50 protein-coding genes, 1 tRNA gene and 2 riboswitches (1 of these 53 cut by a window edge) are annotated in these 45,513 nt (G+C 64.6%); of the genes, 24 read left to right on the top strand and 27 right to left on the bottom strand.

From position 1 onward, the window contains the following. From ACFFWD_RS14540 to ACFFWD_RS14555, 4 genes are all read left to right on the top strand, one after another. Positions 1-684: the 3' portion of a glutathione S-transferase N-terminal domain-containing protein gene (locus tag ACFFWD_RS14540; RefSeq protein ID WP_376966162.1), read on the top strand. 18 nt of this gene lie to the left of the window's left edge; only the last 684 of its 702 coding nucleotides appear in the window; the start codon falls outside the window, past its left edge; it ends in the stop codon at positions 682-684. A gap of 141 nt (positions 685-825) precedes the next feature. Then, complete coding sequence (locus ACFFWD_RS14545) at positions 826-1,437, top strand: 2-hydroxychromene-2-carboxylate isomerase (RefSeq protein WP_376966164.1); 612 nt, start codon at positions 826-828, stop codon at positions 1,435-1,437. Beyond that, entirely contained in the window at positions 1,437-2,411 is a 975-nt protein-coding gene (locus ACFFWD_RS14550; protein WP_376966166.1) for an NADPH:quinone oxidoreductase family protein, read from the top strand. Before ACFFWD_RS14545 ends, ACFFWD_RS14550 begins: the two co-directional genes overlap by 1 nt. 110 nt (positions 2,412-2,521) lie before the next feature. After that, the gene (locus ACFFWD_RS14555; protein ID WP_376966168.1) at positions 2,522-4,567 is read left to right on the top strand and encodes a methyl-accepting chemotaxis protein; all 2,046 of its coding nucleotides are present in this window, start codon (positions 2,522-2,524) and stop codon (positions 4,565-4,567) included. On the opposite strand, the gene ACFFWD_RS14560 is transcribed toward ACFFWD_RS14555, so the two are convergent. The 8 genes from ACFFWD_RS14560 to ACFFWD_RS14595 form a co-directional block, all read right to left on the bottom strand. Beyond that, positions 4,554-5,249 carry an esterase/lipase family protein gene (locus tag ACFFWD_RS14560; RefSeq protein ID WP_376966170.1) on the bottom strand — a complete coding sequence of 232 codons (696 nt, stop codon included), beginning with the start codon at positions 5,247-5,249 and terminating at the stop codon, positions 4,554-4,556. The genes ACFFWD_RS14555 and ACFFWD_RS14560 overlap by 14 nt on opposite strands. Then, positions 5,246-6,136 (bottom strand): crotonase/enoyl-CoA hydratase family protein, encoded by an 891-nt coding sequence (locus tag ACFFWD_RS14565; protein ID WP_376966172.1) that lies wholly within the window; start codon positions 6,134-6,136, stop codon positions 5,246-5,248. The genes ACFFWD_RS14560 and ACFFWD_RS14565 overlap by 4 nt, the downstream gene beginning before the upstream one ends. Before the next feature lie 134 nt (positions 6,137-6,270). After that, entirely contained in the window at positions 6,271-7,692 is a 1,422-nt protein-coding gene (locus ACFFWD_RS14570; protein ID WP_376966174.1) for an amidase, read from the bottom strand. Then, positions 7,685-8,857, bottom strand: coding sequence for a M20 aminoacylase family protein (locus ACFFWD_RS14575; protein ID WP_376966176.1), 1,173 nt, complete (start codon positions 8,855-8,857; stop codon positions 7,685-7,687). Before ACFFWD_RS14575 ends, ACFFWD_RS14570 begins: the two co-directional genes overlap by 8 nt. A gap of 6 nt (positions 8,858-8,863) precedes the next feature. Beyond that, positions 8,864-10,384: a M81 family metallopeptidase gene (locus ACFFWD_RS14580; RefSeq protein ID WP_376966178.1), complete on the bottom strand. Its 1,521-nt coding sequence runs from the start codon at positions 10,382-10,384 to the stop codon at positions 8,864-8,866. A gap of 220 nt (positions 10,385-10,604) precedes the next feature. Then, complete coding sequence (locus ACFFWD_RS14585) at positions 10,605-12,260, bottom strand: ABC transporter ATP-binding protein (protein ID WP_376966180.1); 1,656 nt, start codon at positions 12,258-12,260, stop codon at positions 10,605-10,607. Beyond that, positions 12,257-13,147 carry an ABC transporter permease gene (locus ACFFWD_RS14590; protein ID WP_376966182.1) on the bottom strand — a complete coding sequence of 297 codons (891 nt, stop codon included), beginning with the start codon at positions 13,145-13,147 and terminating at the stop codon, positions 12,257-12,259. Before ACFFWD_RS14590 ends, ACFFWD_RS14585 begins: the two co-directional genes overlap by 4 nt. A 3-nt stretch (positions 13,148-13,150) precedes the next feature. Continuing rightward, positions 13,151-14,092 carry an ABC transporter permease gene (locus ACFFWD_RS14595; RefSeq protein WP_376966184.1) on the bottom strand — a complete coding sequence of 314 codons (942 nt, stop codon included), beginning with the start codon at positions 14,090-14,092 and terminating at the stop codon, positions 13,151-13,153. Between the two features lie 273 nt (positions 14,093-14,365). Between ACFFWD_RS14595 and ACFFWD_RS14600 the strand changes: the two genes are divergently transcribed. Further along, a complete protein-coding gene (locus ACFFWD_RS14600) occupies positions 14,366-14,653 on the top strand; it encodes a hypothetical protein (protein WP_376966186.1) in 288 nt (95 codons plus the stop codon). 108 nt (positions 14,654-14,761) lie between these two features. Here the strand turns inward: ACFFWD_RS14600 and ACFFWD_RS14605 are convergent, their stop codons facing one another. Both ACFFWD_RS14605 and ACFFWD_RS14610 read right to left on the bottom strand, forming a co-directional pair. Next, entirely contained in the window at positions 14,762-16,072 is a 1,311-nt protein-coding gene (locus ACFFWD_RS14605; RefSeq protein ID WP_376966188.1) for a D-amino acid dehydrogenase, read from the bottom strand. Between the two features lie 66 nt (positions 16,073-16,138). Continuing rightward, positions 16,139-16,252: riboswitch (glycine riboswitch) on the bottom strand. A 3-nt stretch (positions 16,253-16,255) separates the two neighbouring features. Next, positions 16,256-16,362: riboswitch (glycine riboswitch) on the bottom strand. A gap of 92 nt (positions 16,363-16,454) precedes the next feature. Beyond that, on the bottom strand, positions 16,455-17,585 hold the full coding sequence (locus tag ACFFWD_RS14610; RefSeq protein WP_376966190.1) for a M20/M25/M40 family metallo-hydrolase: 1,131 nt from the start codon (positions 17,583-17,585) through the stop codon (positions 16,455-16,457). A gap of 265 nt (positions 17,586-17,850) precedes the next feature. Between ACFFWD_RS14610 and ACFFWD_RS14615 the strand changes: the two genes are divergently transcribed. Beyond that, a complete protein-coding gene (locus ACFFWD_RS14615) occupies positions 17,851-19,449 on the top strand; it encodes an ABC transporter substrate-binding protein (protein ID WP_376966192.1) in 1,599 nt (532 codons plus the stop codon). A gap of 88 nt (positions 19,450-19,537) precedes the next feature. Here the strand turns inward: ACFFWD_RS14615 and ACFFWD_RS14620 are convergent, their stop codons facing one another. Genes ACFFWD_RS14620 through ACFFWD_RS14640 form a run of 5 tightly spaced genes read right to left on the bottom strand, consistent with a single transcriptional unit; the run spans position 19,538 to position 23,140 of the window. Then, complete coding sequence (locus ACFFWD_RS14620) at positions 19,538-20,272, bottom strand: amino acid ABC transporter ATP-binding protein (protein WP_376966257.1); 735 nt, start codon at positions 20,270-20,272, stop codon at positions 19,538-19,540. Further along, positions 20,259-20,912, bottom strand: a complete 654-nt coding sequence (locus ACFFWD_RS14625; RefSeq protein ID WP_376966194.1) for an amino acid ABC transporter permease — start codon at positions 20,910-20,912, stop codon at positions 20,259-20,261. Before ACFFWD_RS14625 ends, ACFFWD_RS14620 begins: the two co-directional genes overlap by 14 nt. A 4-nt stretch (positions 20,913-20,916) precedes the next feature. Further along, positions 20,917-21,534 carry an amino acid ABC transporter permease gene (locus ACFFWD_RS14630; protein WP_376966259.1) on the bottom strand — a complete coding sequence of 206 codons (618 nt, stop codon included), beginning with the start codon at positions 21,532-21,534 and terminating at the stop codon, positions 20,917-20,919. A 50-nt stretch (positions 21,535-21,584) separates the two neighbouring features. Continuing rightward, positions 21,585-22,373: a transporter substrate-binding domain-containing protein gene (locus ACFFWD_RS14635; RefSeq protein ID WP_376966261.1), complete on the bottom strand. Its 789-nt coding sequence runs from the start codon at positions 22,371-22,373 to the stop codon at positions 21,585-21,587. Between the two features lie 5 nt (positions 22,374-22,378). Continuing rightward, positions 22,379-23,140, bottom strand: a complete 762-nt coding sequence (locus ACFFWD_RS14640) for a GntR family transcriptional regulator (RefSeq protein WP_376966196.1) — start codon at positions 23,138-23,140, stop codon at positions 22,379-22,381. A 118-nt stretch (positions 23,141-23,258) separates the two neighbouring features. Between ACFFWD_RS14640 and ACFFWD_RS14645 the strand changes: the two genes are divergently transcribed. The 6 genes from ACFFWD_RS14645 (at position 23,259) to ACFFWD_RS14670 (ending at position 27,493) form a co-directional block, all read left to right on the top strand. Then, positions 23,259-24,674: an amidase gene (locus tag ACFFWD_RS14645; protein WP_376966198.1), complete on the top strand. Its 1,416-nt coding sequence runs from the start codon at positions 23,259-23,261 to the stop codon at positions 24,672-24,674. Further along, positions 24,671-25,414, top strand: coding sequence for a 2-keto-4-pentenoate hydratase (locus ACFFWD_RS14650; protein ID WP_376966200.1), 744 nt, complete (start codon positions 24,671-24,673; stop codon positions 25,412-25,414). The genes ACFFWD_RS14645 and ACFFWD_RS14650 overlap by 4 nt, the downstream gene beginning before the upstream one ends. Before the next feature lie 57 nt (positions 25,415-25,471). Then, positions 25,472-25,792, top strand: a complete 321-nt coding sequence (locus ACFFWD_RS14655) for an ArsR/SmtB family transcription factor (RefSeq protein WP_376966202.1) — start codon at positions 25,472-25,474, stop codon at positions 25,790-25,792. Further along, on the top strand, positions 25,793-26,272 hold the full coding sequence (locus tag ACFFWD_RS14660; RefSeq protein WP_376966203.1) for an SRPBCC family protein: 480 nt from the start codon (positions 25,793-25,795) through the stop codon (positions 26,270-26,272). Between the two features lie 25 nt (positions 26,273-26,297). Continuing rightward, positions 26,298-26,957 carry a glutathione S-transferase family protein gene (locus ACFFWD_RS14665; RefSeq protein WP_376966205.1) on the top strand — a complete coding sequence of 220 codons (660 nt, stop codon included), beginning with the start codon at positions 26,298-26,300 and terminating at the stop codon, positions 26,955-26,957. 248 nt (positions 26,958-27,205) lie between these two features. Then, positions 27,206-27,493, top strand: coding sequence for a PilZ domain-containing protein (locus tag ACFFWD_RS14670; protein WP_376966207.1), 288 nt, complete (start codon positions 27,206-27,208; stop codon positions 27,491-27,493). Between the two features lie 57 nt (positions 27,494-27,550). Here ACFFWD_RS14670 and ACFFWD_RS14675 read toward each other — a convergent pair. Further along, positions 27,551-27,637, bottom strand: a tRNA-Leu gene (locus ACFFWD_RS14675). A 225-nt stretch (positions 27,638-27,862) separates the two neighbouring features. On the opposite strand from ACFFWD_RS14675, the gene ACFFWD_RS14680 reads away from it, so the two are divergent. Continuing rightward, a complete protein-coding gene (locus ACFFWD_RS14680; protein ID WP_376966209.1) occupies positions 27,863-28,297 on the top strand; it encodes a twin-arginine translocation pathway signal in 435 nt (144 codons plus the stop codon). 2 nt (positions 28,298-28,299) lie between these two features. Here the strand turns inward: ACFFWD_RS14680 and ACFFWD_RS14685 are convergent, their stop codons facing one another. Continuing rightward, positions 28,300-29,502, bottom strand: a complete 1,203-nt coding sequence (locus ACFFWD_RS14685; protein ID WP_376966211.1) for an FAD-dependent monooxygenase — start codon at positions 29,500-29,502, stop codon at positions 28,300-28,302. Between the two features lie 7 nt (positions 29,503-29,509). Beyond that, on the bottom strand, positions 29,510-29,755 hold the full coding sequence (locus ACFFWD_RS14690; RefSeq protein ID WP_044541387.1) for a zinc-finger domain-containing protein: 246 nt from the start codon (positions 29,753-29,755) through the stop codon (positions 29,510-29,512). Between the two features lie 238 nt (positions 29,756-29,993). On the opposite strand from ACFFWD_RS14690, the gene ACFFWD_RS14695 reads away from it, so the two are divergent. Both ACFFWD_RS14695 and ACFFWD_RS14700 read left to right on the top strand, forming a co-directional pair. Continuing rightward, positions 29,994-31,127: a hypothetical protein gene (locus ACFFWD_RS14695; protein ID WP_376966214.1), complete on the top strand. Its 1,134-nt coding sequence runs from the start codon at positions 29,994-29,996 to the stop codon at positions 31,125-31,127. A gap of 71 nt (positions 31,128-31,198) precedes the next feature. Further along, positions 31,199-31,951, top strand: a complete 753-nt coding sequence (locus ACFFWD_RS14700) for an alpha/beta fold hydrolase (RefSeq protein ID WP_376966216.1) — start codon at positions 31,199-31,201, stop codon at positions 31,949-31,951. On the opposite strand, the gene ACFFWD_RS14705 is transcribed toward ACFFWD_RS14700, so the two are convergent. Continuing rightward, complete coding sequence (locus ACFFWD_RS14705; protein WP_376966263.1) at positions 31,937-33,316, bottom strand: hypothetical protein; 1,380 nt, start codon at positions 33,314-33,316, stop codon at positions 31,937-31,939. The genes ACFFWD_RS14700 and ACFFWD_RS14705 overlap by 15 nt on opposite strands. 211 nt (positions 33,317-33,527) lie before the next feature. On the opposite strand from ACFFWD_RS14705, the gene cysE reads away from it, so the two are divergent. Beyond that, on the top strand, positions 33,528-34,355 hold the full coding sequence (cysE, locus tag ACFFWD_RS14710) for a serine O-acetyltransferase (RefSeq protein ID WP_376966218.1): 828 nt from the start codon (positions 33,528-33,530) through the stop codon (positions 34,353-34,355). 132 nt (positions 34,356-34,487) lie between these two features. Continuing rightward, positions 34,488-34,700 (top strand): DUF3126 family protein, encoded by a 213-nt coding sequence (locus tag ACFFWD_RS14715; RefSeq protein ID WP_376966220.1) that lies wholly within the window; start codon positions 34,488-34,490, stop codon positions 34,698-34,700. 121 nt (positions 34,701-34,821) lie between these two features. On the opposite strand, the gene ACFFWD_RS14720 is transcribed toward ACFFWD_RS14715, so the two are convergent. Further along, entirely contained in the window at positions 34,822-35,532 is a 711-nt protein-coding gene (locus ACFFWD_RS14720; protein WP_376966222.1) for a hypothetical protein, read from the bottom strand. A 221-nt stretch (positions 35,533-35,753) separates the two neighbouring features. On the opposite strand from ACFFWD_RS14720, the gene ACFFWD_RS14725 reads away from it, so the two are divergent. Then, positions 35,754-36,083, top strand: coding sequence for a DUF6949 family protein (locus tag ACFFWD_RS14725; protein ID WP_376966224.1), 330 nt, complete (start codon positions 35,754-35,756; stop codon positions 36,081-36,083). 89 nt (positions 36,084-36,172) lie between these two features. Further along, a complete protein-coding gene (locus ACFFWD_RS14730; protein ID WP_376966226.1) occupies positions 36,173-36,703 on the top strand; it encodes a gamma carbonic anhydrase family protein in 531 nt (176 codons plus the stop codon). 108 nt (positions 36,704-36,811) lie between these two features. Here ACFFWD_RS14730 and ACFFWD_RS14735 read toward each other — a convergent pair whose 3' ends face one another. Continuing rightward, positions 36,812-37,048 (bottom strand): hypothetical protein, encoded by a 237-nt coding sequence (locus ACFFWD_RS14735; RefSeq protein WP_376966228.1) that lies wholly within the window; start codon positions 37,046-37,048, stop codon positions 36,812-36,814. A gap of 196 nt (positions 37,049-37,244) precedes the next feature. On the opposite strand from ACFFWD_RS14735, the gene ACFFWD_RS14740 reads away from it, so the two are divergent. The 4 genes from ACFFWD_RS14740 to ACFFWD_RS14755 all read left to right on the top strand — a co-directional run bounded on the left by ACFFWD_RS14740 (position 37,245) and on the right by ACFFWD_RS14755 (position 39,469). After that, on the top strand, positions 37,245-37,427 hold the full coding sequence (locus ACFFWD_RS14740; RefSeq protein ID WP_376966230.1) for a hypothetical protein: 183 nt from the start codon (positions 37,245-37,247) through the stop codon (positions 37,425-37,427). A gap of 148 nt (positions 37,428-37,575) precedes the next feature. After that, positions 37,576-38,100 carry a hypothetical protein gene (locus ACFFWD_RS14745; RefSeq protein ID WP_376966232.1) on the top strand — a complete coding sequence of 175 codons (525 nt, stop codon included), beginning with the start codon at positions 37,576-37,578 and terminating at the stop codon, positions 38,098-38,100. A gap of 222 nt (positions 38,101-38,322) precedes the next feature. Continuing rightward, positions 38,323-38,472, top strand: a complete 150-nt coding sequence (locus ACFFWD_RS14750) for a hypothetical protein (protein WP_376966234.1) — start codon at positions 38,323-38,325, stop codon at positions 38,470-38,472. A 607-nt stretch (positions 38,473-39,079) separates the two neighbouring features. Then, complete coding sequence (locus ACFFWD_RS14755; RefSeq protein ID WP_376966236.1) at positions 39,080-39,469, top strand: DUF6156 family protein; 390 nt, start codon at positions 39,080-39,082, stop codon at positions 39,467-39,469. 138 nt (positions 39,470-39,607) lie between these two features. Here the strand turns inward: ACFFWD_RS14755 and ACFFWD_RS14760 are convergent, their stop codons facing one another. The 3 genes from ACFFWD_RS14760 to ACFFWD_RS14770 form a co-directional block, all read right to left on the bottom strand. Next, positions 39,608-40,099: a hypothetical protein gene (locus tag ACFFWD_RS14760; protein ID WP_376966238.1), complete on the bottom strand. Its 492-nt coding sequence runs from the start codon at positions 40,097-40,099 to the stop codon at positions 39,608-39,610. Between the two features lie 158 nt (positions 40,100-40,257). Further along, positions 40,258-41,145: an alpha/beta hydrolase gene (locus ACFFWD_RS14765; RefSeq protein ID WP_376966240.1), complete on the bottom strand. Its 888-nt coding sequence runs from the start codon at positions 41,143-41,145 to the stop codon at positions 40,258-40,260. A 46-nt stretch (positions 41,146-41,191) separates the two neighbouring features. Next, complete coding sequence (locus ACFFWD_RS14770; protein ID WP_376966242.1) at positions 41,192-41,395, bottom strand: hypothetical protein; 204 nt, start codon at positions 41,393-41,395, stop codon at positions 41,192-41,194. Positions 41,396-41,681: 286 nt separating this feature from the next. On the opposite strand from ACFFWD_RS14770, the gene ACFFWD_RS14775 reads away from it, so the two are divergent. Continuing rightward, positions 41,682-42,659: a TRAP transporter substrate-binding protein gene (locus ACFFWD_RS14775; protein WP_376966244.1), complete on the top strand. Its 978-nt coding sequence runs from the start codon at positions 41,682-41,684 to the stop codon at positions 42,657-42,659. A gap of 129 nt (positions 42,660-42,788) precedes the next feature. Here the strand turns inward: ACFFWD_RS14775 and ACFFWD_RS14780 are convergent, their stop codons facing one another. From ACFFWD_RS14780 to cax, 3 genes are all read right to left on the bottom strand, one after another. Further along, on the bottom strand, positions 42,789-43,403 hold the full coding sequence (locus ACFFWD_RS14780) for a transglutaminase-like cysteine peptidase (RefSeq protein WP_376966245.1): 615 nt from the start codon (positions 43,401-43,403) through the stop codon (positions 42,789-42,791). 332 nt (positions 43,404-43,735) lie between these two features. Continuing rightward, positions 43,736-44,353, bottom strand: a complete 618-nt coding sequence (locus ACFFWD_RS14785) for a PilZ domain-containing protein (RefSeq protein ID WP_376966247.1) — start codon at positions 44,351-44,353, stop codon at positions 43,736-43,738. 151 nt (positions 44,354-44,504) lie between these two features. Further along, positions 44,505-45,513, bottom strand: a 1,009-nt coding sequence (gene cax, locus ACFFWD_RS14790; RefSeq protein ID WP_376966249.1) for a calcium/proton exchanger, incomplete at its 5' end; no start/stop codon positions are given.

Below are 45,513 nucleotides of genomic sequence, written 5' to 3' on the forward strand. Positions count from 1 at the left end.
GCGCCGACGCCGAATGGCTGGAAAATCTCGATCATGCTGGAGGAACTGGGGCTGCCCTATAAGGTCATTCCGGTGAACATCCGCGCCGGCGAGCAGTTTGGTCCGGAGTTCCTGGCGATCAGCCCCAATAACCGCATTCCCGCGATCGTCGACCATCAGCCTGCCGACGGCGGCGGACCGTTCTCGGTGTTCGAGACCGGCGCGATCCTGATCTATCTCGCCGACAAGGCCGGCCGCTTTTTGCCACAGGACATGCGTCGGCGCTCGACCGTCATCCAATGGGTGATGTGGCAGATGGCGGGCCTCGGCCCGATGCTCGGCCAGCACGGCCATTTCGCGCTCTATGCCGCGGAGAAGATCCCCTACGCGATCGAACGCTATCGCGACGAGGCGGCGCGGCTCTACGGCGTGCTCGACCGTCAGCTCGGCAAGACCGGCAGCTACGTCGCCGGCGATTATTCGATCGCCGACATCGCCTGCTTCCCCTGGACCATGACCCACAAGGCGCAGGGCTTTACCCTCGACGACTACCCGAACGTCAAGCGCTGGTACGCCGCGGTGCGCGCCCGTCCGCAGGTGCAGGCGGGACTTGCGATCGGCAAGTTCGTCAAGGAGCCGTTCGACGAGGAGGCGCGCAAGAATATGTTTGGCGCGCGGGCAAAGGAGTTGGTGGGGAAACGGTAAGAGCTCACCGCGTCGTCATTGCGAGGAGCGCAGCGACGAAGCCATCCATTCTTTCTTTGACCGACGCGATGGATTGCTTCGCTTCGCTCGCAATGACGGTGTAAGGTCCTAACCAAGCAACAAGATGCAACAGGAAACGCCATGATCGAATTCTTCTTCGACTGTTCCAGCCCCTGGACCTATCTCGCCTGGCACAACATCCAGCCGCTGGCGAAGGAGCTCGGCGCCGAGATCGTTTGGCGGCCGATCCTGGTCGGCGGCATCTTCAACACCGTCAATCCTTCGGTCTACGCGCAGCGTGAACAGCCGGTGCCGCTGAAGGCGCGCTACATGAAGAAGGACCTCGCCGACTGGGCGAGTTCCGCGGGCCTTGCAATCAAGATGCCACCGACGGTGTTTCCGGTGAACAGCGTGAAGGCGATGCGCGGCTGCATCCTTCTTGGCAACGAGAAGATGGTGCCGTTCGCGCGCGCGGTGTTCGAAGCCTATTGGGGCGACGACAAGGATATCTCGCAGGACGCGGTGCTGAGCGAAATCTGCGGCAAGCTCGGCATCGATCCGGCAAGATTCCTCGCCGGCATCGGCGAGCAGGCGATCAAGGACCAGCTCAAGGCCAATACCGAGGAGGTGGTGGCGCGCGGCGGCTTCGGCTCGCCGACGATCTTTCTCGACAAGACCGACATGTATTTCGGCAACGACCGCCTGCCGCTGATCCGCGAGGCGCTGGCGCGCCTTAAGGCGCGGGCCGCCTGATGCCGAAAGCCGTCGTCTGCCGCGAGCTCGGGCCGCCCGAGCGTCTCAGTCTGGAAACCTTCGCGTCCGTGCCGCTGAAGCCGGGCGAGGTGCGTGTCGCCATTCGTGCCGCCGGGATCAATTTTCCTGACATCTTGATGGCTGCGGGCGAATACCAGCTCAAGCCGCCGCTGCCGTTCACGCCGGGCTCGGAAGCCGCCGGCGATGTCGTCGAGGTCAATGACGCCAAGGGCGTCGGCGTCGGCGACAGGGTGATCGTCAAGATGCGCTTCGGCGCCTATTGCGACGAGGCGGTGGCTGTGCCGTCGCAGCTCGTGCCGATCCCGTCGACCTTCGACTATGCAGAGGGCGCGACCTTTCTCGCCGCCCACGGCACCGCCTATCACGCGCTGATCGATCGCGGGCAGATCAAGCCCGGCGAGGTGCTGCTGGTGCACGGCGCCGGCGGCGGCGTCGGGCTCGCCGCTGTCGAGATCGGCAAGCTGCTCGGCGCCACCGTGATTGCCGCGGCATCATCGGAGGAGAAGCTTGCGATCGCGAAAGCACGCGGCGCCAACCATCTGGTGCTTTACGAGCGCGAGCCATTCCGCGACGTGGTCAAGCGCCTCACCGACGGACGCGGCGCCGACCTGGTGTTCGATCCCGTCGGCGGCGAGGTGTTCGAAAATTCGATGCGCTGCATCAACTGGGGCGCGCGCCTCCTCGTCGTCGGCTTCACCGGCGGCATCGGGCTTGCTCGCACCAACCTCCTGATGATCAAGGGCGCGAGCGTACTCGGCGTCCGTGCCGGCGAGGCGGTGCGCAAGAACCCCGCGCTTGGCGAGGTCAGGATCAAGGCGTTGAGCGAATGGGCCGAGGCAGGCCGGGTGCGGCCGAACATCTCGCATCGTCTGCCGCTGGAGGACTACGCGAAGGCAATGCGGCTCCTGATCGAGCGCAAGGCGATCGGACGCGTGGCGCTGCTCACCCGGTAAATTACGGGCCTGCACAGGTTCATCGCATCTGCTGCCCAATTCTTCATCGGCGGTTTAGAAGGGCTTTTTTACCAATCACAGGTAGCATGACTTAACGGGATTGTTGGATCATGCTCAAGAACACAGAGATACTTTATCGTATTGCTTTTTCCGCCCTGCTGCCGCTCGTCGCGTTTGCGGTGCTGGCCATCTACGACATATCAATGAAGTGGTCGGTCCGCTCGGACATCGCGCGCATGCAGCCGATCGCGGAAGGTGTCGGCGAGCTCAGCCGGCTCGTGCACGAACTGCAGCGCGAGCGGGGCCTCTCGTCCGCATTCCTGAGCAGCAAGGGCGCCCAGATGCGCACCGAGCTCATGGAACAGCGCAAGCGCACTGACGCCGAGCGCACGATCGCGCTGGCGGCGCTGTCGAGCCTCCGGCAGTCGGGAGCTGCCGAGCTCGCATCCGCCGCGCAGGGAAGCCAGGACGTTCTCGGCCAGCTTGATCAGCGCCGCGCCGACATCGACGGTCTGACGATCGCGCCCCCGACCGCGGTTGGTTACCTGACCGATGCAATTGGCCGGCTGATCACGGTGATCACGGGCATCTCGAAGCTGAGCAGCGACGACGATATTTCGAAGTCCATCGCCGCCTATGCCAACCTCATCGAAGGCAAGGAACGCGCCGGACAGGAGCGCGCGGCCGTCGCCGGCGGTATTGCGGCCGGCCGGTTCGAGCCGCAGCTCTATGTTCGTGCGATCGGTCTGGCTGCAGCCCAGGAAGGCTTCTTCAGCGCCTTCCGCGCGGTCGCCTCGCGCGAGGCTCGGGACCTTTTTGCCAATGCGATGTCGGGTGCCGCCATCGACACCTTCAACGGCATGCGCAAGACGATCGAGCAGGGCGGACTGGCCGGAGATTTCAAGTCCCTCGGCAGCAAGGCGTGGTTCGAAGCTGCCACGGTTCGGATCGATCGCCTCAAGACGGTCGAAGACGGTCTCGCCGCCGAAGTATCGCGCCTGATGGCGAACAAGAAGGGCGACGCTCAGCTTAGCCTCGGCATCGTGGCCGGCCTGATGCTGATTGCCTTGCTTGTCGGCTCGATCGCAGTGCTCGTTATGGCACGCAGCATCACGGCGCCGATCAACACGCTCGCGTCGAACATGACGCGGCTGGCTGAGGGGCACCTCGAGCAAGAGGTCGGCGCCACCGATCGCGGCGACGAGATCGGCGTGATGGCGCGGGCTGTGCAGTTCTTCAAGGAGAACATGATCCGCTCGGCCGAGCTCGCCGCGAAGGATGCGGAAGCCGTCAATCAGCGGGCCGCCCGCGCCGCGCGCGTCGGCGACCTGACCAGTCGATTCAACGACGATATCGGCGCCGTTATCGGTTCCGTGATCTCGGCGTCGTCGCAGCTCAAGGCAACGGCCTCGCTGATGAGCAAGAGCGCGGACAAGACCAGTGGGCAAGCAGCGAGCGTGGCCGAGGCGACCGAGGAGGCGTCCAGCAACATGCAGACGGTCGCGGCGGCCACCGAGGAGCTGTCCGGGTCCGTGACAGAGATCGGGCGCCAGGTCGTGCAGTCCGCGCAGATCGCGCAGCGGGCGGCGGCCGATGGGCGGCGCACCAACGAGACCGTGCGGGGGCTGTCGAACGCTGCCGAGCGGATCGGTGACGTCATCAAGCTGATCAGCGAGATCGCCAGCCAGACCAATCTGCTTGCGCTCAACGCGACGATCGAGGCCGCGCGCGCCGGCAACGCCGGCCGCGGCTTCGCGGTGGTCGCGGCGGAGGTCAAGACCCTCGCCGAGCAGACCGCGAAGGCAACGGACGACATCCGGGCGCAGATCGGGGCGATCCAGGCGACGTCGAGCGACGTTGTGACCGCGATCCAGGGCATGATCGCGACCATCGACGAGATCAACGAGATCGCTTCGTCGATCGCCAGTGCGGTCGAGGAGCAGAGCGCCGCGACCCAGGAGATCGCGCGCAACGTCCAGCACGCGGCAAGAGGGACCGGCGAGATTTCCACCAACATCGTCGCCGTCACCGGTGTGGCAAACGAGTCCGGCGCGGCCGCCAGTCAGGTTCTCGGCGCGTCCGAAGAGCTGTCACGTCAGTCGGAGCGGATGCGCAACCATGTCGAGGCGTTCATCAGCAGCATCAAGGCTGCCTGAACCTCACCTCGTCCTTGTCGAACCGCCCATTCCGCAAAAACGCGATCGTCTGTGCGATCGCTTCGCCGTTGCGCACCAGCCAGGGATGCGAGGTGCGGATCACGATGTGGTCGACCATGCCCTCGAGCCTGGTGTTGGCGACCGAGACCCGTCCGTCGTGTGGCCGCGGCAGCCCGATCGAGCTGATCGGATAGATCGAGCGGTTTCCGGCAATGATCCCGACGGGATAGTCGACCGGAGGCAGCATCGCGCTGGTCGCGGCATCGCGGCGGGTGACGAGCTGCTGGCCGGCCGGTCCGAAGAAGGCGCGATAGGCTTTCAGGTTCTTCAGGCGGTCGGCGATCTCGCTGCCGCCGTTGGGCGTGCCTAGCATCACCACGCTGCCGAGCCGCAACGGGCGGTATCTGGCGAGGTAGGCGCGGGCGAGCAGGCCGCCCATCGAATGGCAGACGAAATGGACGGAGCCGTTCAGGCCGCTCGCGAACAGGTCGACCGTCGGATGGACGTCCTCGGTCAGCGCATCCAGCGCCTTCCTTCGGCTCTCATAGTCGAGATTGAGGGTGGCGAAACCGGCGGCTTGCAGCGCCAGCTCCATCTTGCGGAACGAGCGCGCCGTCCTGCCGATGCCATGCAGCAGGACGACGCCGTCAGATGTAGACGTCGCAGGACGCCGTTCGCTCACTTATAGTCGCGCTCTTGCCACCACGGGAAATAGTCGGGCATGTCGGATGAGACCTTGTTCTTGAACTGCGCCGGGCGCTTCTCCAGGAACGACACCACGCCTTCCTTGACGTCGTCGGAACGGCCGCGGGCGTAGATTCCGCGGCTGTCGACCTTGTGGGCCTCCATCGGATCGTCGGCGCCCATCATGCGCCACATCATCTGGCGGATCAGCGCGACCGACACCGGCGCGGTCTTGGCGGTGATCTCCTTGGCGAGCGCACGCGCGGCCGGCAACAGATCATCCGGCGGCACCACCTTGCTGACGAGGCGGCCGGCGAGCGCCTCCTGTGCCGGGAACACGCGGCCGGTGTAGCACCACTCCAGCGCCTGTGCGATGCCGACGATGCGCGGCAGGAACCAGCTCGAGGCGGCTTCCGGCACGATGCCGCGCTGGGAGAACACGAAGCCGAAGCGGGCGGCTTCGGAGGCGAGGCGGATATCCATCGCAAGCTGCATGGTGACGCCGATGCCGACCGCAGGGCCGTTCACGGCGGCGATCACCGGCTTCAGGCACTTGAAGATGCGCAGCGTTACCTGTCCGCCGCCATCGCGGACCTGCGGATCGCTGTAGTCGACCGCACCATTCGCCAGCCGCTTCACCGGACCGCGCCGCGCGTCGCGGTCGAAGGTGTTGGCGCCCGAGGACAGATCGGCTCCGGCGCAGAAGGCACGGCCGGCGCCGGTGACGATGATGGCCCTGACGTCGTCGTCCTTGTCGGCCTTGTCGAACGCGTCGATCAGCTCCTGCTGCATCGTGGCGTTGAAGGCGTTGAGTTTGTCGGGCCGGTTCAGCGTGATGGTGAGGATCTGCTCGGCGACCTCGTACTTGATCGTCTCATACGCCATGGGGATGTTTCCTCTCGGTATTCTTGGATGAAGCGCGCGATGCGCGTCTTCATCCAGATAACCCGGCAAAGCATCCCTTGTGAAGAAGTTGGATGCGCGGGGCGGTTCCGCGCATCGCGACTTGCGTTGAGGCGCTACGCCTTCGGCGGCGTCGGCCACGGTCTCTGCGAACCGCGCAAGCCCTCGAACGCCTTGGCCATGCCGAGCACGCCGATATCGTCGAAGCGGCGGCCGATGATCTGCGCGCCGATCGGGAAGCCTGCCTTGTCGTAACCGCCATTGATGGAAATGGCCGGGTTCTCCGACATATTCCACGGCACGGTATAGCAGATGTGCTCGAACGGTTTCGCCGGATCGTTGAGAGGTGAGGCGAACTCGGCGGGGAAATTCACCACCGGCGACACCGGCGAGATCACATAGTCGAGCTCGCAGAACAGCTTTGCCGCGGCGGCGCGGATCGCCATCGTCTGATTGAAGCCGCGTATCACGTCGACGCCCGACAGCTTGGCGCCGGCCTCGCCCCATTTGTAGATGTAGGGCAGCGTCTTGGCGCTGTCCTCCGGCGACAGCTTTGAGAGATCGTCCCACATCCGGGCGCGCCAGAAATTGTCGAGGCCATCGAGCATCTCGCGGGTCAGGAAGCCGTCGATCTCGGTGACCACGCTGCCTGCGGACTCGAACGCCTTCGCCGCCTTCACGACGACGTCGCGGACCTCCTTCTCCAGCTTCTGGCCGACCGGGAGATCGAGCATCAGGCCGATGCGCAATTTGCGCGGCGACTTCTCCAACGCCTTCCAGTTGATCTCGTGGGCCGGCAGGCTCATGCCGTCGCGGCGGTCGGGACGCGACAGCACGCTCATCATCAGCGCGGTGTCGTCGACGGTGCGGGTCATCGGACCCGCGACGCGACCAACATAGGGCGGATCGATCGGAATACGCCCGAGGCTCGGCTTCAGTGCGACCAGGCCGCACCAGCCGGCCGGCAGCCGCACCGAGCCGCCGATGTCGGTGCCGAGATGCAGCGGGCCATAGCCGGCGGCGCCGGCCGCGCCCGCACCCGCGCTAGACCCACCGGGATTCTTGCTGAGGTCCCAGGGATTGCGGGTAAGGGGGTGGAACGAGGACAGTCCGGACGACAGCATGCCGTAGTCCGGCATCGTCGTCTTGGCGAAGATCACCGCGCCCGCTTCACGCAGACGCGCCGCGGGCGGCGCGTCCTTTGGCGCGGGTGTCAGCTTGACGCTGGCCGCGCCAAGCGGCACCGGCTGGTCCTTGGTCGCAACGTTGTCCTTGATGGTGACGGGGACGCCGTCGAGCGTGCCCAGCGGCTCGCTCTGGTTCCAGCGTTCAGTTGAAGCTTTCGCCACCTTGCGTGCGGCATCGGGATCATAGAGATACAGCGCCTTGATGTGAGGCTCCCAGGCCGCAACATGGGCGATGATCTCTTCCAGCACCTCCGACGGCGAGAACTGCTTCGCGCGGTAGCCGGCGAGCAGGTCGACGGCGGAGAGGTCATGCAGCGAGGTGACGTGGTCTTCGGCCCCCACCTTATGCATGGGCACCTACCGGCATGCGTTTCTCGATGATGCGGGCGAACATGCTGGCGCCGATCGGCAGGATCTTGTCGTCGAGGACGTAACCGGGATTGTGCACCGGGACTGAACCGTCATGGCCGACCCAGAAATAGGCGCCGGGAATGGCCTGCATCATGTCGGCAAAGTCCTCGCTGCCCATCTTCGGCGTCGAGCGGGTGAACACCTTGTCGGGATCGACCACGGTGCGCGCGACATCCTCGACCACGCGCGACTGCTCTTCCTGGTTCACGAGCACGCTGAAGCCATCACGGATGTCCACCGAGATCTCGACGTCGTAGGCCGCGGCGATGCCGGCGCAGATCTCGCGCATGCGCTTGCGGATCAGCACGCGGGTATCGTCGGAGAAGGCACGCACGGTGCCGCACATCCAGGCGTCGCCGGGAATGACATTGTAGGCCGAGCCGGAGTGGATCTGCGTGATCGACAGCACCGCCGGATGCAGCGGATCGACATTGCGGCTGACGATCGACTGCAGCGCTTGTCCGAGCGTCATCGCGATCACGACCGCGTCCTTGGAGCGCTCGGGCATTGCGCCATGCGCGCCATAGCCGTGGATCTTGATGTCGAAGAAGTCGGCGCCGGCCATCGCCGGACCCGGCAGGATCGCGATCTCGCCATGGTTGAGGTCGGGGGCGTTGTGCAGGCCGTAGACCTCGTCGCAGGGGAACTTCTCGAACAGCCCGTCCTTGATCATGGCGCGGGCACCGCCGAGGCCTTCCTCGGCCGGCTGGAAGATGAAGTGCACGGTGCCGTCGAAATTGCGGGTCTCGGCGAGATAGCGCGCCGAGCCGAGCAGCATCGTGGTGTGGCCGTCATGGCCGCAGCCGTGGAAGCGGCCGGGAATGGTCGAGCGCCACTTGAGATTGGTGTTCTCTTCCATCGGCAGCGCGTCCATGTCGGCGCGCAAGCCGATCCGCTTGGTCCCGCTGCCCTTGCCCTTGAGCACGCCGATCACGCCGGTGCCGCCGAGGCCGCGATGCACCTCGATGCCCCAGCTCTTCAGCTTGTCGGCGACGATGCCGGAGGTGCGGACCTCTTCAAAACCGATCTCCGGATGCGCGTGCAGGTCCCGCCTGATCGCGGTGAGTTCGTCGGCAAAGGCGTCGATGCGGTCAATGGTTGGCATGGCTCTCTATCCGTTGGTGCGTGATGGGGAAGTGGGCGTGAAAGCGGGGCCGTTCGGCTTGATGCGGATGCCGGGCCGCAGATTCCTCCACGGCAGCGCCGCGGTATCTGCCGGCATCGCGCCGGGGGCGGCGCAGATCAGGAGCTTTTCGGCGATCGGCTCGAAATCGGCGCGGAAATGCACCGAGCTCTTGTTGACGAGGATCTTCTGGGTCGTCGGCTCGATGCCGACATAGCGGTACATCGACTGGTCGGCGAGTTGGGCCTTGTAGGAGCCCACCACGACGCGCACGTCGCCGATGCGCAGGCAGGCCGACGGCCCCATGTCCATGTCGCGGCCGCCGTAATAGGGACCGGGAGCTACGAACTTGCCGTCCGAGAGCGTTTCGACGACGAACGTCTCCGTGTAGGGCGCATCTCCGGGAATGCCGGACTTGCCGCCGAGATCGAGCGTGACCGTGGCGCCGACGCCGGCGGCATGCGCAGCCTTCGCCGATTGCGGGTCGTAGATCACGCCGGTGGCGGCGCTGGCCTTGTTGCGCACCAATGCGCGCAGCATGCCGGTGGTATCGGAATCGCCGCCGGCGCCGGGATTGTCCTGGGTGTCGGCAATGATGATCGGCCTGCTCGCGGATTGCGCCAGCTCCATCGCGAGTTGCACCCCGTCGTCGGGCGAATAGATGCGGCCGTCGAAATCGTCTTCATGACCCTCGACAATCGCGACCATCCTGTCGGCGGCGGCGTCCGCGTCGGCCTGGGTGCGGCCATAGGCGAACACGCTTGGCCCGCAATCCCGGAAATCGGCCGCCGGGAAGCCCGGCGCGAACGACAGCGTCGGCACCGCGTCGCTCTCCAGCGCAGCCAGCTTCTGGTAGATGCCCTTGGTCGGCTGGTCGTTGGTACACTGCCAGCTGATCGGGATCAGGAACGGCAATTGCCGGAACGCCTTGGCGAAGCGCTGCCCGGTCTTGAGCAGCAGCGCCAGATGTTTCGCGCAAGCGCGGCCGGTGTCGGCCATGTCGACGTGGGGATAGGTGCGGTAGGCGATCAGCGCATCGGCATGTTCGATCATCGCGGGCGAGACGTTGGCATGCAGGTCGAGGCTTGCGACCAGCGGCAGGTCCTTGCCAATCACCTTACGTACGCGGGCGAGGATCTCGCCTTCGCCGTCGTCATGATGCTCGGTCACCATCGCGCCGTGCAGATCGAGGTAGACGGCATCGATCGGGCCGGCGGCCGCGATGCCGTCGACAATCTCTTTCACGATGCGCTCGAAGGCGTCCTTCGTCACATGCGCCGACGGGCTTGCAGCGGCCGAGATCGTCGGCATCAGCTCCCAGCCATTGGCCTCGGCCGCGCCGACAAAGCCGGCGAGGCCGACATTGATGTTGCGCATGACCTTCAGCACGTCGGCGCCGTGCGCCATCGATGGCCAGCCGCCGCCATGCACGAAGTCGTCATAGGTTGCCTTCGTCGGCGCGAAGGTGTTGGTCTCGTGCAGGAAGCCGCCAACGGCAATACGGGTCATCAAGTGGGTCTCGATATGTTTCTTGGCGCGGGACGTTAAGCGCGTCGTCGCGTCAAGCGCAAGCCGTGGAGCAATTCCGGATTTGCATGCCGCATGGGCGTGGGGACGTGGCTCGGGTCGCGCCACACCGCCATTGCGAGGAGCGTAAGCGACGAGGCAATCCGTGCCGTCATTCCGGGTTCGCGTCTTCGACGCGCCCCGGAATGACAATGTTTGTGGCTTACTCCGCGGCCTCCGAAACCGGGCGGAAGTTGGCAAAATCCCAGCCGCGTCCCGGAGCAGCGTCCAGCAGCGCGCGGGTGTAGGCCTGTTGCGGATTGGTCAACACCTCCGCCGCCGGTCCCTGTTCCACGACGCGGCCATGCTGCATCACAACGACGTCGTCGCAGATTTGTGCCGCAACGCGCAAATCGTGGGTGATGAACAGCAGCGCGATCCCGAGCCGCTTCTGGATCTCGTCGAGCAGGTCCAGCACTTGCGCCTGCACCGAGACGTCGAGCGCCGACACGGCTTCATCCGCCACCAGCACGTCAGGATCGAGCGCGAGCGCGCGTGCAATCGCGATGCGCTGGCGCTGGCCGCCGGAGAATTGGTGCGGGTAGCGCGAGATGGCGTCGGACGGCAGATGGACCAGCTCGAGCAGCTCGCGCGCCCTGGCCAGCGCATCCTGGCGCGGCATGCCGTAGTTGATCGGCCCCTCCGCGATGCTCTCGCCGACAGTGACGCGGGGATTGAGCGAGCGGTAGGGGTCCTGGAAGATGATCTGGATCTTCTTGCGATGCGGCTGCAACAGGCGTCGCGAGAGATCGGAGATCTCGCGGCCGGCGAGACGCACGCCGCCGGAGGTCGGATCGATCAGGCGGACGATGCAGCGCGCCACCGTCGATTTACCGGAGCCGCTTTCGCCGACGATGCCGAGCGTGCGGCCCTTGCGCAAAGTGAGGGTGACGTTCTTGGCGGCCGCGACCTCGCGGGGCTTACCGAGCAGGGAGCGTTCGCGATAGACCTTGCTGAGGTCGTTGGCCTCAAGCACCACCGGCTCGGACGTCTCTTCGCGGGGCGGGCGTGGCACGAGGCTCGGCACCGAGGACAAGAGGTTGCGGGTGTAGTCCATCTTGGGCGTGCGCAGGACGCCGTCGAGCGCGCCGGCCTCGACCAGCCGGCCATGGCGCATCACCGCGACGCGGTCGGCGATCTCGGCGACCACGCCCATGTCATGGGTGATGAACAGCACCGCGGTGCCGTGATCGCGCTGCAGGTCGCGGATCAAGGTGAGGATCTGCTTCTGCGTGGTGACGTCGAGCGCCGTCGTCGGCTCGTCCGCGATCAGGAGCTTGGGCTCCAGCACCAGCGCCATCGCGATCATGATGCGCTGGCGCTGGCCGCCGGAGAGCCGGTGCGGGTAGGAGGAGAAGATGCGCTCCACGTCGGGCAGCCGCACATGCTCCATCATCGCCAATATCTTCTGTCGCCGCGCGCGGGCGTCGAGATCGGTGTGGACGCGCAGCACCTCGTCGATCTGGCGGCCGACCGGGACCACCGGATTGAGCGCGGTCATCGGCTCCTGGAAGATCATCGCCATCCGCGTGGCGCGCAATTGCCTTAAGCGCCGGTCGCTGGCCGCGAGCAGTTCCTCGCCGACCAGCTTGACGCTGCCGGCCGACGGCACCAGCGTGCCCTTCTGCTGCAGGCCCATCACCGTCAGCGAGGTCACGGATTTGCCGGAGCCGCTTTCGCCGACCAGGCACAGCGTTTCGCCCTCGTGCACCTGCAGCGAGAGATCGTCGATGATGCGCGGCCCGTTCGCCCTCCTGCCGAGGCTGACGATGAGATTGTTGATGTCGAGGACGACGTTGGACGGATTGGCTACGGTCACTTTGCGCCCTCACGCTGCTTCATGCGGGGATCGAGCGCGTCGCGGGCGGCGTCGCCGATCAGGTTGACGCTGAGGATGGCAATCGACAGCAGGAGTCCAGGCCAGAAGATCAGTGACGGCTTGACCTGGAAGTAGGCGCGGCCCTCAGCCATGATGTTGCCCCAGGTCGGCGTTTCCGGCGAGATGCCGGCGCCGAGGAACGACAGGATCGCCTCGGTCAGGATCGCCGAGGCGCAGACGTAGGTGCCTTGCACGATCAGCGGCGCGATCGTGTTCGGCATCAAATGCCGCCACATGATCTTGGGCAGGCTGGAGCCGACCGAGATCGCAGCCTCCACATAGGGCTCCTCGCGCGCGGTTAGGACCACCGAGCGGACCAGGCGGGCCACGCGCGGGATTTCGGGGATGGTGATCGCGACCATCACGGTCCAGATGCTGGCGCCGGAGAGCGACACCACGGCGATCGCGAGCAGGATGGCCGGGATCGCCATCAAGCCGTCCATGACGCGCATCATGACGGCGTCGACCCATCTGAAGAAGCCGGAGACGAGGCCGATCAGGAGGCCGATGCTGATCGAGAATACGGCGGCGCCGAGGCCGATCAGGAGCGAGATCCGGGCCCCGTAGATGATCCGCGACAGCACGTCGCGACCATAGGCGTCGGTGCCGAGCAGGAACTGCGCGTTGCCCGGTTTGAGCCGCTGCGCTGGCGCGAGCACCAGCGGATCGTGCGGCGCGAGCAGCGGCGCGAAGATCGCCATCAGGATGATGAGGACGAGGCAGATCGTCGCGACCGCGATGATCGGCGTTGCCGTGAGGAAGCCGAACTTCGGCCGCAACGGCGTGGTGACCGGGATTGACGGCTCTGGAAGGGTTTCGATCGCCATCGTCTAGTACCGGATACGAGGATCAAGCAGGGTGTAGGCCAGGTCGATCAACAGGTTGACGCCGACATAGATGCCCGACGTCAACAGGATCATCGCCTGGATCACCGGATAGTCGCGCGCCAGCACCGCATCGACGGTGAGGCGGCCGATGCCAGGCAGATTGAACACGCTCTCGGTGACGACGACGCCGGAGATCAGCAGCGCAAAGCCCGAGCCGATTACGGTGATGACGGGCACCGCGGCGTTGCGCAGCGCGTGGTGCAACAGCACGCCGGCTTCGCCGATGCCCTTGGCGCGCGCGGTGCGCACGTAATCCTCGCCGAGCACGTCCAGCATCGAGGCCCGCGTCATGCGCGCGATCAGCGCGACATAGATGAAGGACAGCGTACAGGTCGGCAGGATGAGGCGCTCGAAGAACGGGCCGAAGCCGGCCGAGATGCTCCTGAAGCCCTGCACCGGCACCCAGCGCAGATCGATCGCAAAGAGCTGGATCAGCACGTAGCCGATCACGAACACCGGCACGGAGAAACCGAGCACCGACAGCCCCATCACGAAGCGGTCGATCCAGGTGCCGTGCTTCCAGGCCGCGACCACGCCGAGCGGCACCGCGACCAGGATCGAGAGGATGATGGTGGCCAGCGCAACCGAGATCGAGGGCTCGAGGCGCGGGCCGATCATTTCCAGGATCGGCTTGTTCGATATCAGCGAGACGCCGAGATCGCCGTGCAGCAGTTTCACGATCCAGGTGTAGAACTGGATGTAGATCGGCTCATTGAGGCCGAGCGAGGTCCTGATACGTTCGAGCTGTTCAGGCGTCGCATTGTCGCCGGCGAGAATCGCGGCGGGATCGCCCGGCGTCAGCCGCAGCAGCAGAAACACGAACAGCGCGACTACGCCCATGACGGGGATAGCGGCGAGGATGCGGCGAAGCAGATATCCGAGCAAATTGGATCCGTTGGGTTGTGGTCGTTAAAGTCCCCAGCGGGACCGATGCACATCCGTAGCACCTCAGCAAGTCCCGTGCCATCGGTGCTGCAATTTTTGCGGTGCAGCTAATCGGTCCAAGGGTGGCGATTATTCCCGTCATGGAGTTCGAAGCGCTCCACTGAAAGGTGGATTGCTTTCGCCTTCGCGACGGTTAGCAGACAGGTCGTCAAGTCCGACACCGAACGACGGCGCCGTCGGGGTTGTGTCGAGGTCGCGCCAGTCGTCGATGGCTTGAGCGACGATCTGCAAGGGCCGAACCGTGAGGTCCTGTGGTCGAAGGCGCGGCTCGATGTGCCGGGGACTGTGCCTCGCACGCACTCGGCGCCGCCTCGCTTCATGCTGGCAAGCTGTACGCGCCAAACGACCTTCGGCGCGCTGGCGCGGGGCACCAACAGCGCCGATCAAGATGTCGTTGCCGGCACTCCCGGCTCTCCCCTGAACCACGATCTCATGCGTGTGCGCCACGCCGCCCTCATGCGTGTGCGCCACGCCGACGCGCATGCTCCGCTCCTGAAATGAAACGCTTCCACCCGCCATGATGCTAGTTCCTGTCATGCGGCGTTTCTCAGCGAATACGGACCTGGCCACACGCGTGTACGCTCATATTCTTCCTCTTCGGCCGGATAATTAGAGGAAAGCTGCGTGGCTGTCCTCGATCGTATCGGCCGGCGGCGACGGCACCATCGGGGGCGCGCAACGGTCGCTCCAGTCGTCGATCGTCTCGGCGACCATCTGCGCCGTTGCGGCGGACAAGGTCCAGCCGAGATGGCCGTGGCCGGTGTTGTAGAACACGCCGGGAATGGTGCCAGCTCGAACCACCGGCATCATGTTCGGCATCATCGGACGCAGGCCCGCCCATGGCACGATCTTCGACGTGTCCATCGCGGGGAAATGCTGCCGCACCCAGTCGATCAGCGGCCGGATGCGGTCGGCGCGAATGTCGCGGTTGAAGCCGTTGAACTCGGCCGTCCCGGCGACGCGGAAGCGGTCGTCGCCGAGCCGGCTTGTGACGATCTTCGCGGCTTCGTCGAGCAGGCTGACGGTCGGTGCCGCGTTCCGGCTCTGCGGGTCATCGAGCTGGACCGTGATCGAGTAGCCCTTCACCGGATAGACGTTCACGCGCTCGTTGAGCATCGCGGCGAAGTGTCGGCTGGCGACGCCGGCGCAGATGACGATGCCATCTGTCTGAAGGTCATGCTGTGCCGGCGCTGGTCCGTCGCTCGACGCCGTCTCGCTCCAGCCGATGCGGAAGCCGTCATCAGTGCGCGCGATCGCATCGACATTCGCGTCGTGCACGAAGGTCGCACCGCGGCGGATGCAGGCATCGGCCAATCCGCGGGTGAATTTGTGGATATCGCCGGTCGCATCCGACGGCGTGAAGAAGCCGCCATAGCAGGACGATTGCAGCGTGGGCTCGATGGCGCGGATTTCCTCCGGCGTCACCGGGCGGCGGTCGAGGCCGCCTTGCTGAAGCAGCGCGTTGACGCGCATCCCTGCGTCGAAGCCCGCCTTGTCGTGATAGATGTGGAGAATGCCGCGGCGCTCGAGATCGAAGGCGATGTTCTCGCGCTCCGCGATCGAGAACAGATGCCGCCGTGCCTCGATCGCGAGCCGCGTGGTCTCGACGGTGTTGGCGCGATAGCGGCCGATGTTGCCGACGAACTCGCCCATCCAGGAATATTTGTGCCAGCTCGGCTTCGGATTCATCAACAGCGGCGCATCGTTTCGGAGCATCCAGCGCAGGCCCTTGAGGATGGTCGCAGTGCTGTTCCAGACTTCGGCGTTGCTGGCGGAAAGTTGTCCGCCATTGGCGAACGAGGTTTCCATCGCGGCGTAGCGGTGCCTGTCGAGGACGGTCACCTTGTAGCCGCGTTCGAGCAGCGCATAGGCGGTCGTCACGCCGGTGATACCGGCGCCGATAATGGCAATGTGTGGCATGGTGGTTGTCAGGCTCCCGTGCGTTAGAGTCGCCGAACCGCCGGTAAAAACCGGCGACGGCGCCCCATCTGTCACGGTACCTGAGAGCTTGATCCGCATCGGGCCGAGGCCCAAGAGCGAACTATCCCCTTCGGTGGACGCACAGCCTTTTCCATTGGGCCATGTCGTCTCTCTCCAGATCGTCCTGACGATACAGTCCTTTTGCCTGAGAGTTTCCGGGGCGGTTGCTCCGTCGGCGCCGAAAGTGACAGCACGAATGCTATCTCTTCGATCTCTCCCGCATCGTCACGTTGGACGGCCGGACCGTAGGCGAAGCCTCAAAATTGGACAAGGCTAAATTTCGATCCGGCTGTGCCAATGCGTTGTGCAGTGCAAATCGATCTTAATCCAGCGTCGCCAGCATCGCCGCCATCAGGCGGCCGCGCTCGGCGAGGCTGTCGACCTCGATATGCTCGTTGAGGGTATGCGCGTCGGCGCCGCGGACGCCGAGTCCGTCGAGCGTTGGGATGCCCATCGCACCGGTGAAATTGCCGTCGGAGCCGCCGCCGGCGCTCCCATGCGGCAGATCGAGACCCATCTCCCGCGCGAGGCCTTTTGCCTTCTCATAGAGCGCCATGGTGCCGGCATCAGGTTCCCAGACGGGGCGGGTGACGCCGCGCGTCACCTTGAACGTCACGTCATTGGCTGTGCCCGACAGCGCGAGCATCCGCTCCACGCCGCGGTCGAGATCGGCCTGGCGCTTCGCCATGCTGAGCGCCTCGCCGGTGCAGGTCGTGGCAACGCAGTTAACCCACTGGCCGCCATGCACAATGCCGACCGAGAAGGTGCAGTCCTCGGTGGTCATGCCGTCGATGGCAAGGACCTGCCGCGCCATTTCGCGGATCGCGGAACGGCCGGAGGACAGCGTCGCACCGGCATGGCTCGGCTTGCCGGTCGCCTCCAGATTGAAGCGCGCGATCGCGTAACGTCCGGTGACGACGCCGTTGTTCGGCCGGCCCGGCTCCGGCACCAGCACATATTTGTTGCGCGCTGCCTCGGCCTCGATGATGTCGCGCGTCGAGGGCGTGCCGACCTCCTCGTCGGGTGTGAACAACACGGTGATCGGCAGCGGCGTGGTGAAGGAGGCGCGCGCCAATTGCCTGATCGCCTCGACTGACAAATAGTTGCCGCCCTTCATGTCGAAGATGCCGGGCCCGAAGCACTTGTTGCCTTCGCGCCGCCATTTCAGCTTCTCGATGGTGCCGACCGGGTGCACCGTGTCCATGTGGCCGGCGATCAGGATGCCGGGCTGGCCTTGCTTCGGATGGGGAAAGCGGGCGCGGACACAGCCGGCAAAGCCCTGCCGCCCGGCGATGCGCTCGATGGTCGCACCCATGATAGCCATCTCGCGCGCGGCAAGGTCGAGCATGCGCTCGACCGCGCTCGCATCCCAGGTCGGGCTTTCGCATTCCACCCAGCCGCGCAGGCCTTGCAACATCGCTTCGGAATCAAAGGGAAGATTGGCTGGGTTCATGGATTTTCTCTCTTTGTTGTGGTGCAGCGCCGGCATCGCGCGCGCTTACGAAAGTCGCCGGCGACGATTTTGTAAAGGCAAAATCCGGCGCGCCGCACAATTCGTTTGTGTACGTCCGATCTCGACCAAATCCCGATTGACGCGCATCACGCTTGATGCAAGTCTCGATTTCGCAAGCCTTACAGCGTGTTAGTTCGCCTAAATAACGAACCGCATGCATAACCAATAAGCCGGCTTTGACCAGTTTCACGTCAGGAGAGATTGAATGTTGCACAACACGCGTTGGAAGCATCGTACGATAGCGGCAGCGCTGTCGGCGTTCGCATTGGCGTTCGCGCCGCAAGCGATGGCCGCGGGCAAGACCATCACGGCAGTGATGCACTCGGATTTGCGGGTCATCGATCCGATCCTGACCACGGCCTATATCACGCGTGACCACGGCTACATGATCTACGACACGCTGATCGCGACCGACTCCAACTTCAAGATCCAGCCGCAGATGGCGGACTGGAAAATCTCCGACGACAAGCTGACCTATACTTTCACGCTGCGAGACGGCTTGAAGTGGCATGACGGCACGCCGGTGACGGCGGAAGACTGCGTTGCCTCGCTCAAGCGCTGGGGCAAGGTCGACGGCATGGGTCAGAAGCTGATGGATTTCACCGCCAGCATCGAGGCCACCGATCCCAAGACCATCACGCTGAAGCTGAAGGAGCCCTACGGCCTCGTGCTCGACTCGATCGGCAAGCCGTCATCACGCGTCGCCTTCATGATGCCGAAGCGCCTCGCCGAGACGCCGCCGGACAAGGCGATCCCGGAACAGATCGGCTCCGGTCCCTTCAAGTTCGTGCAGGCCGAGTTCCAGCCTGGCGTGAAGGCGGTCTACGAGAAGAACAAGGACTATGTGCCGCGCAAGGAACCTGCGAGCTGGACCGCGGGCGGCAAGGTCGTGAAGGTCGACCGCGTCGAATGGATCACGATGCCTGACGCGCAGACCGCAATCAACGCGCTGCAGTCCGGCGACATCGATTTCATGGAGAATCCGTCCTTCGAGATGTTGCCTATCCTCGAAGGCGACAAGAGCCTCAAGATCGAGACGCTGAACAAGTTCGGCTTCCAGACACTTGGACGCATGAACTTCCTTTATCCGCCCTTCGACAACGTCAAGGTTCGCCGTGCGGCGCTGCTGGCGATGAAGCAGAAGGACGTGCTTGATGCGCTGGTCGGCAATGACAAATACTTCAAGACATGCGTCGCCTTCTTCATCTGCGACACGCCGTTCGCGACCGACGTCGGCGGGGAGACGCTCTCGAAGGGGGGCGATAAGGCCGCAGCCAAGAAGGCGCTCGCCGAGTCCGGCTATGACGGCACGCCCATCGTGATCATGGCGCCCGGCGACGTCACGACGCTGAAGGCGCAGCCGATCGTCGTCGCGCAGCAGCTGCGCGACGCCGGCTTCAAGGTCGATGTACAGGCGACCGACTGGCAGACCGTGGTGACCCGCCGCGCCAGCCAGAAGTCGCCGAAGGAGGGTGGCTGGAACATGTTCTTCACCAACTGGGTCAGCGCCGACGTCTCCAACCCGATCGCCAATCTCTCGATCGGCGGTCAGGGCAAGAATGGCGGCTGGTTCGGATGGGCCGAAGACGCCAAGATCGAGCAGTTGAAGGAAGCGTTCGTTCGTGCGCCTTCGCTCGACGAGCAGAAGAAGATCGCGGCCGACATCCAGAAGGAAGCCTACGACCAGGTGATCTACGTGCCGCTCGGTCAGTACCAGGCACCGAGCGCGTGGCGGAAGTCGCTCTCGGGTGTGATCGACGGTCCGGCCACCCCGGTGTTCTGGAACATCGACAAGTCGGAATAGGAATAAGGGTCGGGCGACGCGCCGCGCGCGGCCGTCGCCCGACTGTCTCCGGCTGGCCTGCCAGCGATTACGGTCAGTAACTAGAGTGTCAGCTGTGGAGCGATGAGAGGAATTGCCGAAGTTCGGGGGTTTTGGGATCGGCAAAGAGCTGATCGGGCGGTCCCATCTCATGGACCTTGCCATGATGCATGAAGATCATGCGATCGGCGACCTTGCGCGCAAAGCCGATCTCATGGGTCACCATCATCAGCGTCATGCCATCCTCGGCGAGACTTTCGACGACGCGTAGAACTTCGCCAACGAGCTCCGGATCAAGCGCACTGGTGATCTCGTCGCACAATAGCACGGCCGGTTCCATCGCAAGCGCGCGCGCAATAGCGACGCGCTGTTGTTGGCCGCCTGAAAGGCGGTCGGGCATGGCGTCGAATTTCTCCTCCAGACCGACGCGCGCGAGTAGCGCGCGCGCCTGTTCTTCGCCCTGCCGCGTTGTGCGCTTCTTGACGAGCTTCGGCGCCAACATGATGTTGCGTCCGACATTCAAATGGGGAAACAGGTTAAAGCTCTGAAAGATCATGCCCACCTGTTGGCGCAGCTCACGCATCGCAGCCGCGCTGTCATGATCGATCTGCTTGTTCCTGACCAGGATCGCGCCGCTGTCGAAGCGCTCCAGCCCGTTGATGCAACGCAGGAGTGTCGATTTACCCGAACCGCTCTTGCCGATGATCGCGATGACCTCTCCCTGGTTCACGTTCAAGTCAACCCCTCTGAGGACCTGTGTCTCCCCGAAGGACTTGCAGAGAGCGGCGATCTCAACGATGGGCAGCATGGAGCGTCCTTTCGAGAGCGCGGGCCGTAAGGCTGATGGGATAGCAAAGGGCAAAATAGATCAGCGCGACCATGGCATAGACGGTGAAAGGCCTGAAGGTTGCGTTGGTGATCATGCCTCCGGCCTTGGTCAGTTCGACGAAGCCGATAACGGAGGCGAGTGCCGTGCCCTTGATGACCTGGACCAGGAATCCGACGGTTGGGGGCACCGCGATGGTCAGCGCCTGAGGAAGGATGACGTGACGCAACTGCTCCCAGAAATTGAGGGCCAGGCTCCGGGCGGCCTCCCATTGGCCACGCGGAACGGAGGCGACACAGCCGAACCAGATCTCGCTCAGAAAGGCACTCGTATAGGCGGTCAGCGCCACCGCCGCGGCGGTCCAGGGTGAGGTCTGGATGCCGAACAGCGCCAGGCCGAAATAGGCGAGGAAGAGCTGGATCAGAAGCGGAGTGCCCTGGAACAGCTGAATATAGAGGGTGACGAGGCGGCGCGCATTCAGTGAAGGCGTCAGGCGGGCAATCAGAAGGGCGAACCCGACGAAGCCTCCGCCGATGAAGGCGATGAGCGACAGGCCCGCGGTCCAGCGCGCGGCGAGCAGCAGGTTGCGCAGGATGTCCCACAGTGTGAATTCGACCATGCCCTCAATCTCCAAACAGGAAGCGTGGGCCAAGCCAATTGAGGAATCGCCTCAGGGCTATCGACAGAGCAAGATAGATCAGAGCGGCGACGATGAAGGCCTCAAACGCCCGGAAGTTGCGGCTCTGAATCAAATTGGCGGCAAAGCTCAGCTCCTCGGTGGAGATTTGCCCGCACACTGATGAGCCGAGCATGACGATGATGATCTGGCTGACGAGCGCGGGCCAAACCTTGCGCAGCGCCGGCGGCAGCACCACGTGAAAGAAGACCTGCATCCGCGAAAGCGCGAGGCTCACTGCGGCCTCGATCTGGCCGCGCGGCGTCGCCTCGATGCCGGCGCGGATGATCTCGGTGGCATATGCACCCAAATTCACCACCATCGCGAGGATCGACGCGGCTTCCGGCGACAGCCGGAAGCCCATCGCTGGCAGGCCGAAGAAGATGAAGAAGAGCTGCACGATGAACGGCGTGTTGCGGAACAGCTCGACATAAGCACCCGTCATGGCCTTCAACCAGACTGGCCCGTGAATGCGCGCCCAGGCGCATCCAACGCCCAGCACAAGCCCTGCAGTTGCCGAAATCGCGGTCAATCCAAGCGTCCATGCGACGCCCTTGGCGAGCATGCGCCAGTCGACCAGGATGGCCCAAAAATCGAGATTGACCACTGCTCGGCTTACTCCGGAAGGTCGCCGGTGGACCTGCCGAGCCATTTCCGTGAGAGGGCTTCGAGGGTACCGTCAGCTTTGGCTGCGAGGATGATCTCATTGAGCTTGGTGCGCAGCGCGTCCTCGCCCTTGCCGACGCCGATGAAGTTCGGGCTGTCCTTGAGAAGGAATTTGTATTCGGCACCGAGCTGAGGGTTCTTGGTGATCATCGTCGCGGCGACCTGCGCGCTGGTGGCGACCGCTTGAGTCTGGCCGGCGACGAAGGCGGAAATCGTGGCGTTGTTGTCTTCGAACCGGCGGACCTCGGCGGTCGAAGGTGCGACCTTTGTCAGTTCAGCATCATCCACCGAACCGCGCGTCACAGCGATCGATTTCCCGGCCAGCGCGTCGGGTCCCTTCAGCTCCGTTGCCTTGGGGGCGAACACGCCGATGAAGAACGGCGAGTAGGCGACGGTGAAATCGATGACCTTCTCGCGATCGGGATTCTTGCCGAGCGTCGAGACGACGAAATCGGCCTTCTTGGTCTGAAGATAGGGGATACGGTTGGCGGTCGTGACCGGGATCAGCTCCAGCGTCGCTCCAAGTTTCCCGGCGACCAGGCGCGCCATGTCGATATCGAGCCCCTGCGGCTGCATGTCGGAGCCCACGAAGCCGTAGGGCGGGAAGTCCGTCGGAACAGCAATCCTGACCGCCTTGCTGCGAACGATGCCGTCGAGCGCTGTCTGTCCAGAGGCCCCCGCGGCGGCGAACAGCGAGAGTGCGGCGGCGAAGCCGATCGAAAAACTGCGCCTTAAGATTTGCATCACGATTTCTCCTTGCTGAATCGAAGACGCCCGGCGGGGCGGCGAATGGGTCGCTTTCCTTTGTTCCGTCTTGTATGCAAATCTTGTTCCACACCGTCGATCGGTGACAGAGCCTGCCGCAGGGTCGCCAGCGGATCGCTGCCGGAGGTGAGGGGAAGCTTTTCCTTCCAGGTGCGGAGATGGGCGCCCATGCGCTTTTCGGCAAGCGACATGTCCTGCGCCTCCAGGGCCGCGACGATCCGGGCATGCTCGTCGAATGACCGAGTGGCTTCGCCTTGCGTCTGGTGGTGCGCGGCGGTCAGCGCCGTGCGAACGGTGAGATCGCGCAAAGTCTGGGCGAGCAGCCCATTTCCGAGGCAGCGAGCAAGACAGACGTGGAAATCGCCGAGAATGAAGCTCCTCAATCCCACGTCAGAGCCTTTTATTGCCTTCGATTGACGTCGCAAATGACCCCGCAAAAGCCGGAGTTCCGCCTCGCCGAGCGGACGGGCGCCACGCAACAGTCCGGTCTCGATCACGAGTCGGGCCTCGAACGCTTCCCCTGCCTGTCTTTCGGTCGGCTCCAGCAGGTACCAACCGCGGCGGGCGCTGACCGAAATGAGGCCCCGTGTTTCGAGCCGCACCAGTGCTTCGCGCACGATGGTGCGACTGCAGCCGAATAACTCGGCCAGTTGCTGCTCTCCGAGGCGACTTCCTGGCTCCAGTTTCTTCGCCAGAATGGCGTCCAACAAGCGGTCGCTGATCTGCAGGGCTGAAGGCATCACTTGTCTCGAATGGAGTCTCATTCTTGCATGAACGTGGCGTCTTTGTATACAAGATTTGGCCGATACGTGTTGTTGCCTTGAATCGGCTCTTGCAACGGTGGAACGGTGGCCCCGCATGACGCATTTTTGGCATCTCGATGCCGCGCAATTGATCGAGGGGTATGCGCGGCGCACATTCACGCCGGTCGACGTCACTGAGGACTGTCTGGATCGCGCGCGGAATTGCGATCCATCGCTCAACGCCTTCTTGCACTTCAGTGAGGCCGACGCGCTGCGGGCGGCAGAGGCAAGCGGCAGGCGCTGGGCGGAGGCAAGGCCGCTTGGCGCTCTCGATGGGGTCCCCGTCTCGGTGAAGGACAACCTGCATGCCGCCGGCATGCCCACCACATGGGGCAGCGCGCTGATGCGCGGCTTCGTCGCGGCGCAGGACGAGGATCCGGTGGCCAAGATACGGGCGGCGGGCGCGGTGCTTTTCGCAAAGACCAGTTTGCCGGAGTTCGCGATGCAGGGCTATACCGCAAATGCCCTGAAGGGCACGACGTTCAATCCCCTCGATCTGTCGCTGACGCCAGGCGGTTCCTCGGGCGGCGCGGCAGCCGCCGTTGCCGCCTTCTGCGGACCGCTAGCGCTGGCGACCGACGGCGGCGGTTCAATACGACGGCCGGCCTCGCATTGCGGCCTCGTCGGCTTCAAGCCGTCAGCCAGGCTCGTGAAACGGCGCGGTGGTCTGCCGGAGATATTTCTGGACCACGAGGTGGTGGGCGGAATTGGGCGAAGTGTTGCGGACGTTGCCAACTTCACGGAGATACTGGCCGGTCGGCCGCTCGCCGCTGCTTCGAAAAAGTCCAGAATCCTGTATGTGCCGCGCTTTTCGAGCGCGCCCGTCGATCCTGGCATCGCCGATGCGGTCGAGAGGGCGGCGCAGCGCTTCGAAGCGATGGGACACCGCGTCGAGAGTTCGCCGTCATTCGACCTCGCCGACGAGATCAACGGCTTGTGGCCACAGCTTTCCGCGATCGGTCTGGCTTGGCTGTTTGAAGATGGCGCACGGTGGCCTGAACTCGGCCTCCGCGGCGGGGCGCGACCAGACCAGACGATGTGCGGCGAGGTGGCCCGCGCTACTCTGCAAGGGGGCCGCTTGGCGCCAGCTACCGCGCTGTTCAATCTTGTCAGTGCGATTCAGCGGCTCAAGCGGCGGCTGGATGAGCTCTTCGATTCCCATGACGCGCTCCTCACGCCCGCCACCGCGGCTTTGGCCTGGCCCGCCGACCGCCCCTACCCAGAGACGATCGCCGGGCAGGCGGTCGGGCCGCGGGGACACGCCGTCTTTACCGCCATCGCCAATGCCGCTTGCTTGCCGGCGCTCGCGGTACCCTGCGGATGGGTATCGGGGCTACCGACCGGCTTCCAGTTGCTGGGCCCGAAGGGGGCCGACGCAGCCGTGCTCGCATTGGGTCGGGAATACGAGCGGAACTTTCCTCATGGCCGCCTGTCAACGGAGCCGAACCACTCGGTGGGGAGGACGTCGTGAGTCATGCGGGGGAAGCGGCGGACCGGTTGGTCACGGCCCGAAACAGCGGTCGGCCGGTCTCGTGGCGTGACGTTCTCCCTTTGGATCGCGCCGGCGCTTACGCGATCCAGGATGCCACGCTTGCCCGGATTGGCCCGTCGGGCGGCTGGAAGGTAGGGGCGTCGGGCCCCGAGGCCGAGCCCATCTGCGCACCGCTACCTGCGTCGGGTCTGCTCACCACCGGTGCGCGACTCAGTTCAGGTTTCCGCCTGCGCGGTGTGGAAGTGGAAGTCGCGCTCCGGGTGGGACGAGCTCTCACGGCTGAAGATGCCACGTTACCCGATCGCGAGCTGGCAGGCGCCTTCGATGCCGCTTATCCCGCCATCGAAGTGGTCGAGACGCGGCTTGAGGATCGGAAGAATAGCGCTGCCTTGGCCCAGCTTGCGGATTTGCAGAGCCACGGCGCGCTGCTGATCGGGCCAGCCTCGACAGTCAGCCTTCTCTCGGTCGATTTGAAGGGCGTCGAGGCGCATCTCTCTGTCGGCCAACAGATCAGCCGGCGAACGACCGGAGGCAATCCCGCAGGCGACATCTGGCGGCTACTGCGCTGGCTCATTCGCCATTGTGCGGACCGAGGCGCGCCTCTCTTGCCGGGCCAGATCGTCACAACCGGCTCTTGCACCGGCATGGTCTTCGCTGAAGAGGGGGCCTGGGTCCACGCCCGCTTGCCACGTCTCGGCGAGGTCGAAGTCGGGTTCTAAGAGCAAGTCACAAAGGGCCATCTTGACATTTATGTAAGCCATAGCTTACCGTTAGTGATGGCTTACGGAACCGCTCTGGCTGTACTCGCGGACCCAACGCGACGGGAAGTGTTCGAACGCCTTCGCGCCGGACCCCGTCCAGTGAACGCCGTTGCCGCGGGACTGCCGGTGTCGCGGCCGGCCGTGTCGCAGCATCTCAAGGTGTTGAAGGAGGCCGGTCTCGTCGAGGAACGCAGCGAGGGCGTGCGGCGGATCTATTCGGTGCGTCGGGAAGGCTTACGTGAACTGCGCGACTGGCTCGACAGCTTCTGGGGCGACGCGCTGGAGGCTTTCCGGCTGGAGGCGGAGAAATCGTACAAGAGCAAAGGGAGGAAGTGAATGAACGAGCGCGTTGCCATTGCTCCGGTGCGCAAGACGGTTCGCGTCAAGGCGCCGATCGACCACGCCTTCGAAGTGTTCACTAGCGGACTGACACGCTGGTGGCCGCATGACCACGGCGTCGGCAAGAAGCCGATCCAGAAGGTACTGATGGAGCCGCGCCTCGGCGGACGCTGGCTGGAGATTTCCGAAGACGGCACCGAGACCAGCGTCGCCACCATCATCGTGTGGGAGCCGCCGCATCGTGTCGTACTGGTGTGGCAGATCAATGCGCAATGGAAGCCCGACGTCGCGATGAAGTCCGAGGTCGATGTGCGCTTCATCGCCCACGGGGCGGGGGCGACCGAGGTCGAGCTGCTGCACCACAAGTTCGAGACCATGGGCGTGGAGGGCGGCACGTCGATGCGCAATGACGTCGACCGCGGCTGGCCGGGCCTGATGGAGCGCTTTGTGCGGGAAGCGGAATTGCAGCGAGGCTGAAGTTCAGGACAAGGAGGCAATCGTCATGGCCGAATTCATCGTTCACTCCGTTCCGGGCAGCCCGTTCGGGCGTTCGGTGCTGCTCGGCCTGGAAGAGAAGGGGGCGCCCTACCGCCTTGCGGCGCTCGCCCCGGGGGCGATGCGCTCGCGCGAACATCTGGCACTGCACCCGTTCGGGCGCGTGCCGGTGCTCGAGCATGACAGCTTCATGCTCTACGAGACCCAGGCGATCCTGCGCTATCTCGACCGTGTGCTGCCACGTCCCGCGCTGACGCCTGCGGATGTCAGGCTTGCCGCACGCATGGATCAGGTCATGAACGTCAACGACTGGTACCTGTTTCACGACGTCGGCAATGTCATCATTTTCCACCGCGTGATCGCTCCAAGGGTGCTGAGGGTTGCGCCGGACGAAGCCGCGATCGCGGCTGCGATGCCGAAGGCGGTCATGGTGTTCGAGGAGCTGGCGCGGCTGCTCGGTGATCAAAGTTACTTTGCTGGAGACGCGCTCTCGCTCGCCGACCTCCTTGTCGCACCCGCGGTCGACCTCTTCGCGCTGGTGCCGGAGTGGACGGCGCTCGGCGCCCCCCACGCCAATCTTGTGGCCTGGCTTGCCCGCATGCAGGCGCGGCCCAGCATGCAGGCGACGACCTGGGAGCGCGTCGCGGAGCTGGCGAAGGCCGCGTGAGCCGTGGGCGTTACCTGACGCGCGGCTGTGAATCGGCCACAGCCGCAATCGGCACTTGGGGATGATGGGCGCGCGCACCGGCTTCGGATCACGTTCGATCTGCAGCTGACTTGTCTGCAACGCGCCCCGTTTATATGCCTCGCGCGACCGTTTGCCTCTTCTCTGGGGCAAACTGCCTCCTGTAAGCTGTGCGTCAGGTTCGCGCCGTAATTTGACCGCACGATTCCGTGCACACCCGCCACAGGTTCATGGCCGACGACAATATGAAGCCCACGCCGATGGGCGCGCAATGGCCTTCGCCAAGCGAGGAGCGGCGCGACATCTTGCGTCGCCGGATCTTCAAGGGCGGGACCATTGAGTTCGGCAGCGAAGCGATTCCATGCACCGTCCGCAATGTCTCGGCGGCAGGGGCTAGCATCGAGGTCAATTCGCCGCTGTGGTTTCCCGACCGCTTCGTGCTCGCGATCGACGGCGAGCGGCACGCATGCCGCATCGTCTGGAAGAAGGAGCGGCGTCTGGGGCTCGAGTTCGATTGAAGTGAGGCTTACTGGGCCGTAGCTAGCAGTGCCTTCGCTCACGGCGCAAGCGAAGGCTGGTGCGGGCGGTGGGACTCGAACCCACACGACGTTGCCATCGAGGGATTTTAAGTCCCTTGCGTCTACCAGTTCCGCCACGTCCGCATGATCTCCGGCGCGCCGATATCTAGCGCGTTTGGTGGCTGAGTGGAATTGCCAATATCCCGTGCGAACAGGTGTGGTTTCAACGGCTTAGCGAACAAGCCGCAAAATCATCCGCGTCCGCATCGGCGCATCGGGCAGGGCGGCACGCTGCCGCGATGCAGCCTCAATCCGGACACTGGCGGCTGCTTTAGGCAATCTCAACACTGTCTCCTTAAAGAATGCCGGATGTCTGTCCGTTACTCTTCCCGCCAAACCTCGCCGCGCGCCGCAGCCATTGCGGCGCTGCTGGTGTCGGCGGCTGTCGTTTCAGGTTGCGCCCAAATCGGCGACAACATGTCATCGGCGTTCGCCGACCCCGCCAAATACGATCTCTATGACTGCAAGCAGCTCGAGGTCGAGCGCAAGAACCTCTCCACCCGCGCGGCGGAGCTGGAAGGGTTGATGGCCAAGGCGGAGACCGGTGTCGGCGGCGCGGTGGTTGCCGAAGTGGCCTATCGCAACGACTTGGTTTCGGTTCGCGCCCAGCAGAAACTTGCCGAGGAAAACTGGCGCCGCAACAAGTGCCACGAGACGCCGCCGGACGGGCTCGTGCCCGCACCGCCGGGCGCACCCGGAGCCAACGCGAAGGGGACGCGTCCTGCGCGGTCCGGCGTCCGCTAGCGTTACGCCCGCCAGTCGTAGATCCAGTCCTGCCGCGCCAGCATGCGCGCGGGTCCCATCGCGCGGATGGCGAGATCGCGCGCGAGCGCGGCCGGTCCCGTCAAGTGGTAGATGCGGCCCTGCTGCCGGGCCAGCCGCTGCACCTTCACGACGCGCGCGCGCCGCATCCGCGCGTAACGTTTCAGCGCGGCGGGAATGCCGGAGATGTCTTCGCCGCTGCTGTCGCTCAAGGCTTTTGCCAGTACGGCGGCGTCCTCGATCGCCATGCCGGCACCCTGGGCGGCAAACGGCAGCATCGCATGTGCGGCGTCGCCGAGCAGCGCCACCGCGCCTTCGTTCCACGCGCCGATATCGGGCAGGGTGAACAGCGCCCATTTGCGCCAGTCGTCGACCGCGCCGATCAGCATCCGCGCCGTCGATGGCCAGCGTGAGGTCGCAAACGCGTCCTTGATCTCGTTGGCGTCGCCCGGTTCGCTCCAGCCCGGCCGGTTCCAGGCGCCGGATACGATGGCGACGACGTTGATCTGACGCCCGGCCGAGATCGGATAGGCGACGAGATGCGCGTTCGGTCCCATCCAGAGCTGCACGCGCGGCGCGGTATATTCACGCGGCAGGGAGGTGGCCTCCAGCGTGCCGCGCCAGGCGATCAGACCGGAGAATTGCGGCCGCAGATCCGGGAACAAGTGCCCGCGCACCGAAGACCAGATGCCATCGGCGCCGATCAGCGCCACCGCAAGTTCCTGCTGCCGTGCATTGCCGCGGCGCTGCACCACCGTCAGCCCCCTGGCATGCTTGGTCACGTCCTCGAACTGGCAGCCGAGGCGCAGGTCGATGTCGGGATTGTCGTTGACCGCAGCGAGCAGCGCCGCCTGCAGGTCGGCGCGATGGATCACCCAGTAGGGCGCGCCGGCGCGAAAGGCCGCGGCCTCGCCGAGCGGCAGGCGCGCGATCTCGCCGCTGGCCCGCGCGCTCATGATGTTGACGGACTGCGGCGTCACCGCGCGCGGGCTGAGGCGGTCCTTGAGCCCGAGCTCAACCAGGATGCGGCTGGCATTAGGGGAGAGCTGGATGCCGGCGCCGGCTTCCTCGAGCCGCTCGGCCTTTTCCAGGACGACGACGCGAAAACCCTGCGCGGCGAGCGCAAGCGAAGCGGTCAGTCCTCCGATCCCGGCGCCCGCTACGATGACGGTTCGCGTCAGCGCCACGGAACGGTCAGGCGACCTTGTCCTTCAGGACGCATTCCGGCGGACGCGCTTCGCCGGCGCCGAGGTCGGGCGCGAAGCGATAAAGCGTCGAGCAATACGGGCAGATAATCTCGTTGTCGTTGCCAAGATCGAGGAACACGTGCGGGTGGTCGAAGGGCGGGTTGGCGCCCACGCACATGAACTCCTGCGAGCCAATCTCGATCACCGAGACACCGGCATCGTTGTGGAAGTGCGGGACGACGTGGTCGGACATAATCTCACCTTGGATGGCAACGACGGACAGACGCAATCAACGGCATGGCGTCATCGCGAAATGCGGCGCACCATACTGGCGGGAACAGGTGATTCCAAGTGGCCCCGACCGCTCATGTGCTCATGCAAATTCGACACAATCTTGTCGTCCCAGAGAAGCCCTCCTTTGGTCGGAGCCGTTGTGTCGCAAAAACGGCACACTATTTCCAAGGCGAATTAAACTGGAGGATTTTCGCGGCATGAGCCGGGTGCGCCTCGGGATTGCGGTGGCTGGCATGGCAGCAAGCGTTGCCATGGGCGTGGCTGTCTGGCCGCATGCGCGCGACGCCGGTATCTGGCTCGCGGCGCAGGATGATCCCGCCGCGCTTGCCGATGTCAGGGTCAATTCTGCCCTGCGGAACAACACGACGTTGATTTCGGACAACATCGAGGCCGCATTCGCAGCTGATGATGCCGATCTCGCGGCAAGTTTTGTCGAGCTCGCGCGTGAGAGGAACATCGCGCTCGGCGATGATGTCGCAAGGCGCGTCAGTGACGCGGTCGCCGAGGCAGGTTCCACCACGCAATTCGCCAAAGGCTTTGCCGCAGGCCTCGTGACCGGCAACGCCGACGATCTTGCGAGCCTCTCGGGCACGGTCGCGGGCGATCTCTTTGTGTTCGGCGACGTCAGGGACGTCGTGCGCGAAGGCAAGCATCTCGCGATGGGCGAGGACACCGATCATCTCGTGCTCGGGCTCGCTGCGGCCGGGCTCGCGGTGACCGCGGCGACATATGTGTCGGTCGGCGGTGCCGGGCCGCTGCGCGCCGGCCTGACACTCGTCAAGGATACGCGGAAGGCGGGACGGCTGAGCGAGGGGCTGGTCGCGTGGGCCGGGCGTTCGACGCGCGAGGTCGTCGACGGACCGATGCTGCGCGAGGCGGTGGCCGCAGGCTCGGTGTTGCGGCCGACGAAGACTGCGAGCGCGATCCGCGCTGCATTCCGCGCGGAGAAAGCCGGCGCGCTGGTTCGCGTCGCCAAGGATGTCGGACGTGTCGGAGAAGCGGCAGGTCTGCGCGCCGCGCGCGACACGCTGAAGGTCGCAGAGAATCCGAAGGAGATCGCGCGCGCGGCGCGGATCGCCGAGGCCAAGGGCGGCCAGACCCGTGCGATCCTGAAAATCCTTGGCCGCAGTGCGCTGTTGCTCGCGACCGGCGTGTTCGACCTGGCGATGTGGCTGTTCGGCGCACTGCTCACGCTGTTCGGCTTCCTGTCGTCGATCAAGGCGACCACCGAGCGCGCCACCATGGCGTGGCTCAGACGCAGCAAGGCGCGGCGGCTGGAGAAGCAGATCGCGGCCGAGGCCGCGCTGGCGGGCTCCGCCATCCAAGGCTAATCTTGTAAGGCTAAGCTTGCGATCGCCTGTCGATCGCCAATCCCAATCTCCCAACAGCAACGGAAGAGATGATGCCGAGTTTTCTCCACGGCGACGTTGAAATTGCCTACATCGACGAGGGCGGCGGCGAGCCGATCGTGCTGGTGCACGGTTTTGCCTCGAGCAAGAACGTCAACTGGATCTATCCGACCTGGGTGTCGGAACTCGTCAAGGCCGGCCGACGCGTCATCGCGCTCGACAATCGCGGTCACGGCGAATCCGCCAAGCTCTACGATCCCGCGCAATACGAGATCGCGACCATGGCAAGCGACGTCATCGCACTGATGGATCATCTCAGGATTCCGCGTGCCGATGTGATGGGCTATTCGCTGGGCTCGCGGATGACGGCGATCCTTGCACGCGAGGCGCCGGAGCGGCTGCGCTCGGCGATCCTCGGCGGCATCGGCATCGGGCTGATCGAGGGCGGTGGTCCCGGCGAGAATGTCGCGACCGCGCTGGAGGCGCCGTCGCTCGAGGATGTCACCGATCCCGTGGGACGCACCTTCCGCGCCTTCGCCGACCAGACCCGCTCCGACCGGGTTGCGCTCGCCGCCTGCCTGCGCGGCTCGCGGCGGCTGATGACGCGCGAGGAGGCAAGCGGGATTCGCGTGCCCGTGTTGATCGCGGTCGGCAGCAAGGACGAGATCGCGGGCTCGGCGTCGGCGCTGGGCGCGATCATTCCGGGCGCGGAAGTGCTCGACATCCCGAACCGCGATCACATGCGGGCGGTCGGCGACAAGGTCTACAAGACCGGCGTCGCGGACTTCCTGTCACGCCGACCGTAGTTCGTCCGCCTCACGCCGACCGAAGGCTTTTGCGGCCGCGATCAGCACCACGAAGGTTGCGACCCAGGCCAGGCGCGCGCCGTAGCGATCGTGCGGCCCGGAGATGACGCCGCAGACGAAGGCGTTGCCGAGCAAGGTCAGCGTGACGGCACCCGCGAGCAGCGTGATGTCGTCGAAGCGCCGCCGCCACAGGCCGCGGCCGAACAGGATCGCGACCAGGAGCATCGAGGCCAGCGCGACCGGGACGTGGATGCGGTTGATGGCGGTGAAATCGAGCTGCCAGCGCTGCTGATGTGCCGCACGCATCGGCTTCAGCTGCGCGGGGATGTAGCGCTCGATGATGCCGTAGGTATGGGGGATCCAGCCATTGGTGCCTTCGCCGGTCGCGACGTGCACGAGCTGCTGCGCGGTCGCGACAAGCGCCGCCTCGGCCTGCCAGGCCGGATATTCGGCGAGCGAGCGGCGCACGATGTAACCCATCTCGTCGTTCATGCCGGCGAAGCGGCCGAGCGTGTTGAACATGCTGTTGCCCCACAGGAACGCGTCGGCGGTCGCCGGCAGTTCATTGCGATAGGGGCAGAGCTTCAACTTTTCGCGCGGGCAGTGGTCGTGCAGATATTGCGTGACGATGCCATCCTGCAGCATGCGGCCGAAGGCGACGCCGGTGCCGCCGGGCGTCCAGGCGAACTGCCCCGACAGCGCAATATTCGCCGACAGCAGCATGATCGCGCCGGCGACGATGGTGAGGCTACCCTGCAGGAGGCCGGCAACCGGGATCATCGGGCGCAGCAGCGGGCGCGCGACCCATCCGACGCAGCACAGGCCGAGCAGTACGGCGAGCGTCGCGCTGTGCGTCGCCGCCGCGAAGGCGATGAAGGCGAACAGCGCGCATCTTTCGATCGTCGGGATCTTCTCGCCATGCAGGACGAGGATCCACAGCGCGAGCACCGACAGCCCGGCGAAGATGTCGGTCAGGAGCATGCTCGCGAGCCACGGTAGCGCAGTGGTGAGGATCAGCACCAGGCCTAGCCCGACCAGCCTGACCGGGCGGGCCATGCCGAACACGCGCAGCGTCAATTGCAGGATCCACAACGTCGCCAGCGCCTGGATGCCGAGATTGAGCCAGAAGCTCGAATCCTCGCCGGCATGCAGATAGAGGCCGAACACCGTGGAACGGCTCGGCACCAGGTACCCCTCATACCAGCGTGCCAGGTAGCCGCCGGTATCCCATTGAAGCAGCGGATAGCCGTTCCAGAAGGCCGGCGCGAGCAGGAGCAGGGGGATGGCAATGGTGGCGATCCAGACCGACCGTGTCTCGGTCAGGCGCGCCCGTAGGATCTGCGTGGTGATGGTCTTGCCCCCGATTTTGGGCCGACCATGCCCAAAACCACGGCCGGGGCGAAATCCGCCAATAGTTGCAGGGGGGCGGCTTGATTTCGGCAAAACTCCGACCACCTGCTTGGGACGCCCGCTGGGAGGCATTCGGCTGGGGTTTACGGTACCGAGCCTTCCGGGGACGCGATCGATCCGCCGTGCTATAACGCACAACGAAACCATCGAATGGCGAGAGCAGCCTATGGCAGTTCATCAGGTCAATCCGCAGGGGGGCAAGATTGCGGCACTCGATCCGATCTGGGATCGCGTGCGCGGCGAAGCGGAGGACATTGTCCGGCGCGAGCCCGAACTCGCGTCCTTCATCTATGCAACGGTCCTGCATCACGACCGCCTGGAAGATGCCGTGGTCCATCGCCTCGCCGAGCGCCTCGACCATTCGGCGCTGTCGGGCGATTTGATCCGCCAGGCCTATGACGAGGCGCTGCGCGACGAGCCCGATCTCGGCAACGCCTTCCGCGCCGACCTTGTCGCCGTCTATGACCGCGATCCCGCGACCTCGCGCTTCATCGATCCCTTGCTCTATTTCAAGGGCTTCCACGCGCTGCAGACCCATCGCCTCGCGCACTGGCTCTACAACAAGGGGCGCAAGGATTTTGCCAATTACCTACAGAGCCGCTCCTCGGCGGTGTTCCAGACCGACATCAATCCGGCGGCGAAGATCGGCCGCGGCATCTTCCTCGATCACGCCACCGGCTTCGTCTGCGGCGAGACCGCCGTCATCGAGGACGACGTCTCGATCCTGCACGGTGTCACGCTCGGCGGCACCGGCAAGGAGAACGAGGACCGTCACCCCAAGATCCGCCATGGCGTGATGATCGGGGCGGGTGCGAAGATTCTCGGCAACATCGAGGTCGGCCATTGCGCGCGCATCGCGGCAGGCTCGGTCGTGGTCAAGCCGGTGCCGCACAACGTCACGGTCGCGGGCGTGCCCGCCAAGATCGTCGGCGAGGCCGGCTGTGCCGAGCCGTCGCGCACCATGGACCAGATGCTCAACGCGATCGGGCTTTGATTTTACTTGATCTTCTGACCCTAACAAACTTGCGCTGATTTCCGATCGCCCGAGCCCGAAAAGGCTCTGGCGATCTCCGTCGTCTCGTCCTAAAACCTCCCGGAAAAATCATCGACCCGATTGGAGACTGCCGTGGACGTTCAGGAAGTCAGGAAGCTCGACGCCTATCTCAAGCGCGTATTCGGCAATCCCAAGATCCGCGTGGTGCCGCGGCCGAAGAAGGACGACTCGGCCGAGGTCTATATCGGCGAGGAGTTCATCGGCGTGCTGTTCGTCGATGACGAGGACGATGATCGCTCGTTCCAGTTCCAGATGGCGATCCTGGAAGAGGATCTCAGCGAGTAAGCTCGCGGTGCGGTAGGGTGGGCAAAGGCGCGTAGCGCCGTGCCCACCGTCAACACTTCGCTCGCTGTGGTGGGCACGCTTCGCTTTGCCGACTCTACAAACCTCGCAACGACGACGGAGACTATCCTTTCGCGCTGTGCATTTGCGCGGCGAGGCGATCCATCGCGGTGGCGAGATCGCGCCACTGCGCAAGCCAGCTTCGCGGAAAGCGGAACGTCAGATCGGCGCCTTCGATCCGCCGCTCGCTCAGGCACATGCCGGGCGTCGAGGTGTCGCGCGTGCAGCGCGCGGTGAGCACAGGCTCGGTCGCCGTAAACAAGTCCTCGCCGCTATAGGGCGAGCCGTCGCGAAACGCGCGCGTCGTCAGACCGTCGTCGACTGACGAGGTCTGGTCGAGATAGCGCGGATAGATCGTGCGCAGGCGCATGTCCGGTGCCAGTGAATCGCGATGCGCCGCGATCGACACGAAGATCCGGTCGATCGGCTGCACCTTGTCGTCGATCGTGTCGGCGCTGTAGTGCTTGGGCGCGGCCGGCGCCTCAAGCGAGGGATAGAGGAAGCCGAGATCGACGCGCTCCTGCGGCCCGGAATGGCGCTGGATCTTCATCCGCACCGCCGACGTCGGCACGTTGAATAGCGTACCGCCGACGCTGACCGGCAGCCGCGACGGGTCACTCGGGGGAACGGTCGTATAGGTCGGCCACAACAGATAGGCGACGAGCGCGATCGCGCCGGCCGTCATGGCGCCGGCGATTGATATCGGGACCAGATGGGCGCGCGGATTGCGGCGCGTGTCGCGGGCGAGGTGCTGGGCCGTCGAAAGGAGCGTCATGAATGAAAGCGTTGGATCAGGTCGAAACAAGCCGAATCATCAGTCGAATATGCCACGCGTCCGGCCGATTTCCGTATGATTTCAGTGGAATCGCGCGGCGGCGAGCCATGCGCAAACCCAGCCGCCGGGCAGGCCGATTAACCCTTTCTTAAGGATGCTGTGGCGGTCGACCGCCAATTTTGCGAAAGCTGGGACCCGTTTGTTGCGTAGCGAAAGTTCCGATGACGCCCGATACCTTGAATTCCCTGTTCTCGCTTTGCATCGGCTTCGCCTTCGCCGGCGCGCTCGCCAGCGGCTATCAGGTCATGGCGGAGCGCCCGGCCGGATTTGGCCTGCTGCAGCAGGGGGTGGCGGCGCGGACCTTCGCCGCGGTACCGTTCCTGGTTTTCGCCGCGCCTTTCATCATCATGCGCAATACGCTCCGCGGCGCGCGCATCGAGCGTCGCCGGTTCGAATTCGTGATGATGGCGACGATCATCGCCGGCTTCTGGAGCCTGATGTCCGGGACCTTCTTCCTGATGACGTTGCGCGCGGCCGGCGTGCTCGCCTGATCCGATCATGATCCGTAGCGGATCATGATCCCTCTCGCTTGAAACCACGTTAGCCGCTGTGCTTAGGTCTCCGTCACAAGGAGACTTCCATGGCGATCTACGAGCTCGACGGTCAGGCCCCCGATCTTCCCGCTGACGGCAACTACTTCATCGCTGACACCGCCGCTGTGATCGGCAAGGTCCGCCTCGCGCGGTCGGCCAGCGTCTGGTTCGGCGCGGTGCTGCGCGGCGACAACGAGTGGATCGAAATCGGCGAAGGCTCCAACGTCCAGGACAATTCGACCCTGCATGTCGATCCCGGCTTTCCGCTCACCATCGGCAAGGACGTCACCATCGGCCACAATGCGATCGTTCATGGTTGCACGCTGGAGGACGGCGTGCTGATCGGGATGGGATCGATCGTGATGAACGGCGCGCGCATCAGGCGCGGCAGCGTCGTCGGCGCCGGTGCCATCATCACCGAGGGCAAGGAATATCCGGAATATTCCCTGATCATCGGCGCGCCTGCGCGCGTGGTCCGCACGCTCGACGCGGCCCAGATCGAGGCGATGGCCAGGCCTGCCAAGTCCTACGCGATCCGGGGGCCGCAATACAAAGCTGGGCTGAAGAAGATCGGCTAAAGCGTTTTCGAGCGAAGTGGATGCCGGTTCGCGTGAAGAAAACGCGTCAAAACTAGAACCTAGAGCTTCGGTTCTGTTTCAATCAGAACCGAAATTGCTCGAGGCCGACTATTTTCGTCCACTCTTCCGGCTCGCGCCGCTTGGCGCCGCGCGTGCCGGCGTCGCTGCGTCCCGCAGCCTTGCGCTCTTGCGCAGGGCATCCTTCAGGTCGATCGGAATGCCATGCTTCTTCAGGAGATCGGCGAAGGCTTCGTCGGCCAGTTCCTGAAGCGTGGCCATCCGGTCACGCCCAAGCTGTTTCAGCTTGTCGAACGTGTCGTCGTCGAACTCGATCAGCTTGCGCAAGCGTCATTGCTCCCATGCCGAACGGAACTGCTGCCTTGTGGTGTCGTTGACGTCCGCAAGGAGAATTCCGACACGCAAATTATCCGCTACGGCCGCGCTCGCGACAATCTCGATTCTGCTGGCGCCGCTTTCTGCCTCCGCCCAAGGAGCCGGCAATGCCCCGACCGGCGGCCCCTCGTCGGGCATCTCGAGTACGATGACATCGCCTCCACCGCCTGGCACCAACAGTGCCGGCACGGCGCAACCCGCAGGGCCGGCGCTGAACCGCGGCGAAGGCGTCACGACCGGTACGGCAAGCTCGAAGAGCGTCGATGAGGCCATCGCCAACGAGAACAAGGCCGTCGACGGTCGCCTGAAAGGCATCTGCCGCGGCTGCTAGACTTTCGAGCGGACGGCCTGTTGGCACGCGCTGTCGCGCAGAAGTGAGTGCGACATACCGCGCAGGGGACACGAGACCGCCTTACATTGGATTGCACGTCCTGACGCAGGACGCGTCGGACACTCATTGGCGATGAGGAGGACGGGAGATGTTGCGTAAGGCGATGGTCGTCTTGATGGCGGCGGCGGCGGTCAGCCTGCTCACGGTCGATGCCGCCTCGGCCCGCGGCGGTTTTGGCGGCGGCGGCTTCCACGGCGGTGGTGGCTTTCACGGCGGCGGCTTTGGCGGCTTCCGTGGCGGAGGTTTTGCCGGCGGGTCCGGTTTTCGTGGCGCAAGCGCGGCGATGGGCGGTGGCGGCTTCCGCACTGCGGCGATCAGCGGCGGAGCGTTCCGTGGCGGATGGGCAGGTGGCGGCTGGCGTGGATGGCACGGCGGCTTCCATCGCCGCGGCTTCCCGTTTGCGGCTGCAGCGATCGGCCTCGGCCTGGGCTATGCGGCCTACGGCTATCCCTACGGATACGGCTACTATGACGACTACTACGGCTATCCGTACTACGCCAATTACGGCTACGATGATGGCTACTATTATGGCGATGGCGGTTGCTACATCGTCCGTCGCAGCGTGATGACGCCGTATGGCTGGCGGGTTCGGCCCGTGCAGGTCTGCAACTGAGTCTCCTGCGCGGCGCAGAGCTGGTTGATTTGATCGTTGATCTTGTTGCTTCGGTGCGACTGGTGCGGCCTCGGTGCGTTCTCCGCCGAGGCCGTCATATCACCCGCCAGTTCGCTGGTATGTGCCTTGCATCGTGCTGCGGTGGTTTCCGCGTGAATGCGTCAAACCCGAAGGCAAAGCCCGATCCGGATCCGATCGGGTGGGATTGCAGAGGATACAAAGATGATGACGATTCCCGATCTGACATTGCTGTTCATGGGTGTTGTTTTTGGCCTCGGGACCGCGCTCGTCTGGATGTTCTGGGAGCTCGAGCCGACACTTGCGCGGTTGCAACTCAAGCACGGCCGCTTCCTGCGCGATCGCGTCAGCTAGCGTTAGGCGAACGGCGTCGCCCCGCTTTCGCGCGCCGCATGCAAAAGCGCGCAGCTTGCGCTGCGTGCTTTCATCAATGTGTGGTCCAGCGGAGAAGCACGCTCAGGCCAGCGCGCCGTATTTTTTGAGCCATACCTGCATCTGATTCCAGCGCCATCATCCATTGGCGCGAAGAAAACGCTTCAAGTGAAGGGCGCTCGGGAGCGCCCTTCAGCAAGCAAAGGCAGCCGCTGGTCCCATCGGCTACACGTTCAGCTCTTCACAATCTGAGATGGTCGTTTGGCGCAGCGGTTGCATCGCGCCGCCTTGATGCCGCCGCCGGCGTCCGGGCGCAACCATCTGAACAAAAAACAAGGCCGTCGACGCAGTATACCGTCAACGACCTTGCCAGCCCCGGATATTGAAATCGGCTCACGCCATCCGGTAGCGGGAACCATGACTCGGATTCGAAGGGGCATATGTGATCCAGTTCACAAAGCCCGGATTAATTCACGCTAGCGGGCGGTCGCTCTGGGCCGGCCCGGCCCAGCCGGAGCCTGTCTTGAACGTAAGCCCTTGGAGGCGCGACTGATTTGCAGTCGTTGCCGCCTGGCAGGTTGTTCACCCGATGACCGTGCTGATTGGGCTGTTGGTCGTGCTGTTCGCCGGGCTCGTTGCCCGGGTCGCTTGGCGCCGCCTGCGCGAGCGTAAGCACGACCCGGTGGAGTATTTTGGCAGCTGGGACGGCTACGGCCTGCCGCTCCGCCTGGTCGACCGGATCAGCAAGGAGGAGGCCGACGCGCGGGCGGCGCGCGGGTCGGCCTACCTGGTCGGCTATTTCGATGCCGAGAACCGGCTGATCCGGGACGTCAAGATGCTGCGCGGCAAGGTGTTTTTCGAGCACCACTACACCTACTATCCGAGCGGCCGGCTAAAGCACATGACGGTCACCAACGCCCGCGGCGAGGTGCTGACGCGCGATTACCGCGAAACCGATTCCCCGACCTTTGTCTGGTAGCTGGCCGGCAGAGACCCCGGCAGGGGTAGGCCGGCCGCTAAAGCGCGATGAGATTGGGTTGAATCGTCATCGCGCTTTAGCTTCTTGTTTGAGCATGATCTTTTCGGAAAACCGCTTCACACTTTTCCGGATCATGCTTTAGCCGCGCGATCGGCTGCGCTTGCGGTGGGAGGTCCGCGTCGCCTTCGAGCGCTTGCGCGGCGACGGCTCCGCGGCCTGATCGTTGGCTTGCGTGCTGGCGAAGGATTGCCGCAGCCCGGCGACCGCTTCGGTCAGCGCCGCGACCTGCTCGGAGAGCTTCTTGTTATCGGCCTGTTGGGCGGCGAGCTGCCGGCGCATCGTCTGCAGCTGGTCCTGGACCAGCTGCAACTGATCGATCGATTCCTGCTGGGTCGCCTCGAGGCCCTTGGTCTTCTCGACCAGCGCCTCGGAGGCCTGCGCCGCGCGCGCCTGCAACTGGCGGGCGGCGACCACGCGATCGGACTCGGGAGCGTTGCCGGTGTAGGCGCGCCACAGCGTGATCGAACCGATCCCGAGCAAGACAAGCACCAGCGCCACCGCGCCGATCGCAATCGGCATCACGCCGATGCCTGCGCTGGCTTGCGAATTCCGGGGGGCGAACTCGATCATGCGACCAGAACCGGACATAAATGGAAAGGTTCCGCTTAGCACAACCTGGGCGGGGCCAAAACCCAGGATTCGCGATGCCCGGGCGGAATTGCAGGGGATTCGCCGCAAAATCGCGATTTCTGGATCAGTTTGGGGGTTGATTGGAGTGCGCAATGCGACTAGCGGATGTGCCCGCGGATAAAGCGCCCAGCCTCCTCCAACGCGCGCCGGCCGTCGGACAGGGCAGCATTCCACACCGGCCAGGCGTGGATCATGTGCGGCCAGACCTGGAGCGTCACATCGACATCGGCGGCACCGGCACGTACCGCGAGCCGGGTCGCATCGTCGAGCAACGTCTCGGCCGAGCCGACCTGGATCAGCAGCGGCGGGAGCCCGGCGAGATCGCCGAACAACGGCGAGACAAGCGGATCCCGGCGGTCCATCATGTGGGGCACATAGGCCTCGGCGAGCTCCTCGAGATAGGACGCGTGGATGATCGGATCGACGGCGTCCTTGCTCGCGAGGCTGGCGCCCGACATGGTCAGATCGGTCCAAGGCGAGACCAGCCAGGCGCAGGCGGGCAGGGGCTCGCCGGCCGCACGCAAGCGGTTAATCAGGGACAGCGTGAGATTGCCGCCGGCGGAGTCGCCGCCGACCGCAATGTGGTTGGCCGCGATCCCTCGGCTGCGCAGGAAGCGCCACGTCGTCAGCGTATCCTCGTGTGCTGCGGGATAGGGATGTTCCGGCGCGCGGCGATAGTCGATCGCAAGCGTGCGCATTTGCGCCGAGCGGCCGGCTTCGGTGACCATCCGGCGATGGCTGATAATCGAGCCGGAGCAATAGCCTCCGCCATGGAAGTACAGCAGCACGCGAAGTCGCTCACTGTCCGGTGCAAGCGACCATTCGCCGGCGACGCCATCGCAATCGACCGCCTCGCACCTGACGTCGGGTGCCACCGTCCAGGTCGATCCGACCTCGTCCAGCCGCTGGCGGCGCTCCGCCCAGCCGACCGGCCGCGGCTTTGCCGCGAGCAGCGTGCGGATGGCGTCGATCTCTGATTGACCCACGATGAATCCTCCTCGGAGCGGCCCGATCCGGGATTGGTCGCGAACCTCACGTCCCCCGCGCGGGGCAGTCGTTCAAAGCCATCACCAACTCGAGGCCTTGCTTGCGGCCGATCGCGATGCCTTGCGCAATTGCCCTCACGATGAGTTCGGCATCGTCGTCGGAGAACCGTTTGAATGGTGTCCATGCGCGTTCGATCCGACGGGCGCGCATCAAGTCCATTTCGGTGATTTCGAGCGGTCTGATGGGCATGTCACGGCTCCATCCTCAACGCCGGGGATCAATCGGGCCATCGCCTGCGTCAAATCAAGCTGATCCACTCGGCGGTCTTTCGCAAGTTCGATTGGCGTCGATTGAGGCCGCCATGCACGCCGAGGCAATCTCAGCCCGAGGACGATGCTGGCGGGACATGGCTCCGTGTGATCTCATCTCGTGAATCATCTCGTCGATCGGGCGGCCGAACAGCAAGGCCTGACTGACGGCGACGCCGATCGGCTGACGACGCGGTTGTGGGCGACTGCTGAGAACAGGAGGAAGGGTGCGACCGGCTTACATCTTCGCCTGCACGCTGGCGCTGGCGCATCCGGGGGCGGTGTCCGCCCAGACCGTTTGGAACATGCCGACGGAATACCCGCAGAACACGATGCCAGCACTCGGCGTCGCGACTTTTGCGCAACGCCTCAGTGAACTCAGCGAGAGAAAAATCCAGATCAAACCAAGCTTCGATGCCGCCGCAGGGATCCGATCGGCTGGAATGCTTGCCGCCGTCGCAGAGGGCAAGGTCCAGGCAGGTGATGCGTTCGCCGGCGCGCTTGAAGCGGAAGACCCGATCTTCGGGTTGCCATCGCTGCCGTTCCTGGTGGGGTCGGTCGCCGACGCAAGGCGCCTTGCGAACCTCGCGCGGCCGTACCTCGCCGCCGCCTTGCAGAGGAAAGGCCAGCGGCTGCTCTATTTGACGCCATGGCCGCCCTCCGGCATTTGGTCGAAATCGCCGCTCAGGACCGCCGCCGATCTATCGGGCCTCTCGATCCGCACCTACGACAAGGTATCGAGCGAGGTCTTCGCCGGTGCCGGCGCCAGGGCGACGGCGATCAGCTTCGCGGACACCCCGCCGAGACTGGCCGACGGCAGCATCAATGCGGTGTTGTCGTCGGGAGACGGCGGCGCCGGCCGCAGGCTGTGGGAGTTTCTCCCGTATTTCAGTGAGATCACCTATTCGCTGCCGATGTCGGTCGCGACGTTGAACCAGTCCGCATACGACAGCCTGAGTTCGGATTTGAGGGACGCCGTGGATTCCGCCGGCCGCCAAACCGAGACGGACTTATGGTCGGCGCTGGCAACCCGGCTGCAGGAAAACCATGAGCGCCTGCGCAGCAGCGGCGTCACGATCGATTCCAACCCCGCGCCGGTCGTCGCGGCGCTGAAGGCGCGGGCCGCATCGGTCGAGCAGGCCTGGTGCAGCAGGGCCGGGCCGGTCTGCGTCCAGATCTTCGATGCCTTCAGGGCAGGAAAGTAGCGGCTCGCGAAAGCCGTTCGCCAAAATGGTTGCGGCCACCCTTTGGGGGAAGGGTGGCCGCGCGCGAACCGGTCTGGGACGGGGAGGGGTGGGGATGTGACCGGGTCGCGGGTTCGAAAAATCCTCTGCTCAGCGCGAGCTTGCCGTTGAAACGGCGGGCCGTGTGTCTCCGAGCGAGACCCACACATTGGGATCGCTCTGCGACTGCCGCTTGACGAAGCGGTAGCCGGTCTCGGTCCAGGCGACGACGTTCTCGTTCTGGTTGTCGAGCACGAACTCGCCCTTGTCGGTCTTCACCGTCAGCACCGCGTGGCCTTCGCCTTTCTTGTCGCGGACGACCGTGATCAACAGCGCCTCGCGCGGCCAGCCGGCATCCATCAGCATCTTGCGCTTCAGGAGCACGTAGTCCTCGCAGTCGCCGTAGCCGTCGGTCGGCAACGACCATTTCTCGATCACGCCCCAATGATCCATGTCGGTCATCGGCTTGATCTGTTCGTTGACCCACTTGTTGACCCGCACGAGGTCGCGCCAAGCGATCTGCGACAACACGATGTCGCGTGGTTGCGTCGCGCCGCTGCGGCATTCGCCCGGATTCTCGGCGCAGAATTCGACCCAGCCGATCGGCGAACGCGTGGTGTCCCCCAGGCTGGCGTAGAGCACGTCGCCGGCCTTCGCCGACACGCAAGTCGCAAACAGGATGGCGGCAACCGCCAATCCTTTCCCCTGTCCCCTGAACCCAAACATTGTGGCCCCCGTTCTTCTTGTTGGGACCACTTTTGCCAGAAAGGTTTTGCACCGCCGCTAAGTAGGCAAAGTAGATTTGACGCGAATACTGCTAAAAGCCGCAGCGAATTCGATCTATACTTGAGTCAAATTCGCGTAAAATTTGATACGACTGCTATTGAATCAAATTTTATGCATTAACGCGGCGAGCGCTGTCGCAGCGCGGTTTGTTGCCGCAAAAGTTCCCGCCGTTAACCGCGAAACGCCGGGGCCAAACGCGTCGAAGGCGGCGTCCGGGATGCCGGAGGCCGCCTTCGAGGGCTGAAAATCAGGGGTTTGAGCGGCCTGCCGCTTTACCTGGCGGTAACGCTCTCTTCGAGCGTTTCCGCAACCTGCTCGTGAACGAACTCGAGCGCAAAACCTTCCTCGACGTTTCGCACCACGCGGGCCTGCACCCGGCCGAGCATGACGAGCGACTTCAGCGGCGGGCGGTTCTCGGCGGCGATGGCGGCACCCGACAGCGACAGGTCGATGATCCGGCAGGTCATCCGCGTACCGTCCTCCTGCGTCAGCAGGGCGATCGGGTTGCGCGGCACGATGCGGTCGTGGCGGCGATCCTCGGGCAGGTTGAGGATGTCGCGGTTGGCGAGCCAGGTGAGCTGGGCGGCGAGCTTGTCGCGCTTGCGGGCGGTCGCGCCGACCGTCATCGCAAAACCATTGTCGATGATGCGGGTGATGCGGCCTTCGACGCGGCCGATATGGTCGAGATAGGCGATCACGCGATCGCCGACATTGCCGATGCCGGGCGCCAGCAGCGCGAGGCCGCCGGGCGACATATTGATGATCTGGCAGGGAAACTCGCGCCGGTCGGGCAGCATGTAGCGGCCGAGCAGGTGCACCTTCACGCGCTGAAAGCGCCGGCGCTCCTCAGCGGCCGGGACGACCGTAGTTTTCTTCTGTGCAAATGACATCACCGCAACCCGACCACCGGCCTTTCGGCGCCCCTCACGACCCTAAGGCTGACAGGGTTAACGAGGCGTTACCGAACGCTGTATGAAGTGTGTGCAGGGGTGCGGCCCAATTTCCGGTAGAGCGGCACCCCCGGGGGCGGCGCGTGCGGGCTTACGTTCGCGGCGGCAGCAGATACAGGGTCATGGCAAAGATGATGTACACGGCCACGATCAACGCCCCGCCGAACCACGCCGAGCGTCCGGCGCCCGTGACGAGGGAGGCGGTCATTACGGCGATCAGCATCATGGCGACCGCGCCGCCCCAGAACTGCAGGTCCATCGGCTTCGGGCCGATCAAGTAGCTGACCAGCACGAGGACGGGGGCGACGAACAGTGCGATCTGCGCCGCGCTTCCTAGGGCGATGCCGACACTCAGATCCAGCCGGTTCTTGCTCGCGGCAGAGAATGCCGAAACCATCTCCGCGGCTCCGCCGACCAGGGCCACGATGATGACTCCGACAAAGGCCGGTGTCATCCCGAGCGCGACCGCCGCCTGCTGAACTGATTCGACGAACACCTCGCTGACGAGCGCGACAAGCAGCGTAACCACCGCAAGCGTTGCTAGCGCCAGAGCCAGCGGCCACTCCGGCCCATGATGCGCGTCATGCTGCTCCGTGGTGGCGAAGAGTTCGCGATGCGTCTTCAGCGAGAACACCAGGCCCAGGCCGTAGACCAGGATGAGCAGCACGGACAAGGCGACGCTGAGGGAGCCCATGAACGCCACGCTTGTCATGGCATCCGCACTGGCGAGCAGCGAGGGGATCATGATCGCGACCGTTGCCAGGAACAGGAGGCTGGCCTGCAGGCGCGCCGTGTTCCGATTGTATTCCTGGACATGGTATCGGAGGCCGCCGATCAGGAATGCGGCGCCCAGCATGAAGAGGCTATTTGTCACGATCGCTCCCACGATCGAGGCCTTCACCAGCACGTACTGACCCGCGCGCAGCGCCGTCAGCGCGATCACCAGCTCGGTCAGATTGCCCAGGGTCGCGTTGAGCAGGCCTCCGATCATATCGCCGGTCCTGGAGGCGACGGACTCGGTCGCGCGGCTGAGTAGGGCTGCTAGGAGCCTGTCTGAGTAGTGACTGGTCAAGAGGGTGCGAGTCTGATTCCCTACGTAG

The sequence above is a fragment of the Bradyrhizobium erythrophlei genome, from assembly GCF_042430365.1.
In the GTDB taxonomy this organism is placed as follows: Bacteria; Pseudomonadota; Alphaproteobacteria; order Rhizobiales; family Xanthobacteraceae; genus Bradyrhizobium; species Bradyrhizobium erythrophlei.

Bases quoted from the DNA above. Each gene is read 5' to 3' on its own strand.
- ACFFWD_RS14545 (WP_376966164.1), top strand. From the start codon at position 826: ATGATCGAATTCTTCTTCGACTGTTCCAGCCCCTGGACCTATCTCGCC.
- ACFFWD_RS14550 (WP_376966166.1), top strand. From the start codon at position 1,437: ATGCCGAAAGCCGTCGTCTGCCGCGAGCTCGGGCCGCCCGAGCGTCTC.
- ACFFWD_RS14555 (WP_376966168.1), top strand. From the start codon at position 2,522: ATGCTCAAGAACACAGAGATACTTTATCGTATTGCTTTTTCCGCCCTG.
- ACFFWD_RS14565 (WP_376966172.1), bottom strand. From the start codon at position 6,136: ATGGCGTATGAGACGATCAAGTACGAGGTCGCCGAGCAGATCCTCACC.
- ACFFWD_RS14570 (WP_376966174.1), bottom strand. From the start codon at position 7,692: ATGCATAAGGTGGGGGCCGAAGACCACGTCACCTCGCTGCATGACCTC.
- ACFFWD_RS14575 (WP_376966176.1), bottom strand. From the start codon at position 8,857: ATGCCAACCATTGACCGCATCGACGCCTTTGCCGACGAACTCACCGCG.
- ACFFWD_RS14580 (WP_376966178.1), bottom strand. From the start codon at position 10,384: ATGACCCGTATTGCCGTTGGCGGCTTCCTGCACGAGACCAACACCTTC.
- ACFFWD_RS14590 (WP_376966182.1), bottom strand. From the start codon at position 13,147: ATGGCGATCGAAACCCTTCCAGAGCCGTCAATCCCGGTCACCACGCCG.
- ACFFWD_RS14605 (WP_376966188.1), bottom strand. From the start codon at position 16,072: ATGCCACACATTGCCATTATCGGCGCCGGTATCACCGGCGTGACGACC.
- ACFFWD_RS14610 (WP_376966190.1), bottom strand. From the start codon at position 17,585: ATGAACCCAGCCAATCTTCCCTTTGATTCCGAAGCGATGTTGCAAGGC.
- ACFFWD_RS14615 (WP_376966192.1), top strand. From the start codon at position 17,851: ATGTTGCACAACACGCGTTGGAAGCATCGTACGATAGCGGCAGCGCTG.
- ACFFWD_RS14625 (WP_376966194.1), bottom strand. From the start codon at position 20,912: ATGGTCGAATTCACACTGTGGGACATCCTGCGCAACCTGCTGCTCGCC.
- ACFFWD_RS14630 (WP_376966259.1), bottom strand. From the start codon at position 21,534: ATGCTCGCCAAGGGCGTCGCATGGACGCTTGGATTGACCGCGATTTCG.
- ACFFWD_RS14640 (WP_376966196.1), bottom strand. From the start codon at position 23,140: ATGCCTTCAGCCCTGCAGATCAGCGACCGCTTGTTGGACGCCATTCTG.
- ACFFWD_RS14645 (WP_376966198.1), top strand. From the start codon at position 23,259: ATGACGCATTTTTGGCATCTCGATGCCGCGCAATTGATCGAGGGGTAT.
- ACFFWD_RS14655 (WP_376966202.1), top strand. From the start codon at position 25,472: ATGGCTTACGGAACCGCTCTGGCTGTACTCGCGGACCCAACGCGACGG.
- ACFFWD_RS14660 (WP_376966203.1), top strand. From the start codon at position 25,793: ATGAACGAGCGCGTTGCCATTGCTCCGGTGCGCAAGACGGTTCGCGTC.
- ACFFWD_RS14665 (WP_376966205.1), top strand. From the start codon at position 26,298: ATGGCCGAATTCATCGTTCACTCCGTTCCGGGCAGCCCGTTCGGGCGT.
- ACFFWD_RS14670 (WP_376966207.1), top strand. From the start codon at position 27,206: ATGGCCGACGACAATATGAAGCCCACGCCGATGGGCGCGCAATGGCCT.
- ACFFWD_RS14680 (WP_376966209.1), top strand. From the start codon at position 27,863: ATGTCTGTCCGTTACTCTTCCCGCCAAACCTCGCCGCGCGCCGCAGCC.
- ACFFWD_RS14690 (WP_044541387.1), bottom strand. From the start codon at position 29,755: ATGTCCGACCACGTCGTCCCGCACTTCCACAACGATGCCGGTGTCTCG.
- ACFFWD_RS14695 (WP_376966214.1), top strand. From the start codon at position 29,994: ATGAGCCGGGTGCGCCTCGGGATTGCGGTGGCTGGCATGGCAGCAAGC.
- ACFFWD_RS14700 (WP_376966216.1), top strand. From the start codon at position 31,199: ATGCCGAGTTTTCTCCACGGCGACGTTGAAATTGCCTACATCGACGAG.
- cysE (WP_376966218.1), top strand. From the start codon at position 33,528: ATGGCAGTTCATCAGGTCAATCCGCAGGGGGGCAAGATTGCGGCACTC.
- ACFFWD_RS14720 (WP_376966222.1), bottom strand. From the start codon at position 35,532: ATGACGCTCCTTTCGACGGCCCAGCACCTCGCCCGCGACACGCGCCGC.
- ACFFWD_RS14725 (WP_376966224.1), top strand. From the start codon at position 35,754: ATGACGCCCGATACCTTGAATTCCCTGTTCTCGCTTTGCATCGGCTTC.
- ACFFWD_RS14730 (WP_376966226.1), top strand. From the start codon at position 36,173: ATGGCGATCTACGAGCTCGACGGTCAGGCCCCCGATCTTCCCGCTGAC.
- ACFFWD_RS14740 (WP_376966230.1), top strand. From the start codon at position 37,245: ATGACATCGCCTCCACCGCCTGGCACCAACAGTGCCGGCACGGCGCAA.
- ACFFWD_RS14745 (WP_376966232.1), top strand. From the start codon at position 37,576: ATGTTGCGTAAGGCGATGGTCGTCTTGATGGCGGCGGCGGCGGTCAGC.
- ACFFWD_RS14750 (WP_376966234.1), top strand. From the start codon at position 38,323: ATGATGACGATTCCCGATCTGACATTGCTGTTCATGGGTGTTGTTTTT.
- ACFFWD_RS14755 (WP_376966236.1), top strand. From the start codon at position 39,080: ATGACCGTGCTGATTGGGCTGTTGGTCGTGCTGTTCGCCGGGCTCGTT.
- ACFFWD_RS14760 (WP_376966238.1), bottom strand. From the start codon at position 40,099: ATGATCGAGTTCGCCCCCCGGAATTCGCAAGCCAGCGCAGGCATCGGC.
- ACFFWD_RS14770 (WP_376966242.1), bottom strand. From the start codon at position 41,395: ATGCCCATCAGACCGCTCGAAATCACCGAAATGGACTTGATGCGCGCC.
- ACFFWD_RS14780 (WP_376966245.1), bottom strand. From the start codon at position 43,403: ATGTTTGGGTTCAGGGGACAGGGGAAAGGATTGGCGGTTGCCGCCATC.
- ACFFWD_RS14785 (WP_376966247.1), bottom strand. From the start codon at position 44,353: ATGTCATTTGCACAGAAGAAAACTACGGTCGTCCCGGCCGCTGAGGAG.